Here is a 47,233-nt window from a genome sequence, read left to right as displayed (position 1 = left end):
AAGAGGCCGTGGCAACGGCTGCGCACGCGAATGCGGCGGCAACGACCACGCGGCGCCAGCCGAACCAGCGTCGGTTCCCCGGCAAGGCGACTTTCAAGCATCGAAGCAGGAAGAACACGACCAGCACGAGGGCGGCGAGGAACACTACTGGTATGAGGAGGATCATGACGGCCTTCTCCCTCGTGCCCGACTCCTCACGAGCTTCCGCCCCGCCCTGAGCCGAGCCTGTCGTCAACTGAGGAAGGAGACGGGCGCGAGCAGGGATCGGTTGCGAACCCCACCCATCCGACCATTCTCGCCGGTGTCAGGTTCAGGGCGATCCGGTATGACCTTTCCACTCACACGGGCGGCGCACTCGGCGAAGGGCTGATTGCGCCCCGCCGTTGGCCGCTGCCAACAGCTCATGGTCAGCTCTAGGCTTCGCGGCCTGGCCGCCGCGTCCTCGCCATTCTGTCCGTCACCGCGTCCACGTCCGCCCACGCCGCAGAGGCGCTCCCTCTCGCTGAAGCTCGACATCGACCACATGGTGCCCGTGGCGGAGAGCTGCGACAGCGGCGCGTCCGCGTGGACCGCGCAGCGGCGTGAGGCGTACGCCAACGACCAGGGCGTGGCCACCAGTCTGGTGGCGGTCACGGCCCGCTCGAACCGGTCCACGACCGACCAGGACCAAGCATCGTGGCTGCCGCCGGCCGCCGAGGTGCACTGCCGATACATCGCCGATTGGGCGGGCACCAGGCTGCGTTTGAGCTTGATGGCGGGCGAAGCGGAGGTCGCGGCCCTGCGGGAGGCGCCAAACGGCTGCCCGGAGCGGAGCGTGGCCTACGAGCCCGCCGCCTAGCTAGGCCCCCGGTCCGCCTCGAAGTTGGTGGTGGGGACGTGTTGGGCCGCTGAGCCCGGGGCGGACCGCACGGGCCAGCATGGCCGGTCCGACCGCGTGTCGCGTCCCCGTTCTACTTCTTGCGGACGACGCCCGTTGCGATCCAGCCGAGTGTGGCGCTTGTCCATGAGGCGTGGCGTCGCGGACTTCCTCCACAGGCTGCCGGACTCGCGGCTGGGTAGCCGTTCCCGCGATGTCTTCCATCTGGTTCGTCGGGTTCGTCCGTTGTCTAATGTCGGCATGGGGTGGTTGAGCGGTCGGCGGGAAGAACGCGAGCGCCGGGCACTGGCGCAACTGGAACGGATCGTCGCTGCCCAGCAACGGGCGGATCAACTGGCTCGTGAACGACTGCTCCGAGAGGCTCGGGACGAGGTGTGGCCCGCTCTGTATGCCGCCATCGTGGACGAGGTGGACCGTCGCCAGGCGGCAGGGCACCTCCCACCGCTGAAGGCGGCGATCGTTCTTCACGAGACGCTCAGCAGAGCCACAAAGGGCCCCCGCCGCCTGGACTCCCGCTACTCCGAAGTGCTGCCGGCAGCCGTTCGGGAGATTGTCACCGGAGTGATCTCCGAGCTCCGTTATCGTACCGACCTGCCTCAGCAACTGATCGATCCGACGCGACTGCCTTCCCGTGAGTACGCGGACCAGAGCGAACGACGCAAGGCACTGACGCTGGCGCGTGCACGGGACAGGGCGCTGGCGAAAGACCGGGAGCGCAAGGCGGTACAGGAGCGAGCGAAGAAAGCGGAGCGGGAGGGAGCGCGTAAGGCGGAGGCACGAGCGCGTGAAGCGGAGCAGGAGCGAGAGCGCGAAGAAGTGGAGAGCAGGCTCCGAACCGAGGAACGGAGAGCTGTGTCACGCAGCCAGGCGGAGGCGGAGGAGGCTGCGCCCGGCCTGCTGGCACGTGCCGGCTTGCCGTCCGGCAAGAACGAACTCGCGATCGCCACGCTGCTGCTCCTGCGGGAAGAAGAGGTGACGCCAGAGCGGATACGGCATGGGGTCACAATGTTCGAAAATATCTACGAAGCCCATGTGCGGAGCTTCAAGGCAACCGGCGGGCAGACCTCCTGGCCGAGTGCGGGAGCCCTGATCAGGAAGCTCTTCTCAGGTCCGTGACACCCAGCGATCACGCTCGGCCCGGCCCTCGCCCTATGAAGTTCCTGGTGCAGACCCTCGCGGCCGCGGGCGAACGCCAGCGCGAGCTGACGTACGACGGACTGCGCGCGGCAAGGTCGCCACCTACCTCCGCACCACCGAGCTGGAGCCCGCCGGGCGGGCCGCGCTCGGCCAGGGGGCGACCGTACGGCGCGGCCAGCGCTACACCCTGCGCGTCCCCGCCGTACACCGCCAGCTCCTCGCCCGCTGCCATCCGCTCGACGGCGGCCAGGACCTCCCCGCGGTCCCGGCCCAGCGCAGGGCCCGTCGCGAGTACAACCGGATCGTCGGCCGGCCCGCGTCGCGTCGGGGCAGCAGGCTGCATCCCCCATGCACCTCGGCCCAGTAACGGAGCGCGATCTCGGACCGGATAGCGTCCCGATGTCGCGGGACGCTATGCGGCGACGAACGCCCTGTACACCGGCCGTGCGACCGCCCGCACGGTGAAGCTCCTACAGGACGGCACCGTCTTCCACGACCGAACGGCGCAGAACATCCGCCGCCAGGAGCAGGGCTGTGATTACGCCACCGCTCAGCTCCTGGCGCTTGATGCACCGCGGCCCCGGCCCGGATGCGACCGGGCGCGGTGGGTGTGCGAGGCCTTGGCGGCGATTGGCGCCCGCAACGTCCGCCACCACGGTGTCCACCGCTGGGTCTTCGCTGGGTCTTCCGGCTCGGCCGGACCGGGCGCGAGCGGGAGGACATCAAGATCGGCGTCCCCTCGCTCCGGCCCTACCCCAAACACCCCGACCCCGAGCACACGGCGGCATGAGCGGCGTCCCCACTCCGACGCCCGCCGGTCCGCCTCATCCCTCACCGCCCGGTTCCTGCGCCCCCCGGAGCTCTGTCGTGCCATCACCAAGACCAAGATCAAGGTCTACGGCTGGAGGTCGCGCTGGTACCAAGTGCCTGACTTACCGCCGAGATCGGCCGGGGTGGCAGGGCCAACCGGGACGAACCCGGCCCTAGCCAAAACTTTCTGGGACGCGGCGTTGTCGTGGGAGGTGGCCGCACGCAGTGTGCGCAGGCCGAGCCGCGCTGTCGCTATCCGGCACAGCTCCCGGACGGTCGCGGTCGCCACGCCGCGGTCGGCGACCCGTTCCGCGACCCGGTAGCCGAGTCTGGCGGTGCCGTCCTCCAAGTCGTACAGGTTGAACCTGCCGAGTACCGAGCCGTCCTCGGCGACGAGCACGTAGAAGGCGCAGACGCCGGCCTCCTGCTCGGCCAGCGACGCGTTGTACCGGTCGGTGAACTGGTCGAAGAAGTCGTCGCCGCGGTCGGAGATCGAGGCAGCGAAGTAGGCACGGTTCGCCAGCTCGAACGCCAGAACCGCCGGGGCATGGCCGATATGCAGCGGCTTCAGCATGGGCATTGCCCGACCCTACCCAGATGGTCCGTTGAGGCCACCTGGTTTTACAGACAGCTCCTGGGCAGTGTCATCAAATGATCACTGTTGGTGGATCATGGTGTCGTGATACGTCGTCATGAACTGTCAGATGCCGAGTGGGAGTTCGTCCGGCCGTTGTTGCCTGCGTCGTTGCGGGGACGTAAGCGGCTGGACGACCGCCGGGTCCTGAACGGGTTCGTGTGGAAGTTCCGCAGAGGACTCCCGCGCCGTGGCCCTTCTCGTCCTCGGCGCTGCGGTCGGGGCGCTGCGACAGGGCGCTGATGTCGTAGCCGACACCCCACGTCTCGGGGTCCTTCACGCCGGGCTGCTTGAGCATCGGCCGGTAGAAGTGGTGCGTCAGCGCCTCGCACAGCAGGTCGATCCGCGTGGCCACCGCGACTGGGTCGCCTCGTTCTTGATGAAGAAGCTGTTCCAGTATGTCCCGCTGTCCAGGCCCAGCGGGATCTTCGCTGGGATCGACGGGCCGGTCGCCAGCCGCTTGATCGACCGCTCCGGCAGCTCCCCGACCCGCTCGTCGAACGGCGTGCTGAAGGTGCCTGGTCGCCGCCGACTCGATGCCGTGCCCGGGCAGCGTCGCGCTCTGCCGGACGGGCCTGGGACGCGTCGCGCGCCCGGGGCCCGTCTCGTATCGGTGCAGGTCAGCGAACCTGGACGGATGCGACCAGAGTGTTGAGGTCCGGCCAGAGCTTCTTGTTCGTCTCCGGCAGTACGACCCACAGCACCGAGGGGCGGACCCGCCCGGTGTCGACCACGAGGACCGCGTTCAGGTCCATCGTGGACGGCACCCCGCGTTTGTGGAAGTGGATCTCGCTGACCAGCAGCCAGGCGTCGTGTCCGTCGACCTTCAGCGGCTGCGAGGCGACGTCGACCAGGATCGCCTGGTCGCGGGGGTATTCGTAGCGCCGCCGCTCGTCCATCACCGCGCCCGCCACGCCGCGCAGCTCCCCGGTGCCGCCGGCCGCGGCCATGATGTCATCGTCGACCTGCGTGGACTTCACGAGTGCACGCTGGCGCCCCTCCTGCTTGCGGGTGAAGCCGTCGAAGACCGGATCCAGCGGCTTGCTCCGGTCCCACGTGCCGCCCAGCTCCGCGTATTCCAGGGAGGAGTCAGTGACGGTGCCGATGACCGGCGAGCCCTCGCCCGGGTAGTCCCGCACCTTGACGGTCCCGGTGAGCCGCCGCTCCTCGGGCAGCGGGGAGGCGCCGGGGGTGAGAGTGGGCATGGGGATCCCCCGCTGCGGGGCGTCCGCGGTGCTGCCCGCGCAGGTGGCGGACGAGGAGTCCGGTGTGCTGTGCGCCTGCTGGACCACCTTGCCGTCGACCAGCACGGTGCACGTGAGGGTGCCCCCGTCCTGGTCCTCGCGGCTTCTGACGTCCAGATAGAAGTCGGCGCCCGCCGCCAGCGTGACGGTCTTGCGGTACGGCAGGATGACAACCCCGTAGGGCGCGTGGCTGTTCGCCTCCCCGACCGTGAGGTCCACCGAGGGGTGGTCGCCCGTCGCGATGTAGGTGACCTCGACCTGCCGGGATTTCTTGTCCGGGGACGCCCCGTCGTCGCTCGGGTCACCGACGGCCAGGGCCAGCCCGACCGCGCCGAGCGCGACCACCTCGAAGAGGATCACCAGGGCGCCGACCAGGTAGAACCCGCCCGGGATCCGGTCGAAGGTCTTCCTGCCGCGGCCGGAGTGGAACTCGCGTCTCGGCTGGGATGTCTGCGTCATGTCGTCCTCCCCCTCACGCCCGGCCGCTGTCGCCGGACCGGCTGTCGGCCGGCTCGTCGGCGAACCGCGTGGCCAGCAGCCCCGCCTCCCGCGCCTCGTCCAGCATCCGGTGCAGGTCCTGGAGCCGGGACCGGTCGGCGAGCCCCTCGATCTCGGCGACGGCCAGCTCGTCCCGCACCGTGTTCACCACCAACTCGTGCATGTCCTCGCCGAGTTGCTCCAGCTCCCGTACGGCCTCCCACTCGCGGTACGCCGTGTCCGCCGCGCGGGTGTTCTCGGCGTACCGCTCCAGCGCCTCCACTCGCTCCTCCAGCGCGCTCGACGACAGCCGCAGCGCCTGCCGCTGCGTCCGCAGCACCTCCTCCACCCGCGAGCCGGAGGCGTCCCCGGCAATGGTGCGCACCTTCCGCGCCAGCCGGGTCAGCTCGGCCAGGCGCTGGGCGATCTCGTACTGCTGGGCCGGCAGCGTCACGTCGTTGGCGATGTCGTCCAGCAGCCCGTCCCGGTCGACCTGCGACTGGAGTACCGCCGTCACGGCGGCCTGGGCGCGCTCCATCCGGCGCAGCGGCGAGTGGCCCAGCAGCTCGCGCAGGGAGTCGTCGCCGAAGTCCTCGGCCAGGTAGTACCGGCCGTGGCGCAGCCGGGCCACCCGCTGCCGCTCGTCGGTCCCGCAGCCGAGGACGACGATCAGCAGCCAGGCCAGCAGGTGCACGCCCACGACGGTCAGGATGAACGTCTCGAACCCGAACTGGACCCCGACCCAGATCAGCCCCGCCTGCGCAGCGAGTCCGACGGCCAGGCCGGGCCACACGCCGATCAGCGCCCACAGGATCGTCACCGGCAGTAGCGCGCACACCGCGGAGGCCCCCAGGGCCGTCCAGATGTCCGCCTTGGTACGGCCGCCCAGCCCCGGCTCCTCGGGCAGCGGCAGCGTGGCCGGGAAGAGTCCGTCGGCGGACTTCTCCAGCAGCGCGCGCTCCGCGTCCTCGAGGGCCGGGTCCACCACCGGCCGCAGCGCAATGTCCTGCGCCATTCAGCAACACCCCCCACAGGTTGGGGAAGATCGTGACACACGCCGGAGGGGCTGCCCGCGCCGCCCCTGTTCCCGGCCGCCGAAACTGTGACGGCGCGGACCCGAAGACAAAGTGTCTTCCCCCCTTGGCCTGATGCCGCTGAGGCCGACGGGGTGCGACGCGCAGCCAGAGGCGCGAGAGGCGCCCCTGTCCGCTACCCGACGCCCCCGTCCTGCGCCCGGTGGCCCCTGTCCGGGCGCTGGCAATCGCCACTTCACACGTATCCCAAGTTCCCGACCTCGCGCACACGGCGGCGTGAGCAGCTCCCCGGCACCGATGCCCGCCAGCTCATCCCAGTCGTCTGGAGTTCCCATGCCTTCTCGCCCTGCCATAAACGGCGTCCGCTACCCGGGGATGTCCAAACTCGCCGCGCTGCGGAGCGCCGCGTTCGAGGTGCCGGCCGACCGGCACGTCGAGGTCACCGTGGTCTCCAACGCCTGTCCGCCGATGGTCAGCCGCCGAACCCGCGAACTCGGCCGGCCGGTTCGGATCCTGAAGATCCTGGGCCTGCGCAGCGACGAGGGAGCCGACCGCAACAAGCGCCCGGCCTTCCGCACCGCAAGCCGTCCCGCAGGCCACGGCCGTTCGCCCCGCACCAGTCGGCCTGTGGTCCAGCGCACTGCTGCCGGCCGCCGGCCTCCTCTACGCTGCGCACCGTGATCGCGAAACCTGCCCCCACTCGCTCGTGTTGCGGCACCACCGTGCCTGGCGCGGAAAGAATCGGTGCCCGCTCCGGGCTCGCCCGGGAGACCGGGCTCATGCCGCCGGACGTCTGGTTGCACGGCCGCAGCACCCCGGGAGGCACTCGGTGACGGCCGGCGACCGGCCGTGGAGCACGGAGCCCGAGGGACGGCAGATCCCGCCCGGCGTGCCCGGCACGGCGGCAAGGCTGCGAACGATCGTCGCGGAGCTGTCGGACCGCTTCTACGAACGGGACGACGTGATACGCGCGCTGGTGGTGACGCTGCTTGCCGGGCAGCACTCCCTGGTGCTCGGCCCGCCCGGCACGGCCAAGTCCGAGATGGCCCGGGAGCTCACCGGCCGGATCGAGGGGGCGTCGTACTGGGAGATCCTGCTGTCCAAGTTCACCGCTCCGACGAGGATGTTCGGGCCCATCGACGTGGCCGCGCTCTCCCGGGGCGAGTACCGCCAGGTCTATGAGGGCCGCGCCACCACCGCGCACATCGCGTTCATCGACGAGATCTTCAAGTGCTCCACGGCCGCGCTGAACGAGACGTTGGGCTTCCTCAACGAACGGATCTACCACCCGGAGAACGGCGGCGAACCGATCCACTGCCCCCTGATCGGCGCGATCACCGCCAGCAACGAACTGGCGGAGAGCGACGACTCGGCCGCGATCTACGACCGGTTGCTGGTGCGGATCGAGGTCGGGTATCTGGCGGACCCGTCCAACTTCGCCGCACTGGTCCGCTCCGCCGTCGGCCACCCGGCCGCCCCCGCCCGGACCACCGTCGGACTGGCCGCGCTGCAACGGGCCGTGACCGAATCCGTCCCGGGCATCGGCGTCCCGGACACGATCGTGGACGCCGTGTGCACCCTGCGTGCCGCCCTGCGCCGCAAGGAGATCGTCGCCTCCGACCGCCGCTGGCGGCAGGCGGTGCGGCTGCTCCAAGCCTCCGCCTACCTACAGGGCCGTCCGGCGGTCGCCGAGACCGACCTGTCGATGCTGACCCATGTGCTGTGGCACTCGCCCGCCCAGCGCCCGACCGTCGAACGGGAGGTGCTGCACCTGGTGAATCCCGACGCCAAGGAGGCTCTCGACCTGGGCGACACCATCGACGAGCTGGAGGCCCAGCTCGACGCCATGGCCGGGCAGTCCCGGGAGGCCTTGAGCGAGTGGGTCATCAAGAACGCCCACGGCAAGCTTGCCGTGGCGGGCAAGCGGCTGGAGACGTTGCGCACAGAGGCGGCGAACGCCGGTCGCTCGACCGCGGCCATCGACCGTCTCATCGGTCGTCATCGCGGTGTCCGTGCCCGGGTGCTCACCGAGGCCCTCGGCGTGGACGTCAGCGCGGTGAAGGCGCAGCCGTGAGCGTCGAGGAGACAGGGCCGGAAGCCACGGACGGTGCCGACGGCGGGGCACCTGTCGGGCTGGACGAGCTGGTGCGCCACTCCGGGGCTTGGCTGGGACTGGGCGTCGGGCGGCCCGGGCGGCACACCGCGACGGTGGTGGCGGGCCCCTTCGAACGGATCGCCTGGCGCGACACGCTCGCGCAGTCGGCCGCGCTGCGCGAGCTGGTCGACGAACTGCGCCCACAGCACGCCCACATCGACGATCTCCTCGCCGATGTCTTCCTGGCCGCCTACCAGGAGACGGAACCCCGGCTGCGCGAGCCCGCCGAGATGGACCCTGCCCGGCTGGCCGATCACGGGATCGTCACCGCGCTGGTGAGGTCGCCGGACTTCGCCGCACTACGCCGGGAGACGGCGGGCGACCCCTACGCCGCCGCCATGGCCGTCCTCGTCCAGGCGCCCGCTCTGCGCCGGATGCTGGTGCGGGCCTGGGACGCCCGGGAGTCGGCCGGACGTGCGGGCGCGGCTCTGCGGGACGCTCAGAACGCTGCCGCTCGCGTGGGCGAGGCGCTCCGGAGAGCCGCTGCCGCGGCCGGCCAGGACAGTGCCGTGCCGGTCCCGGTCGCCACCGCCGCACAACGGGCGCTGGGAGCCGCCGAGGCGGCCGAGGCCACCGCCCGGGAGGCCGCGCAGGCCGCCGCCCGGGCCGTCGCCGCGGCCGCCCCGGACATCAAGGTCATGGCGCGCAACGCCACCGCGCGGGCCGCCGAAGCGGTGCGGCACGAGGCCGCGCTGCATCGGGCGTGGGGCGTCGGCCCCGGCGAGCTGGAGCGGATGCCGTTCGAGGAACGCGACCGGCTCGCCGAGCGGCTGCGCGGCGGCCGTCTCGCCCGGTGGGCCGAACTGATCGGCCGGTTCCGGCAGATGGCCGGTGGTGAACGCGCCCGCAGGGTGAAGAACACCACCGGCGAGCTGATCGGCGTCACCCTCGGGGACGACCTCTCCCGCGTACTGCCCTCCGAACTGGCCCACCTCGGCCTGCCCGGTCTCCGCGCGGTCTTCGCCGCCCGGTACGCCGCCGGGGAGCTGATGCTCTACGACAGCCAGGGCGAGCAGAGCACCGGCAAGGGCGCCGTCGTCGCGTGCGTGGACACCTCGCACTCCATGTACGCCGAGGGCCCTGGCGGCATCACCCGGGAGGCGTGGTCCAAGGCCTGCGCCTTGGCGCTGATGGACCAGGCCCGCGCGGCGGGGCGGGACTTCGTCGGCATCCTGTTCTCCTCCGCCGACGAGCTCCGCGTCTTCCGCTTCCCGGCCGGCCGGCCCGCCTCGACCGCCGCGGTCATCGACTTCGCCGAGACCTTCCTCGGTGGCGGAACCGACTTCCAACGGCCGCTGTCCGCGGCGGCGGACCTACTGGCGGAGGAATTCGCCGCCGTCGGCCGGGCGCGCGGGGATGTCGTCCTTATCACCGACGACGCCTGCGAGGTCACCGAGGAATGGACACGCGACTGGCGAGCCGTCAAACGCCGGCTGGACTTCAGGCTCTTCGGTGTGGCCGTCAAGAGTCCGGCAGCCACCGAGCACGGCTCGGTTCTGGAAGCCCTGTGCGACAACCTCCGCAATGTCGAGGACCTCACCGACGTGCACGCCGCCGCCGACCTCTTCCGGCTCGTCTGACCCCGCTCGGCCGTACCGCGTACGGCCCCCGACGCCGTCCGGCGTACTCCGGGGCGGGCGCCGGGGCCCTCGGCCACCGACAACCCAGCAGCGACTGCGGAGGAGTTCCACGCCGTCGCCTTCGAGATCGTCGCAGTCGGCCACGCACCCAGTCATGACCATGCCCATGACCATGACCAGGCCCAAGGTGCGGCCGGACACGAGAAGTCCGGAACCGGTCGCGAACGGGCCAGGTGAACCGGCGGACCTGCAGGCGCAGCACCACACGCCTCCGGCGCTGGGCAGATCAGCGGGAAACCGCAGGTAGGACCCATGAATCCGCTTCGACCACCTTCCGCAGCCCGGACACTCAGCCCCGGAAGATCTGCGTGCGACGCCGATCCAGACCGCCTCGCCGTCATCCTCCGCTGACATCACCGCGACTTCAGGGTCCGACAGGAACAGGAGTTCATCGGACCACGTGTGGAAGGGCGGAGTCCGCAAGTTGACCGGTGGGTTCCGGTGACCGGCTCTCGCTCGGCAGCGTTCAATGGGGGCACACGAGGACGCGGAAGGTGATGATCTTGAGTCGGGACAGAGGGCGGCGTGGGCCGCTGGTGGCGGGCGCGCTGATCGTGGCGATATCGCTCGCCGGTGTCGGGTTGTACTGGTTCCAGCCGTGGAAGCTGTGGCAGGACGAGACCGTACAGGAAGCGCTGCCGAGTGTGGCTCCGACCTCGGCGGCGGCCGAGTCGACGGCATCCGGGGATCCGTCCGCTGACTCAGCTCCGTCGCCCACACCGCAGGATCCGGTGACGATCACGCAGGGGTCCTTCATCAGCCACGAGCACACGACCACGGGCACGGTGAAGCTGATCCGGCTGCCGGACGGCTCGCACACGGTCCGGCTGGAGAGCCTGGACACGAGCAATGGGCCCGACCTGCGGGTCTGGCTGACCGACGCACCCGTGAAGGAGGGAGAGGCGGGCTGGCACGTCTTCGACGACGGCAAGTACGTCAACCTGGGCAAGCTCAAGGGCAACAAGGGCGCCCAGAACTACGCCGTCCCCGCGGGCACGGACCTGAGCGGTCTGACCAGTGTCGCCATCTGGTGCGACCGCTTCGACGTCTCCTTCGGCGCCGCCACGCTCGCGTAGCAGCGAGCCCCGCTCCAGGGCCCTTCGCGCGTCGGCACGAACGGGAACCGAGTTGTGGCTCCGTCCGGCCGGCGAGGAAGGCCCGGTGTGCCCCGGGCGGGGCACACCGGCTGTTCTTGGCGTTGTTCCGGGTGCCGAAACGTCCTCCTGGGCGTTGACGGCACCGCGATGCCGTACGAGGGCCTGGCGCGGCGTTCATGTCCAGCAGGCGTCACGGTGTGACGTGTTCCTGTGACGTGATCGGGGACTTGAGTGACCGGAGCGTGCGGCCGGCGACGAAAGGGGACCCGGCAAGGGAGGAACGGCCGGCCGGGTCGTCGGCCAGCATGATGGTGGGCCTGACGCGTTTGCCCGCCGTCTCGCTGCGGATCTTGAAGCTGTGGCACAGCGCGGTGACGATTCTTCGAGGCCATGTTGTCCGATCCGGCCCGGGTGAGGGGGGAATGCCGTCGGCGATGTCGGGTTGGTGTCTCGCACGCCTATCTGGACGGTGCCGCCCGTGATGGGTGTGCGGCAGCGGGCGGCTGGACAGCGGCTGGCCGTCATTTTCGTTCAGCACCGAGCCCGCACCCGCCTCCCTTGTCCTGATCAACAGGGTTGGTGACGCACGAGTACCTCTGAACGGTCCGCCATGTACAACCAGGCGGGGGAGCCGGCCGTGCGACGTTGACAGGGCGGGGTCGGCTGGCGTGCGCTGAGGGTAGGGCCACTGGGTGAAGGGGACGACGCCGGTGCACGATGCAATCAATGTCGCCGCCGCGGTCACTGAATCCGGCACCTGCCAGGTGGCCGGGGAATCTGGCCCGTGCAGTCCGCGGCCCCCATTCCCGCGCTGGCGTTGGGGCCGCGTCAGCTTCCCCCGAGGCAACGACGGTCCTGGCCTGCTCCGAGCGGCCAGGGCCTTCGTGCTGCCGGGGTGCGCCGTTGCGTGCGACCCCTGCCGGGGTGGTGGACTGGAATGGCCGATCGTGCCCAGCAGCAGTGAAAGCCGCAGCGCCGGATGAACAGCGGTGCCCACTGAGCAACCCTCGCCGACCCGCCGCACACCCGCCCGTCCACCGTCTCGGAAGGCAGAACCACGTGACTTCTCCCGTGTTCTCTTCGGATCACGTCTCAACGGGTGCAGGTGTGCCGGCAGATCAGTACGCCGCGCCCCGGCATGCCACGTGGCTCGGTGCCGCCGCGATCATCACCAACGAGGCGGGCCAGGTCCTGCTGGTGCGCCCCACCTACCGTGAGGACGGCTCGTGGGTGCTGCCCGGCGGTGTCGTCGAACACGGTGAACACCCGCACGTCACCTGTCGGCGCGAGATCACCGAGGAACTGGGCCTGGACCTGCCGCTGTCGGCCGTGCTCGCCGTCCACTCCTTCTCCGCGCACCACCCTGACCTTCAGCCCGGCGCGCACTGCCCCGGAGAGATCCGTTCGTCTTCGACGGGGGAATCCTCACCCCCGACCAGGTGGAGGCGATCCGCCTGCCGCTTCAGGAGCTGTCCGAGTACGCCTTCCTGGAGACCCGGGACGCGATCCGGCGGCTGCGTCCCGTGGACGGGCAGATCATGCTCGCCGCCTACCGTGCCCGGCTCGGCAACACCGCCACCGCGCACCTCGCCGACGGCCGGCACATCCTTGACGTCCCGGCCCTGGACCGGCACGACGTCCACGTCCGCCACCGGCCCTTGTGGGACAGCCCTCTCCACCGCCGCCCTGTCCCCGAGCGGCTGCCCGTGCGGCAAGCTTGGGCGTGGTGCTTCATCCCCGACGGCCGGGTCGTCGTCGTGGCCGACCCCGGCCCGCGGGGCGCGCTGCCGATGCTGCCCGGCGGCACCGTGGAGAGCACCGACACCACGCCCGAGGACACCCTGCGTCGCGAAGCCGCCGAGGAAGCCCGGCTCACCCTGACCGACCCGGTGCGACTGGGCTGGGTACTGGACAAGACCGGCGAGGTCTACGGAGGCGTGGGGCCCAACGCCCGGCTCCGCCTGGCCGCCCGGGTCACCGCCATCGGGCCGGCGGCCGTCGACCCCGCCACCGGGCGCCCCTTCGCCCGCCTGCTCGCCACCCCCGCCCAGACTGCCGCCCTGCTGGGCTGGGGCTCGCCCGGAACCCGGCAGGCCCAGCTCGCCGCGGACACGGCACGTGAGCGGTGGGGTCTGCCCACCGCTCGCGCCACCGCCATCGAGGAGATCCCTGTGGAGGGGGTGCGGCTCAGCTGACCCCGACCCCGCCCACCTCGCCTCCTTCCCGTCCCGCGCCCCTCTGAGGTAGTCCCCATGCCGTTGTCGCACCACCACATCCGCACCACCGTCGATACCTACCTCACCCGTCACCCTCACGAGCGCGAGCAGCTCAGCGTCCTCCTGGACGCCCTCGACCGGCCTGGCGAGGACATCACCAACCGCTCGACTTTCACCGGGCACGTCACCTGCGGCGCGATCGTCGTCGACCAGCTCGGCCGCGTCCTGCACGTGCTGCACCTGGCCAGCGGGAAGGTCCTCGCCCCCGGCGGACACACCGAGCCCACCGACGACACCCTGGCAGCGGCGGCTCTGCGTGAACTGCACGAGGAGACCGGGATCCCGGCTCGGGCCGTCACGCCGTGGCCGGGCTTCGAGACCGTGCCGCTGGACATCGACATCCACAACATCGACGCCCATCCGGGCAAGGGCGAGCCAAGACACCACCACTTCGACCTGCGGTTCCTCTTCCGTCTGCAGACGACCGAGGTGTCGGTCGTGCCGCAAGAAGAGGAAGTCGGCGGCATCCAGTGGCGTCCCGTGGACCGGGTGACCTCCCCGACACTGCGCGAGAAGCTGCTCAAACTGCCGCTCCAGGCCGAACCGGAGACGGCCAACGCCTCGGCCCTGATCTACAACGACCGCGGCGAGTACCTGCTCCACCTCCGCGACTACTTCCCCGGTCAGATCTGGGAGTCGGGCATGTGGTCCCTGCTCGGCGGCGGCCGAGAGCCCCAGGACGCCACCCTGGAACACACCGTGCGGCGCGAACTGGCCGAGGAAGCCGGCCTCGATCTCGCCGGCCTGTCCCCGTTCGGCACCGAGTACGCCTCCCACGACGACGGCACGACCGTACCCATCGCCATCTACGCCGGCCGCTGGAACGGCGACCCGCGCGAACTCCACCTGACCGAAGGAGTAATGCTCGCCTGGTTCGCCCCCGACGACCTCCACCGCCTGCGCATCGCGGACACGACCAGCGACCTCGTACGGCGCCACGCCGCCGGCCTCCCGCCGATGCAGAGCGAACCCGAGCCCGAGGAACAGCGTCCGGCGGCACCGCACGGCACGGTCCCCAACATCATCGGCGTCCACCTCTACCTGGAACGCCCCGACGGGACGGTGCTGCTCGGGCTGCGCCACCCCGACTCCGCGTTCGCGCCGTCCACCTGGCACGTCCTGGCCGGCCACTGCGAGCAGGAGAATGCCATCGACTGCCTGATCAGGGAGGCGATGGAGGAAGCCGGGCTGAGCATCGAGCGCCAGGACGTGGAACTCGTCCATGTCGTCCACCACATCGGTCAGCCCAGGAACCCACCCCGCATGGCCCTGTTCTTCCGCGCCCGTACCTGGAGCGGCGAGCCGGTGCTGCGCGAGCCGGACAAGTGCACCCAGTGGAAGTTCTGGGATCCCGCCGCCCTTCCCGACGACCTCGTCCCCTACACGCGACTGGCTATCGCGAAGATCCAGAACGGCGAGCTGTACAGCGAGACGGGCTGGCCCACATGACCGGCGCGTCGACCAGCACATCCAGTCGCATGCCCGTTGCGACAGCGACCGGGCGCCAGATACCCGCCTCGTGGTGATCCGCGGCAAGTCGGCGTCCGGCAAGTCGAGCGTGGCCCAGAGCCTGCGAGATCACTACGGCCGCGGTATCGCGACCGTAGGCCAGGACGTGATCCGCCGGAACGTGCTCAGGGAACACGACACCGCGCGCGGCACCAACATCGCCCTGGGCACGATCGCCCACGCAGCCCTCGACGCCGGCTTCCACGTCGTCCTCGAAGGGATCCTGTACGCCGACCGCTACGGCCGCACGATCACGTCTCTGGTACGGGATCACCGCGGTGTCTCAGGATGCTGCAAGCTGGACGTGCTGCTCGGCGGTCTGGAGAGCGTGATACCGGCCGACAGCACGCTGCAGGACACCGTCGCCCGGATCGTCCGCGACACCGATCCGACCGCACCGACTGCGAGGCGGCCGCCGTGATGTCGACGCCGGGTGCGGAGACGTCGGGTTTGAGCGCGTGCGAGCCGGTGAGCGGGCCCTGGCTGGAGAAGGACGCCCGCTCGTCGTCGCCGTCGACGGCTGCCACGGTCAGCGCCGAGTCGGCCGCGCCGGGGGCGCCGATGGAACCGGCGGTGTACGCGTTGCCCGCGGCGACCACGTACAGCGGACCGCCGTCCGCGGAAAGGGCGTCGACGGCCTGCGACATGGGGTGGTCGCCGTCGGCGGGATCGGGGGAGCCGAGGCTCATCGAGACGATGTCGGCGCCCTGCTCCTTGGCCCACTCCATGCCCGCGATGGACGCGGAGTCCTGGCCGGTGCCCGCGTCACTCAGCACCTTGCCGACGATCAGCTCCGCGCCGGGGGCAGTCCCGTTCTCCCTGCCGTCGGACGCGGCGCCCGTGCCGGCGACGGTGGAGGCGACGTGGGTGCCGTGTCCGTTGCCGTCGTCGACGTCCTCGCCGTCGACGAAGCTCCCGGACCGCGTCACCTGCCCGGCCAGGTCCGGGTGGTCGAGGTCGGCGCCGGTGTCGAGCACCGCGACCGTCACGCCCGAGCCGTCGAAGCCCTTCTGCCAGGCGTCGTCGGCCCTGATCTGCGTGGTGTCTTCGGCGAGCGCGGCCTCCGTGCGGCCGTCCAGCCACAGCTTGCCGATGCCGCCGTCGAGGGTGCGGGAGGCACCACCGGGGCTTGCCGTGCTGCCGGGGGCAGCGGTGCTCGCGGCGCTTCCTCGGGTGATGTCGTTCCAGAACGCGCGGACCTCGTCCTTGTCCGCGCGCAGCGCGGTGGCATCGATCGAGTGCAGCGTACGCACCGCTTTCGCGCCGACGGGGGTCCGCGGCGGCCGGGCCGAGCGGCTCTTGACGTCGGCGCTCGCGATGACCGGGAGGGTCTCGCTGCGCGCGTCGTCGTAACCCATGGCCACGAGCTTCGTCACGTTGAAGAGCCGCTTGTCGAGGTTGTCGGCGGCCGGCAGCGCCGTCGCCTCCTCGGGCACGACGTAGGTGTCGTCGCCGTGCGTCTCGACCCGGATGGTGCCGCCGGAGCCCGATGCGGGGTCCACGGTCACTACGTCGCGGTTGCCGGGCAGATCGGTGAAATCGCGCCCCGGAACAGCGATGATCGATGGCGACTTACCGTCATGGCGGAAACCGGACTCGCTGTTCCCCACCCCGCACGTCGCACCGGTCACCACGTGAAGTGTGGGCGCGTTGAGGCCGACGGGGTCAGGGTGTGACGATGGGGAAGTCCGGGTCGCCGGGGTCGAGCACGGCGGTGAGACGGCGGAGCGCTGACACATCGCCCTCGACCTGGACACCTGCTCGGTCGAGGCTCTCGGGAGTGAGCCCGGTGACGGCCAGCTCCGACAAGGCATGGACCGTGCTGGTAAGAGTGACATCCGCGGCCGTCTGTTGCGCCGCGCGGCTGTAGCTGAGAACGCCGTTGGACAGCTTGAGTCGGTAGCGCTCGTCGGCGTCGGTGAGCCGGACGTCGACCGTGAGCTTCTCGTCCCACGCTTTGGGGCCGTCGATCTGGATGGCGATGGCGTCGAACAGCATCGTCGGGGTGAGGTGGGCGACGATGTCCGGGGACGCGGTGACGGTGGGGGTGCCGAACTGGCCGTGGCGCAGTTCGGTGGTGCCGGAGAGGTAGAAGTTGCGCCAGGTGCCGTTCTCGGCGCCGTAGCCGAGTTGTTCGAGGGTGTCGGCGAGCAGGTCGCGGGCCGCGGCATGGTCGGGCTGGGCGAAGACGACGTGGCTGAGAACCTCCGCCGCCCAGCGGTAGTCGCCCGCATCGAAGGAGTCGCGTGCCTTGTCGACGACGGCGTCGGCTCCGCCCATGAACCGGACGTAGCGCTTGCCGGCTTCGACCGGGGGATGCTGCCACAGATGGGCCGGGTTGCCGTCGAACCAGCCCATGTAACGCTGATAGACGGCCTTGAGGTTGTGGCTGACCGAGCCGTAGTAGCCGTGGGTGTTCCAGGCGTTCTCCAGGGCCGGTGGCAGTTTCAGGTGCTCGGCGATCTCGATGCCGGTCCAGCCCTTGTTGATCAGTCGCAGGGACTGGTCGTGGAGGTAGCCGTACAGATCACGCTGGACGCTCAGGAAGTCGACCACCCGTTCCTGGCCCCAGGTGGGCCAGTGGTGCGAGGCGAACGCGACGTCCGTCGTCTCGCCGAACAGGTCGATCGTCTCGGTGAGCGCGTGTGACCAGGCGTGCGGGTCACGGACGACGGCGCCGCGCAGGGTCAGCAGATTGTGCAGCGTGTGGGTGGCGTCCTCGGCGGTGCACAGCGCCCTGAAGTCGGGGAAATGGATGAGCACCTCGGCCGGCGCCTCGGTGTTGGGTGCCATCTGGAAGACCATGCGGATCCCGTCGACGACCTCCTCCTGCCCCGTCTCGGTGATGGTCAGGGTCGGCGGGATGAGGGTGACGGTGCCGGTGGAGGTGGTCTGGCCGAGTCCGGCCCCGATGGCGCCCCGCGGACCGCGGGCGAGTGCTGCGCCGTACATGTAGGCCGCGCGCCGTCCCATGGCGGTGCCCGCGTACACGTTCTCCGCGACCGCGTGCTCGGTGAAGCCCTCCGGGGCGATCACGGTGCACCGGCCGGCGTCGACGTCCTCCTGGGTGGTGACGCCCTTGACGCCGCCGAAGTGGTCGACGTGCGAGTGGGTGTACAGGACGCCGGTCACCGGGCGCTCACCGCGGTGCTCGCGGTACAGGGCCAGGGCCGCGGCCGCGGTCTCCGTCGAGATCAGCGGATCGATGACCAGGACACCGGCGGTGCCTTCGACGAACGTGATGTTCGACAGGTCGAGGCCGCGCACTTGGTAGATACCGTCGATGACCTCGAACAGACCCTGTTCGGCGACCAGCTTGGACTGGCGCCACAAGCTCGGGTTCACCGTGTCGGGAGCTTCCCCCTCGAGGAAAGCGTAGGTGTCGTTGTCCCACACGACGGCACCGTCGGCATTGGTGACGGCGTTCGGCGTCCTGCGGGCGATGAAGCCCCGCCTGGCGTCCTCGAAGTCCTGGGAGTCGGAGAACGGGAGGCGGTCCCGCGTCTCGGTCTGCTGACGGGAGATGGAAGGCTGTACGCCCTTTGGTGTCGCATTCATTTCGACAGATTCACACCAGAAGGCCAAAAAACGCCGCCGCGACCCGCCCGGCCTCCTGGAGGTGCGGGTGGAGCGCGCACGTTGATCGCGGGTAAGTACGAACTGCGCGAGCGGCTTGGCCGGGGCGGGACAGGCGAGGTCTGGGCAGGCCGCGACCGTGACCTCCACCGCAACGTGGCGATCAAACTGCTCGTACGCGACGACGATGCCCACCGGGTGCAGGCGGAGTCTGCCCTCGCGGCGTGTCCGTCTCCTGCCGCCGGCCAGTGCCCGCGGCGCACGTTCCGGACCACGGACACCTGACGGGCACCGGCCCCCTCGGGGGAATGCCGACCGTCCGTACTGATCGTCGAGAACAACCGGCAGATCAGGATCCGGCTACTGGTCCCGGTCGTCACCATGCCTCTGTACCTGGCGCTGCTGATCATGTTCGGGATCGGTGGTGCGTGCGGAGCCCTCCTGGTCAGCAACCGTAGCCGCAGCCGTCGGTGACCATGTCTGTCGGCAAGCCTGCAGCGCCTGACCGAGGTGCCCCGAACGACGGTGTGCGCTGGCGGCCACCGCGGCCTTGGCGGAGCGTTGAAGGGCTGTGTCATGAGCGAGCCCCGCCGTCCGGAAGGAAGAACACGCGATGGCCGAGAACAAGGAGCCCCGAACCGCGGAACCCGGCATCGCCGTGCAGAACGCCGAGGTCGTGAGCGCGGTGCCTTCGAGGACATCCGGGATCTCGAGCACGCCCGCCGGGGGTTCGTGGGGACCGTCGAGGACATCGTGCGTGACGGTGAGGGCAACGAGGTCCGGCTCCTGACCGCGTACGACTTCCTGGACCGGGACTGCCCCGACACCGCCAACCCCGGTCTGAGTCGCCAAAGCCGCCTGGTGGCCCGGCACAGCCTGTTCGAGGTGGTCGAGGGCATCTACCAGGTCCGGGGTTTCGACCTGCCGAACATGACGAGCGTCGAGGGCGAACGCGGTGCTTTCCTGATCTCGGGTGATCCCGCGAAGCTCACCGAACTCCTCGGCCACCTCACCGCTCCCGACCCCGACTTCGCCATCGTCACCCCCTGAACGCCCCGTTCCCCCCGTTCCGACAGAGGAGAGCCACAGATGCCCGAAGAGGGCGCGCCCCTCGCCCGGGACGGACCGCCCGAGGACGGCACGCCACCGCACGGCGGACCGCGGCAGCGGGAGCCGGACGACTGAACCACCCTGGCCAATGAGCGCACACTGCTGGCGTGGCTGCGCACCGCACTGGCGCTGCTGGCCGCGTCGTTCGCCGTCGTCAAGCTCACTGACATCACGCCGCAGGCCCTGCGCCTGGCGCTGGGCCTCTATCTCAACGCCCTGGCCACGGCCGTGGTGATCGCGAGCTTTGTCCAGTGGCGCACACGCCAGCGCCGTATCAGCGGACCCGAACCGCCGGGCAGGCGCCCGGGTGCACCACTTCTCACCCTCGCGATGCTCGTCCTCGCCGGCTTCGTCGTCGCGGTGACCGCGTTGGCACCCTGAGCGGCCGGCCGCGACGAGGAGGCGAGCAGCGGCTGACGTGCGCCGGCCCGCGCACCCCCGTCCCGATGCGTAGGGAGGACACGTAAGTGACCCAACGGCCCGGTGGAACGAAGCGGTTCCCGGCGCTGCCGGGCGGCCTGGGGCGTCTGCGCGGCGACCGGGTACACGGTGATGCGCTCGGTGCGCTGACGGTGTGGGCCCTGGCCGCGCCCAAGTGCGTGGCGTACGCGCAGAGCGCGGGTGTACCGCCGCAGAACACGGGTGTACCGGAGCGCCTTCCACGGCGCTCCGGTGGCGGTGGTCGCCCGCACGCTGCCGGGCCGTTCCCCGCCCCTGATCGTCGGGGTCGCGTCGGCAGTGGCGGTGCTGTCCCGCGCCACCGTCGCCGACGTGGGCTTCGGCCCGCGGCACCCTGCGGGTCCTCCGCCACGGCCGCACGTCCCCGGCCGCCGACGCGACAGGAGTGACCACAGACATGCCTCATCCCCGCCACACCGCACTCCATCGGCGCCGCAAGGCAACGTGGCCCAACCGCGGCCTGGCGGTCGCGCTCGCCGGTGGCGGCGCCCTGCTGGGCTGGTGGCTGCCGCGCCTGGAACGCTCCCACTCCCTGGGGGGACTGACCTACGACCCGGCCACGGCCCAGGCCACCTCCGGCGCCATCGCCGCCGGCGCGATCACCCTCACCGGATTCGTACTCACCGCCGTCACCCTCGTCATCCAGTCCGTGCAGAGCATGTCTCCCAGACTCGCGGGAGTCCTGGGCTACTTCGAACGCTCACTGGTGCTCTTCGGCGCACTGACCGGCACGGCCGTCTACACCCTGGTCGTGCTCGCCCAGGTTCGCGACGACCACGCATCCCGGCTGTCCGTCACCCTGGCCATCGTCTTCGTCGTCCTGTCCACCGCGGCGATTCTGCGCAGCTTCGCCGGACTGCGCGACCTGGTCACCGGAGGCGGCCTCGTACGGGCCGTCGGCCAGCTCCTGCACACCGCTCTCGACCAAGAGTGGCACGATCCGCACACCCCGCCCTCTTCCACCGGCCCCACGCCCCTCCCCCACACCGACACCGACACCGCCGAGATCCCCGCACCGTTCGGCGGCATCGTCCAGCACATCGACGCCTCCGCCATCATGGCGGTCGCCACCCGCCTCGACCTCCACGTCACCTGCCTCGTCGCCGTCGGCAGTTTCGTCGAACCCGGCGCGCCACTGCTCCGCGTCTCCCCCGCGCCCGTCTCCGACGCCACCGTGCGCTCTCTGACCCGCGCCGTGCACCTCGGGCCGGCCCGCCGCATCGACCACGACCCCGCCTACGGCCTCCGCCTCCTCGTCGACGTCGCCATCAGGGCGCTCTCCCCCGCGGTCAACGACCCCACCACCGCAGTCCAGGCCCTCGACCAGATCGAATCCGCCCTGCTGCGCCTCCCCCACCGCGCCCTGGGCCCCATCGACTTCCGCGACGAGGACGACACCACCCGCCTCGCCCTTCGCCGCCCCGACTGGCACGCCCTGCTGGACCTCGCCCTCGCCGAGATCATCCTCTACGGCGCCGACTCCCTCCAGGTCCACCGCCGCCTGCGCGCCCTCCTCGCCGCTCTTGCCTACGCGCTCCCCTCCCACCGCGCCACCAGCCTGATCCCGTTCCACGCCACCCTCGACCACACGGTCCGCGCACTGCCCACCCCGGCCCTGGCCGACATCGCCGCGACCAAGGATCCTCAGGGGCTGGGCGGCCCGGCCTGACCCGCGAACGCTCAGCAGCCGGCCCGGACGGAACCCGGCCGGCGGGGCCACCCACGGAAAACACCGCGACACCAACCGGCAGGATCGTGTTGCTGCCCGGCGGAGGCCGCCCCGGTCCCGATACTGAGCACATGCCCGGCCAACTCCGCGACAAGGTTCTGCCAGACCGGCAACGCCGGTCCCTGGACGACCTCCAGCAGGACCTCGATCTCTCGTCCGGGGACAGCCGGTCGAAGCAGTCGGCCTTCTGGACCATGCTCACGCTCTCGGCCGTCATCGCGGCGGGCGGCATCCTGACGGACTCCACCGCCACCGTCATCGGCGCGATGATCATCGCCCCGCTCTCCACCCCCATCATGGGCATCGCCCTCGGTGCCGTACAGCGCCGCCGCACCACCGCCGCCGCGTTCGTGGCCCTCGGGTGCCTGCTGGTGATCCTGGTCGGGGCGGTGGCCTCACTGGTGGTGCCGCAGTCCTACGACCTGCTGACCAACAGCCAGGTCTCGGGCCGGACCTCACCGGGACTGCTCGACCTGATCTCCGCCCTGGCCACGGGCTTCGCCGGCGCCGTGGCACTGGCCCGCAAGGACGTCGCCGCGGTGTTGCCAGGCGTGGCCATCGCGATCTCCCTCGTACCACCCCTCGTCGTCACCGGCGTCTGCGCCGGCCAGGCGGCATGGTGGCCGGCGCTGGGCGCCCTGGTGCTCTTCCTGTCCAACCTCTTCGCCCTCGTCTTCGCCGGCATGAGCGTCTTCACCGCCCTCGGCTACACCCACACCGCCGGACGGCACACCCTCCACCGGCCACGCCGCGCCCACGTCATGCTCGGACTGCTCTTCGCCGCCGTCCTGCTCCCCCTGGGCGCCAACACGGTCGTCACCATCCTGCTCAACTCCTGGACCCTCAGAGCCGAGAGCGCCGCCGAGCGGTGGCTCTCGCACAGCCCCGGCGCGACGGTCACCAGTGTCGACGCACGCTCCCGCACCCTGTACATCCACGTGCGCAGTCCCAGCGACCTGCCCCCGATCGAAGATCTGCTCAACAGCCTGGAGGGGCACCTCCCCGACGGCATCCCCATCGTGGTCGACAGCACACGCGGCCGGCAGATCACGGCCGGCAAGGTCGGTGGATGAGGCCCTTCGGACCGGCATCTGTAATGCCCGAGTAAGTAACGGCCTCCGCCCGGTGACCTGCTGCGTGAGGAGGGCTTGAGCCTGCAGGTCGGCGTCAAGGCCCTTGAGGGCAGAAAGCACCCGGATCGTGACGCCCAGTTCTGCTACATCAACGAGCAGGCCAGAGCGCACCGCGCTACGGACGGGCCGCGGAGTCCTGAGACGGCCTCGAGTGGTTCTCCGCCACGTTCAACGCGCCCTTCCACTACCCAGCTCAACACAGTGACAGGCACGGACTCCACGACGGCATACCCCCTGCGGCGGCTGGGGAAGAAACTGCCCGCCCGCAGCTTCGGGATCGCGAGCTCGAGGTCGCCGGCCTGCGTGGTCACCGTCTTCTCCCGGTGGCCGTTGCGCCAGGTGGTGCGGGTGTCGGTGTGTTCGCCCCATTCGGCGCCGATCTTTGTGGTGGCCTCGGCTTCGGTCAGTTCCTGCAGCAGCCGTTCGGCGGCCTCGCGGACGAGTTCCAGACCATCGGCCGAACGTAGTGACTCAAGCAGGCGAAGTAGGTCATGCCGGGACAAGGCCACCGTGCACCCCCTGGGGTCGAACTGCCCGTTCACTCCGGACAGTTGCACCGTGGCCTGCCAGTTGAGCAGGGAGCAGTCACCGGCAGACGGTGCACCCGAGGGAGGAGCAGAACCCGCGCACTCAGACACGGAGATCCCCTACACCACACAGCGGGACGTCATCGTCAGCGGAATGGCCACCTCGCGCCATACAGCAGCTCATTTGAGACAGCAGAGTCACCCCCTCTCCGGCCGGGGACGTACTGCTCACCTCGGTTCCCCGCCTCCGTTGTCCGACGTGCGCCGAGGAGTCGCAGTGAAGGGGGGGACCTCGCCAATCAGTCTGGATTCGGCACCGCGTACGCTCGTCCGTCAACGGGCCGACGCAGACTGGAGAGGGAGACGGGGCGCATGACGGGGGGCAAAAACGTACACGGGCTCGCGGCAGGAGCCGACCGAGCGGCCCCGCCGGCCGAGAAAGCCCGCCCCCGAGCCCGTATGCGACCCATTCACTGGCTTCTGTTCAACAGCACGTGCGTTGCGGTCTCGGTGAGCCTGATGTGGCTCGCGCCGGTGATCCCGCTGCCGGCCCTGCTACGCGGCGCGGCCTTCCTCACCTCCGCGCTGCTGATACCCCTGGCGCTGCTCCTGGTGCCGGTCCTCTTGCTCCGCCACATCCCTCACAAGAAGCCGCCGAAACTCGCCATAGTCGCGCTCACCGTGGCCATCGCTGCCGCAGTCGTGCTGGCGATCATCACCCATGAAGCCGGCAACGAACAGGCGCTGCAAGAGCGGGGCCGGCGGACCGAGGCCGTTGTGATCGAGGTCGAGAACCGCAAGACCGACAAGTGCACGCTCCGCACCCGCGACGGCCGGGAGATCTCACCTCAACTGTCGGAGGGCGACGGCTGCGAAGCGGAATGGGTTGAGCCAGGCGACAAAGTGCGTGTGCTGTACGACCCCAAGGGTGCAGCCGGTCCGGTTGAGGATGTGGACTTGGACCTGGAACCCGGCTCGTACCGAGGGACAATCGGCGGCCTGGCAGCGCTAATCATCGCGGCAGGCACATGGGGCTGCACACGGCTGAATCGGCGGGACAACGGGTAACAGGTCATCTCATTTGGCCTGATCTGGTGCCAGGGGCGCCGACCCGTCCGCAAGGTGGTGGCAGGCGCCGGCACGGGGACCGAGAAGTGCTGACCGCGATCGTGTTCGTCGCGACGTCTGGTTGTACGTGGCAGCAGTTGCCGTCCGCTTCATTCGGGCCGTCGGGAGCCACAGCCCACCGGCGGTTCACGGAGTGGTCGAAGACCCGGGTGTGGGCCAAGCTCCACCGCTTGGTCCTCGACGAACTCGGTTCCCGCGGCGAGCTGGACTGGTCCCGCTGCGCGATCGAACCGACGTCCACGGACGATACTCACGAGGCGTCGGTGTAGGCGAGGTGGGCTCCGCAGCTGGTGCAGCGGAAGAGCATGGCGGTTGCCCCCTGGCCCAGGCTGGTCAGGAAGTGTTCGAGTCGGCTTTCGTCGTGCCAGCCGTCGAGGCGCATGTCGGTCCGCAACTGGTCCAGTGCTTCGGGATGCGCCGCCAGCTCGGCGTATCCGACTCCCCCAGGAAGGCGGCCGCGTCCTGGCAGTGGGCGAGCCAGTGTGGATCCTGCCAGGCGTGGAAGCGAGGAGTGCGGCGGGTGACCTCATGCAAGACGTCCTCACTGACACCGTCGAGCCCGTAGGAGTCGGTGAAGTCGCCAGCGAAGCGTTCGGCGACACTGCCATTTGCGATGCACCAAGGACAGAACCGTCCGCTGACGTCCTGAGCAGTGTAGAAGGTGGCCGTGTAGATCCATCCCATGTCGGCCTTGCAGCAGGCGCACGTCTCGGTGGACGCGCGGATGGACCCGCTTGCGAGGGGATTTGGGTGATAACGGAAGAAGGGCAGGTCGGCGCGTGCACCGGCCGAGCGGCGTCTTCGCCGACATGCGAGAGCCCCGGCCCACTGCGGGAGCAGGGCCGGGGCTGGCGCCGGCGAGCTGGTGCCACGCGGCCCGTCACCACAAGGAGAGACCGAGCCGAGCGACGCTGACGCGACTCACCCCCTCTCGATCCCGAACGCCGGGACGTCAGTGGCGGACAGGTCCGGGCGCGCCCGGGAGAGGTACGGGGTGACGCCATCGGCCGGCGCCGTCGCGGGCGAGGTCCACATCAACTTCCACCACCAGCTGCGGGTCGACGAGCGTGATCTCCAGGACCTCGCGGTTGCCCCACCCGGCCGTGAACGGCCGCCCCGCCCAAGGATGCTCACCGACGGCCGGCGCCAGCGCAGTTGGGAGAGCAGCTGTCGCGGTGCGGGTAAGCGGGACGGTGCGACCGGTGTAGCGCGGGCCGCCCCTGACATCGGCACTCACCGGTCGACGCCGATGGTGGTCGCGGGGGATGCCGACGTCTCGTCCCCGTCCGTGCCCGCCGTGCCGGGCGGCTCCTGTTCTGGAACGAACGCGACCTCCCCGTTGAGGACCTTGCGGGCGCGGTCGGGGTCGAGTGCGCCTTCCCACTTGGAGACGGCGAACACGGCGACGCAGTTGCCGAGGAGGTTGGTGGCCACCCGCATGGTGTCCATGATCCGGTCGACTCCGAGGAGCAGGGCGACGGCGCCGGCCGGGATGACTCCGAGGGCGGAGGCCGTAGCCGACAGCGCGAGGAATGCCGAGCCGGGTACACCTGCCATGCCCTTGCTGGTCAGCATCAGCACGAGCACGACGGTGACCTGCTGCCCGAGCGTCAGGTCGACGCCCACGGCCTGGGCGATGAACAGCGTCGCGATGGAGAGGTAGATGGAAGCGCCGTCGAGGTTGAAGGAATACCCGGTGGGCAGGACCAGACCCACCGAGTCGTCGCGACAGCCGGCTTGCCGCAGCTTCTGCATCATGCGCGGCATGACCGTCTCACTCGAACCCGTTCCGAGCGCGAGCACGAGTTCCTCGCGCGTGTAGCGCACGAACTTCCACAGGCTCACACCCGTGAACATCTTGAGGGCGGCCCCGAGCAGCAGAAGGAAGAGCAACGCCACCGCGTAGCAGACGCCGATCAGTTTGCCGTACGTGGACAGCGCGCCGAGGCCGTACTCCCCCACCAGATGGGCCGTGGCTCCGAACACGGCCAGTGGAGCGAGTTTCATGATGAAGCCGACGATGGCGAAGATCACCTCTTGCGCCTGGGCCACGGCCGGCAGAATCGCCGGCACCTTGGTGTGACCCAGATGCAGCAGCGCGGCACCCACCAGGCAGGCCAGGACCAGGACCTGGAGCAGGGAGTTCTCGGCGAACGCTCCCACGGCACTGTCGGGCAGCGAATGCAGCAAGAACTCGCTCGTGGAAGGCAGCTCGCCACCACCGGTCTTCTCATCGACGGCCGAAGCGTCGAGTGAGGCGGGATCCACGTTCATCCCGCTGCCCGGACGGACGAGGTTTCCAGCGAGCAGCCCGATCACGAGAGCGACGGTCGTGGCAGCCTCGAACCAGATCAGCGCCTTGAGCCCGATACGCCCGAAGGATTTCAGGTCGCCTGCCTTGGCGATGCCGGTCACCACCACGCAGAAGACCAGAGGCGCGATCATCGCCTTGATCAGCCGGATGAATCCGTCACCCAGCGGTTGTACGGCGGAACCTGCTTCGGGCCACACTCCTCCGATGACGACACCGGCGACCAGTGCACAGAGCACTTGCATGAACATCGACGTCCGAAGACTTCGAGCGATACGACGAGCCAGGGACGGTCCGGCTTTCGACATGAATCGCACTCCTCCCACCGCGCTTCCGCAGTGTGGAATTGACCTTCCATTCAATTGCTCACTATCGGGGGGCAACCGGTTTGACGGAAGAGCCGAGCAGGAGGCGGGCGGAACTTTGGCACATACTCCAACCACCGACCAGGGCGAATAGATGCAAGGAGCATCTTTATGTACTCGGGATGGGCAAAAGCCGCAGCTGTCGAGTGGACGGGACCACGTTCGCCTTCCACACGGCGCTGGCCGGCCAGTGGGCGACGAAGTCGGTAGTACGCACCACCTCAACCTGCGTCAGCCCATCACCGCGCCACACTCCGACAGCCCTTGACGAGTGAACCCCCCGCAGATGCCTCAGTGACAGCGGCAGCACCCCGCAGTCAACCCCAGCCGAACTCGGGCACTTGCATCGGGCGCATCTCCCCCTCGAACCTGGTGGAGACGTACCGGGTGGCGCCGTCGCGGGCGACGTCCACGGCGACCTCCATCACCACCGTGCGGGCGAGGGGACGGTGCGGCCGGTGTAGCGCAGGCGGCCCGTGTCGTCGTAGCGGCCGAGCAGGAGCGTGCGGGGTGTGGCCACAGTTCCGGTGACGGCGTCGACGTTAGCCTCGATGGTGACGCGGACCTACTGGTGAAGAGGCAGTATCTGAAGTCTGCGCAATTCGCGCACGAAGCAGGATGGTCGCGCGAGGAGCCCGGCCGGCCGTGGCCGGCCGCCACGTGCCGATGGAGTGCTCAGCGTGTCCCTTGGTCCACCACCGTCGGTGGTCCGAGGCCAGAGTGTCGGTGACCGGTGATACCTGTAGTGCGTGGCAGATGCGACTTTGGGTGCGGTGGCCCTCCTGCGTGAGGCCTTTCCGGCAGAGGTCCGGCACAGCCCTTTGGGCTGGGAGGCTCTTTGGGCGTGGGAGCGCAGGCACGGCGTGGTGTTGCCTGAGCCGTACCGCACGTTCGTTGCCAAGATCGCGAACGGCACCGACGACGGTCCGCCAGACGAGGGGGGCCTGCTGCCTGTGGGAGAGAAGCCAACCACCTGGGCTGTCTGGGAAGCGGACTCCTGGATGAGCCCGGAGCCGTTCGATGGCACCGCTGCACGCGTGCTCCATCAGCCTTTCCCGCTCAAGGAGGAATGGCAATGGGAGTACGACTATTACGACCACAGCCGCCACTCGTTCCAGTTGCACCAGACCTACCAGCACGGCTCGGTGCTACTGGGCAGCGACAGGTTCGGTGAGTACTGGACGCTGGTGGTGACCGGGCCGCAACGCGGTCGGGTCTGGTGGCTCAGAGACGGATGCGCCGCACCCTATGCCGACTCCCCGTCTGATCAGCCGAGGGGCGATTTCCTGCACTGGGTGAGGGACTGGCATGTCGGACAGGGCTGGTGGCGGACCGAGTAGCGTCACCACCCCAGGCCGGGGCCACGAACGCTCGAACGGCCCCTTCAAACTTGATTGTCTGAGACGGGAAGTCCGCACGCTCGCGTGAAGCCACCCCCCGCCGCGTGTGCCTGCGCCCTCCTGTGATCCTCAGACGCGGGCAGGATGGCGACCGGCCAGGTAGTCGGACCAGTTCTCGCCGGCCAAGGCTGCGAAGCGTGCCGCTGTTCTCGGCTGGATGCCGATCAGGTCGGAGACCAGTACCGGTGGCAGGTCGGCTAGCGCTTGCACCATGGCGGTCTTCCGGGCTGCGCGCGTGGGCAGGCTGTAGCGCTTGAGTTTGTCGGCCAGTCCCGCGGGGTTGCGAGGGCGCCCGGGAGTGCGGCCCGGCAGGACGTATGTGCCGGCTTCGCTGTGCCGGGATCCGTCGTTGAGGTGGTCGACGATGCGGGTCAGGGGGAGGGCGTAGAGGCGGATGAAGGCTGCGGCGATGCGGACGTCCGGCGGGAAGCTCTCGGTCGTTCAGGCAGCGGCATAGCTCCTCGTAGGGGACTTCCGTGGCAGGTGTCTCGGGGGCGGCGTGGATTGGGCTGGCGGTCCGGGGCGAGTGCCTTCTCCTGGTTCGGGCCGGAATCCGAGTCGGGTGAGTTGGCCCGATCACCGGACCGTCGGTTGTCGCGGCGTGATTGGTCAGGCGACGGCCGTGCTTCTCCTGGGCGGTCTCAGCTCTTCAAGGGTTCAGGTCAGGGGGTCTCTGGGCCGGCTCCTCGCAGGAAAAGGTCGACGACGTCCTGGGCCAGGCGGTCGGCGGAGGACGGAGTGCTGTCGTCCTGCAGGGGATGAACGGTGGCGGCGAGTTCCATGAAGGCGGTGGCGAGGAAGGCCGGGTCGGCTTGCCGTAGTTCGCCCGTGGCCACCGCCTGGGCCATGAGGTCGGTGACGGGCTGGATGAGGCCGCGCACGTAGGCGCGGGTGACCTCGGCGCGCTGATCGTCCTCGAGATGGCGGATGGCGTAGTAGATCTGGTTGCTGAGCGCTGAGTTGTAGGTGCCCGTGGCGTAGGAGGCGGCGAGGGCGAGGAGCTTGTCGCGCAGGGTGCCGGGGGTGGCGAGTGCGCTCTGGAGGAGGGCCGAGGCTTCCTTGGTGTAGTGGTCGGCCACCTCCATGAAAAGGGCGGGTTTTCCGCCGGGGAAGTGGTGGTAGAGGCTGGCCTTCTTCACGTCGACGGCTTTGGCGATGTCGTCGAGGGAGACGCCGAGGTAGCCGTAGTCGGTGAGTCGGCGGGCGAATTCGTCGCGGGCACGGGTGCGGGTGTCGCTCTGGCGGGGCATGGTGGTCAGACTCCTGTACGGGTACGACGGGTCAGGGTGAGGTGGGCCGCGGCGGCGCCCGCCGCCAGGAGGACGAAGGCGACGATGGCGCCCGGCAGCAGGTTCTGTTCGTTCCAGGGCGCGGTGAGCAGACTGCGCATGGCTTCCAGCGGCGGGGTGAGCGGGTTGATGTCGGCAGCGTGGGCCATCCAGCCGCCGAGCTGGTCACGCGGGACGAAGGTGGCGGTGAAGAAGGAGAGCGGGAAGAAGACGAGGGTCACGGAGCCGACTGCCGAGCTGTTGCCCGTGTGGAGGCCGACCGCTGCGGCCAGCAGCAGGAACCCCGTCCCCAGCAGGACGGTGGCACCGATGAGCGCGAGGACGGCGGGGGCCCCGGATACGGGGTTCAGGCCGAGCAGCAGGCCGAGTCCGGTGAGCGCGACGGTCTGAGCGGTCAGGACGACGACGCCTGCCAGGACGGGGGCGGTGATGAGGGCCCAGCGGCCGACCGGGGTGAGCCAGAGCCGTGCGTGATAGCCCGAGCCGATGTCGCTCACGAGCAGCTGCCCCGCGGTGGCACCGCCGGTGAAGGCGGTGGTGAGCAGGCACAGCGGCAGAACGACGTCGATGTAGCGACCGCCGGGTGTGGCCGCGGCCGTGACCGAGGACAGCTGTCCCTCGTAGATGATCATGAAGAACGCGCTCGTGAGCAGCGGCGAGAGAAGCAGAGAGGGCGTACGGAGGCAGGACTTGAGCGAGCGGGCGGTCAGTGGCCCCAGGGCCGCCCACGACTTCGCTGCTGCGGGCGGGCCTGCGGGACCGGCGACGGCGGTGGTGATCGTGCTCATGCGGCAGTGGCGCCTTCCGGGGTGAGGGCCAGGCGGAGGAAAACGTCCTCCAGGCTAGGTTCGTTGACAGTCAGGGATTCGGCGTGCAGGCCCGCGGAGGCCAGGGTGAGCAGCGTCTCCCCGTCGGCTCCAGGTCGGGCGAGCCGGATGCTCACCGCGTGCGCGGCGGTTTCGGCCGTGTGGAGCTGCTCCCCCTTGGCGGCGAGCAGCTCCCGGGCCTGGCCGGCGGCGGAGGCGTCGCGGAATCGCAGGGTGAGGACACGGTCGCCGACCTCGTCCTTGAGGACATCCGGGGCGGCGGAGGCGATGAGGCGTCCGGCGCGGAGGATGCCGACGCGGTCGCAGAGCTGGTCGGCCTCTTCCAGGTACTGGGTGGTCAGCAGGACGGTGACGCCGTGGTTGGCGGCCAGTGCGCGGATCTCGTCCCACAGGTCCCGGCGGCTGGCCGGGTCGAGCCCTGTGGTGGGTTCGTCGAGGAAGAGGACGTCCGGGCGCTGGACGAGAGCGACGGCGAGGTCGACACGGCGGCGCTGACCCCCGCTGAGCTTGCCGACCGGCGTGTCCGCGAAGTCATGCGCGTCGAAAGCGGTGAGGAGCTCGGCGCAGCGTGCGCGTGCCTGCCGGGCGGTGAGCGACTGGAGCCGCCCTTGCAGGCGCAGCAGTTCACGGGCGGACATCAGAGGGTCGAGGGCAGTGCCCTGAAGGACGACTCCGGTGCGGCGGCGGACTGTTCCAGGGTCACGGGAGACGTCGGCTCCGGCGACCTGGGCCGCGCCCCGGGAGGGGCGGAGCATGGTGGTGAGCATCCGGACGGTGGTGCTCTTGCCTGAGCCGTTGGGGCCGAGCAGGCCGTAGACCTCTCCGGGGTTCACCTCCAGGTCGAGCCGGTGCACCGCGGTGTGCTCGGCGAAGTCCCGGCCGAGCCCGACGGCACGGATGGATGGGGTGGCGACGTTGTCCATGCCTAAAACCTACCTATCGATAGGTAGGTTTGCAAAACCTCAGCCCCGCTCCCCCGGTGCGGAAGAAGGTCAGGGTCTTCACGGAGGCGGAGGGCGTCGGCTCGCCCTTGCCGTCGGCTCGATCGCCGTGGTGATGAAGTCTCCCGAGTGGGGTCCGGACGTCATGACGTCCGGACTCCACTCGGGGCGGGAGTGTCAGCGCTTCATGAGAGCGAAGACGCCCCAGCTGAGGTACTCACGCCCGTAACGGGCGTAGTGGGCGGGCTCGGTGGTGAGTTCCTCCCGTACTTCGGGAGCGAGTTCGTCGTCCGGGTTCTCGTCGAGCCAGCGGCGCATGCTGAGCCACTGGGCCGCGGCGTAGCGGTCCCAGCTGTTCTGGTCGGCCAGCATCATTTCCACGACGTCGTACCCGAGTTCCTGGAACTGCTCGATCAGAGCGGGGAGGAGCAGGAAGTCGGCGACGGAGGTGGCGTGGCACGCCTTGGCGGTCTCCTCGTCCGGAGGGGTCTGCCGCCAGAACGGTTCGCCGATCAGCATCATTCCTCCCGGGCGGAGGCTGCGCTGGAGCAGCTGGGTCGTTCCGGCGACGCCGTTGCCGATCCAGGTGGCGCCCACGCAGGCGGCGAGATCAACCGGCTGGTCGGCGACGTGGCCGGCGGCGTCACCGTGGACGAACTCGACCCGGTCGGCGACGCCGAGTTCGGCGGCCCGGGCCCGGGCCTGCTCGGTGAAGAGCGTGCTGATGTCGACTCCGGTGCCCGTGAAGCCAAGGTCACGAGCCCAGGTGCACAGCATCTCGCCCGAGCCGCTGGCCAGGTCGAGCACCCGCGTCCCGGCAGGGAGGCGGAGGGATTCGCCCAGGGTGGCGAACTTGTCCGCGGTGAGCGGGTTGTGGATGCGGTGGCCGCTCTCGCGGATGGTGAAAATGCGAGGAAGGTCCATGACCGTATTCCTTTCCGTCATGCCTTGAAGTGAGGGGACTGCTTGAGGGCGCGCACCTGGCGCGAGATCTGCTTCATCGGCCGTTCCAGCTCGGCGCGCAGCCGCGCGTCGGTGCGGGCGGCGGCGTAGGTGTTCTCGCGCTGCAGCCGGTGGTAGCTGTCGAGGCGCCGCTGGGTGAGACGACCGTCCTCGACGGCGGCCAGCACCGCGCAGCCCGGCTCGGTGGTGTGGGCGCAGTCCGCGAAGCGGCAGTCGCGGGCCAGCTCAGTGATCTCTGCGAAGGTGTGCTCCAGGCCGTCGTCGGCGTCGTGCAGGCCGACGCCGCGCAGGCCCGGGCTGTCCAGGAGGACTCCGCCGTGGGGCAGCGGCACCAGTTCGCGCCAGGCGGTGGTGTGCCGGCCCTTGCCGTCGCCGCCGCGTACCGCGCCGGTGGCCAGGAGGTCCTCGCCGAGCAGGCGGTTGCCGAGGGTGGACTTGCCCGCGCCCGAGGGTCCGAGCAGGACGACCGTGCCCGACATGACGGCGGTCAGGACGTCCAGGCCTTCGCCGGTGGTGGCGCTGGTGACCAGCACCTCCACGCCCGGGGCCGCCTCGGCCACCTCTGCCGCCGCGGAGGCGGGGTCGGTGCACCGGTCGGCCTTGGTGAGCACCACCACGGGTGTGGCGCCGCTCTCCCACGCCAGGGCGAGCATCCGCTCGATCCGCCCGAGCTTGAGCGGGTCGGCGAGGGAGACGGCCACCGCCACGGTGTCGACGTTCGCGGCCAATACCTGGGCATGAGAGGTGCGCGAGGAGGTGGAGCGGACCACGGCACTCCGGCGCTCCAGCACCTCCACCACGGTGGCGGAGGTCGCCGGGCCGGCCGGACGGACGGACACCCAGTCGCCGGTGCACGGCGTCAGCCGGTCACCGGTACCTGAGGAGCGGAGGACCATCGCGCGGACGGGGCCGGTCTCGGCGACGACGTCGCACAGACCGCGCTCGGCCCGCACGACACGGCCCGGGACCAGTCCCTCGTCCCTCGACGGACCGAAGGACCGCTCACGCTCCGTGTCCCAGCCGTAGTCGACCAGAGTCAGGACGCGCGAAGGACGGGAGAGAGCAGATGGGTGTGAAGCGTGTGGGTGAAACAAGTGAAGAGACCCTTGAGAGGGGGTCTCGCCGGACGGCAGACGTGCCGGAACCACTCCCCCACAGGGGAGGCTGGCAGAGGAAAGGTCAGGCCGAGACCCGAGAGATGCGAACGAGTCGGGCACCGCACACAGCGGTGGTCACCACGACCGTCATCGCGCATCTCCTCCGATCTCCAAGAGTGGCCTGGTCGCCACTTCCACAGAAACCGTAGCATCTTCTGTGGAGCAGCATGGGAGTCGATTGAACCACCCGCCCCGGTCGCATGCGCCCCCCCTCGACGACTGCGACGATCTCGCGCAGGGACGAGAGCTGGGGCAGACGTCGCCGGCTCGGGTCCGGCGCGACGTCTTCGCTGTTCACCGCGACGGCAGGTCCGATAATCCGTTGACGCCCGCTCATGGGCCATTGCTACTGTCAGGCGTTCCGTCGGAACTACTCGGGCCTGCTGCGCCCCGGAAAGGAGTGAGTTTTGTGCCCCCGGCCCTCGCCGCGCGCGCCTCGCTGCACGGCTCCAGCCGTCCCGTCCTCCTGACCCGTCCCACCCGGACGGCTACCGGACGCGGCTTTCCGGTGCTGTGACCTGCCCACGCACCCCGTAGTCCCCGCGCACTGCGGCATACGGGGGCGTATTCGGCGAGGCCGCTCGGCCTGCTCTTGCTGTCATGACCGACTTCTCAGCAAGGAGCCCTCCGGGTGTCCAGTACCGACAAAACTCGCTCCAACACTCCGAACACCGTTCTGGCCGGCACTTTCACCTGCGCGTGGTGCGGCCTGACGGTATCCGCCGCCGCTGGCGACGGCACCCGTCGAAACCACTGCCCGTCGTGCCTGCACTCACAGCACGTTCTCGACCATGTCGAGGGCGGCCCCAGCGCATGCCAGGGCCGGATGTCGCCGATCTCCGTCGCCGTGCTGCGTACCGGTGACTGGATGGTCATCCATCGTTGCGTGCGCTGCGACGAGCTGACCTCCAGCCCCATCTGCGCCGACGACAACCAGCTCATCCTGATGCGTATGGCCGTGCGTCCGCTGGCACAACCACCGTTCCCGCTCGAAGCATTCGGCGACCTGTAGACAGGAAGGAGAAGACCCCGTGCCGAGACGAGCGAACAACTCCAGCAGACGTACGCAGAGGACCCGACGGCCACAGCGGCACAAGGACGTCCTGCACCGCCAAGGAGGGCACCGGCGACACGATTTCAGGTGCGTGGGCTGCAGACTGGACGTGTCCTTGGACGCGCCCGGCACCACCCACCGCAATCACTGTCCCAACTGCCTGGTCAGCCTGCACGTCGACCGCCGGATCCCGGGTGACCGGGCTGCGGCTTGCCGTGGACGGATGGAGGCACTGAGTATGTCCCTGCGGCCCGACGGTGAGTGGATGATCATTCACCAGTGCCAGTCCTGCGGTGAGCTCAGCGCCAACCGGATCGCCGGCGACGACAACGCACTGGCCCTGGTGCGCCTCGCGCTGAAGCCGCTGCGGGACAGCAGCATCGCCCACCGTATGCTGCTCCAGCTATGAGCTGACGGCGGCTCGCGGCGTCGTGTCGCAAGAACCGGGCAAGCGCCGCCCTTTCATGGGGCGTTCTGGATCTTGCTCTCGTCGGTGACATCGAGGCCGCACGAAGGGGCGGAGCGTACGAGCGCGGAAGTGCTCGTACGCTCCGCCCCTTCTCCAGGTCACGAGCACTGTGAGTGTCGCCTGTTTCGGTCAACGCCCCGTCAGTCGGTGCATCCGCGCGGTCGGGGCAGCTTCGTGAGGCTCCAGAGGTTGGCGAGGCTGCGTTTCACGTGTGCCCATACCTACTCGACGGGGTCTGCCGGAGGGCGACAGCCGTGGATCCCGCGTGGACGATGGTGCCGCGCTGCCACGGGCTGCGCGGCCTGCCCGGCGAGGTCGCCGACTTCCTCCGCACCACCGAGCTGGAGCCCGCCGAGCGGGCTGCGCTCGACCACGGTGACCGTACGGCGCGGCCAGGGCCACACCCTGCGGGTTGGTTGCCGAGCTGGTGGCCCGGGCTCAGGCAATGTGGCCCCCATGCTTCATGGCCGGATGGCGATTTTGATGGCCTGGCGCGTGTTCATGGCCTGGTAGGCGGTCGCTACGGCGTCCAGGGGCAGGTCGGTGGAGAGTACCGGTGAGGGGTCGAGCTGTCCGGTGAGGACTTCGGCGAGCAGGGGTTCCAGGTAGCGGCGGGCGGGAGTCACCCCGGCCCGCAGGGCGATGTTGTGGCGGAACAGCCGGTAGAGGTCGACGCGGTCCACGCCGTTGGGCACTCCGACGGAACCGATCGTGCCGCCGGGCCGGACCAGGTCGATCGCGAGGTCGAGGGCGGACTGGGTGCCCGCGCACTCGGCGACGCCGCCGGCACCGCCTTCGGTCGCGTTCCGTACGTAGTCGACCGTCGCGAGGTCGTCCGCCGCCAGGACGTCGGTCGCACCCATGTGCCGGGCCAGTTCGTCGCGGTCGGGGTGCCGACCGATGAGGATGATCCGCTCGGCTCGGGCGCGGCGGGCGGCGAGCACCGCGCACAACCCGACGGCACCATCCCCGAGGACGACCACCGTGGAGCCCGGCCGGACATCGGCCAGGACGACGGCGTGGGCACCGGTCGCCATGACGTCCGTCAGCGGAAGCAGGCGGCGCAGGAGTTCGGCATCCGCTTCTGCGCGTACCGGGACAAGCGTGTTCTCGGCGAATGGCACGCGTACGGCCTCGGCCTGGCCGCCGTCATGCCGTCCACCCCAGAAGCCGCCGTTGGGACAGGAGGTGAACAACCCGTCACGGCAAGGTCGGCAGGTGCCGTCCGCGAACGCGAACGGTGCGAGGACGAGGTCGCCCGCGCGGAGACGGGTGACGCCCGCGCCGACGTCCTCGACGACTCCGATCCACTCGTGGCCCATGCGGTCGCCCGGAGTGAACGACTCCTGGCCGCGGAACGGCCACAGGTCGGATCCGCACACGGCGGCCAGGGACACCCTCACCAACGCGTCGCTCGGTTGCTCGATCACCGGGTCGGGAACGTCGACGAGACGAACCTGCCCGACCCCTTCCAGCACGGTGGCTCTCATGGACGATCACGGTAGGCTGCCGCCGCCCGTCCGGCCATGCCATTGCGACGGGATGCCCGTGCTGCTGCCGTCGATGAGAAGGTGATTTGGGTTGTCTGTTTCCCAAACGTCGGGGACGGATGCGGTGGATCTCGCGATCATCCGTGAGCTCTCCCGCAACGCCCGTGTCAGCCTTGCCGAGTTGGGCCGCAGGGTCTCTCTCAGCCGGCCGGCGGTCGCCGAGCGGGTGCGGCGGTTGGAGGACTCCGGAGTGATCAAGGGCTACGGCGTCCACCTCGATCTCGGCCGGCTGGGGCTGGGCCTGCGAGCCCACGTTTCGCTGCGCCCCCGGCTCCGTTCCGTCCGGAACGCGCAGGACTTGCGCGACCGGCTGCTCGCCATGGGCCACGTCCTGTCGTGTGTCCACGTCACCGGGGAGAACTGCTACGAGCTGACGGTCGCGGTCCGGGGCGCGCAACACCTCGAGCAGGTCATCGAGGACCTCTCGGAGATGGGTGACACCACCACCGGCGTGGTGCTCTCCGAGCCCGTGCATCCACGTGACGTGGACATAGCTGCGTGGCTCCTACCCGAGGGCTGAGAACGACGCGCCGGGCAGGACGTGGCCGTCATTCGGGGAGCCGGGTACCCGTCACTCCGGACGGCGGGTCGGTTCGTCGTCCCAGGCCATGGAGGACATCTTCCAGCCGTCTCGGGTCCGGAGGAACTGGGTGGTCTTGTGACCGCGTCCCTCGATGGGTGCTCCGTCCCGGATGCCGGACTTACGGTACTCGCTGAACCGGTGCGCGACCGATCCGAAGATCTCGGTGCGCTGGGAGACCTCCCACTCGGAGAACTCCGTCAGCGTGCCGTCGGTGAGCATCTTGCGACGCGGTTCGACGAACGCGTCCACGTCCATGATCACGGGGTCGTTCCCGATGTTGGAGATGATCCGTCCCTCCGGGACGAAGAGTTCGCGGATGATCTCCAGATCGGGGCGCCTTCCGCCGGTGTTGGTGAAGGAGTCCATGAACAGGCCCATCAGCCGGTCTATGTCCGCCTGGTCGCCGGACGCGGACGCGGACACGAACTCGGGCTCGGGCTCGGGTGTGGACCGGATCTCTGCCGGCGGCCACTCCTGCGCCAGGACGGACCACACCTCGCTGTCGTGGCGCACCCCGCGGTACGGGTAACGCTGCCGGAGCACGCCGTCCCGGGTCATGCCCAGACGCCGGGCGGACGCGATGCTGCGGGTGTTGCCCGAGGCGACCCACCACTCGACCCTGCTCATTCCGCGCTCGGTGAAGGCCCAGTCGATCACTGCCCGGCACGCGCGGGTCACCAGTCCTCGGCCCTGCCCGGCCTCCTCCAGCCAGCAGCCGATCTCGCACACACCCGAGGAGGCGTCGAAGCGGGTGAACATGACGCCGCCGACGAGCACGTCGTCCAGCCAGATCCCGTATATCCGGCCGCTGTCGGAGGACGAGAGGTCGGCGTAGCGCTGGAGGGTCGACCTGGCCGAGGCCAGGTCGGTGGTGAGCGACGCCCAGGGGATCCACGGGTCGACCAGCGGGCGGGCCCGGTCGATGTGCGCCAGGAACTCCGGGGCCTGCCAGGGCTCCAGGGGACGCAGTTGTGCGCGGTCGTCGAGCGGGGTGGTGAACATGGGCGTTCCGCCTTCCGGGACGGGTCGGGTCGGCCGATGACGCAGGCGGAGGAGCTGCCCGCGGTCACATGGCAAGGAGCGTACGTAACAAGCGTTTGGTATGTAGGCTAGCCGCATGGCGCCCCCCGCACCCGGAGATCACGAAGCCCGCCGCAAGGACGTGTCCGAGGCGGTGTGGCGCGTCCTTGCCGCCAAGGGATTCCATGGGCTGACGCTGCGCGCCGTCGCCGCCGAGATGGGCGTCTCGACCGGCATGCTGACGCACTACTTCCCGAGCAAGCGGGCCCTTGTCACGCACGCGCTGGACCTGCTGGAACAGGACACGGCCAAACGCCCGCGCCGGACTCCCCCCGCCGACGGCCTGCCCACCGTGCGGGCCATGCTGCTCGACATCCTGCCGCTGACCCCGGCCGACGCCGCCCGCAATCGCGTCTGGGTCGGCTCCTGGGACCTGTCCCTCGCCGACGAGGCGCTGGCGGCCCAACAGGGCGACCGATACGCGAGGTTGCGCGACGGCTTCCGTCCTCATCTGGAGACGGCACGTGACCTCGGGGAGATCTCCGCGACGGCAGACACGGGCCAACTGGCCGCCGCTGCCGTCGCCTTCGTCCACGGACTCGTCGTACAGGCCCTCTTCGACCCCGGACGGTTTCCCGAGGACGTGCAGATCGCCATGGTCGACGACTTCGTCGCCCGGCTCGCCGGGCCGGGGCACACCGCTTAGACCCTGGGCCCAGGTTCGCGGCTCGCACCGCTTCGGGTGTGTCGGTCGGGTCCCTGGCCCCGGCTCGGGGAAGGAGCCGGAGTAGGCGTCGGCGTTGTTGGCGGTCATCGCCTTCGGGAGTCCCGGCGGCTGCGCCATGAGGAACAGGTGGTAGCCGACCGCCGCCGGGGCACCGTGCGGGACGTTCCCCATGCCCAGGGTCGGCACCACGGCGAGGATGCCCAGGTGTGTGCTCGTCGGCGAGCTGCTCGGCGACGTGCCACCACGTCAGGTGGGGCTGCGGAAGCCGTGCAGCAGCACGCCCGGCTGCCGCTGCCGTCGACGGCAGCGGCCGGCTCCATCTCGTCGACGACCTGCCAGCCTGCCACTATCCACGGCCCGATGCTTTCCGAAGACGGACCCTAGTCGTGAAAGGCGGTGGTCGACTCGAGCGGGGCCCGCTCGGTCCTGACCTGGTTCACCGGCGCCGACTCGTCGGCGTACCCGAAGGAGATGCCGACGAGCAGCCTGCCTGCGGTGACGCCGAGTTCGGTGCGGACGGTGTCGGCGTAGAAGCTCAGCAGCCCCTGTGGGCAACTGTCCACGCCGTACGCCGTCATGGCCAGGAGGAGCGTCTGCATGTACGCACCGACATCCGCTGCCAGTCGAGCTTCGCCGTCGCCCTGGACGAAGAGGAAGGCGGCGTGGGGTGCGCCGTAGAACCGCAGACTTTCCGAGTCGTAGGCCGTACGTGCCGTGTGATCGCCGGATCCGATGCCCAGCGCACCGTACAGTTCGGCGCCGAACGCCACTCGGCGTTCCTGGTGAACCGGCGCGTACATCCCCTCGGAATACGGGTAGTCCACGGAAGTGCGCCGCTCGGCGTGAGCTGTCCGCAGAGCATCGGCCAGGCGCTGACGTGCGGCGCCGCTCACCACCTCCACCTGCCACGGTTGGGCGTTGGAGTTGGACGGCGCGGCGCCGGCCAGCGAGAAGATGTCGCGCATCGTGTCCTCGGGTACGGGTTCCGGACGGAACGCGCGGGTCGCGCGGCGACCGCGTATCAGCTCCTCCGCGCAGCCGCTCAGCTCGGTGGTGACAAACCTGGCCATCAAGGCTCCTCACGGCATCCGGACGGCGCGGGCGCGGCGGGCGGGAGCGCGTCCTGGCCGCCGCCGACCGGCTGTTCGCGATCCAGGGCATCGGCGCGACCGGCATGGAGCAGGTCGCCGAGGCGGCGCCGGTGTCCAAGCGAACGCTCTACGCGCACTTCCGCACCAAGAACGACCTCGTCATCGCCCACCTGCAGGATCTCGTCCGGTCGGGGGCCACCCTGGAAGCCGTACTGACCCGTTCGGATGTCGCTCCCCGTGAGCGGATCCGCCGCCTGTTCGACCAGCCGGCGGCCGACGCGACTTTGGTGCGCGGGTGTCCGTTCATCGATGCCGCCGCGGAGTTCCCCGACCCGGAGAGCGCGGTGCATTCCTACGCCCGAGAGCAGAAGCTGCGCATGGTGCAGCTGATCGCCGCGGTGCTGACGGAGCTGGGCTGCCGCGAACCCCTGTCACTCGCCGAGCAACTGGCCACCCTCGCGGACGGAGCGGCCAGCCGCGCCATGGTGTTGAACGAGGCGGACTACGGTCGCCACGCGCGGGCGGCGGCGGAGGTCCTGCTCGACCGGGCTCTTTCGGGAGGGAGGGAGCAGGGCTGACGAGGCGGACGCCGTCGCAGCGCTGCGGACCCACGAGACCTGTCACCGGCAGACGGTGCATCCGAGGGATGCAGAACCCGCGCACTCGACCCGGCGATCCCCGTCACCACACGGTGGGACGCCATCTTCCGCCGTCGGCCGGGCCCGCCCACCGGCGTTCCGGTCACTACGCGTCAGGGTGGACGCGTGAGAGGTGGTAACCGCCCTCGTGGAGGGCGACACGGCCGGCTGTGGGCGGGGCGAAATGGGTGCCCAGGAGGAGGGTGTCCGTGCCGGCGAGGGAGGCGAGCAGGGTGCGGCGCGAGGTCTCGGACTGCTGGGGGTCGATGTCGACGCACGCACCGATGGCGGGGTGGGCGAGTTGGACGGGGTGGTGGATGCTGTCGCCGGTGACCACTGCCTTCCGGCCGTGGCTGGTCAGTTGGACGGCAACATGTCCGGGGGTGTGGCCGGGAGTGGGCAGCAGGCGCAGTCCGGGGACGATGTCGGCACCCTCGGCGGGGACGTCGAGGAGGTCGAGCAGCCCTGCCTCTTCCACCGGGAGCACTGAGTCCCGGAACATCTGTGCGCGTGCCTCGTCCATATCGTATCCGGCCCAGAACTCCCGCTCGGTGCGGGTGGTCAGGTAGCGGGCGCGGGGAAAGGTCGGAACCCACTCACCGTGCGCCAACCGCGTGTTCCAGCCGACGTGGTCGGCATGCAGGTGGGTGAGGATCACCAGGTCGATCGAGTCCGGGGGGTATCCGGCGGCGGCCAGGTTGCGGAGGTAGCCGGTGTCCAGGTCGTGCCAGGCCGGGTTGGCGCGCTGCTTGCCGTTGCCGATGCCGGTGTCGACCAGGATCCGCAGGCCGTCGAGGGTGAGGGCGAAGCTGTGACTGTCGATGCGGAGGGTGCCCTTGTCGTCAGCGAAGTGCGGGTGGAGCCAGTCGTGCGAGGCGACGAGGCCCGGGGTGGCATCGGGCAGCAGCCAGGGGCCGGTGGCGGGGGGCAAGGGGGTCTCGTCGATGCGGTGGACGGTGACGTCACCCACGAGCCAGGAGGGTGTGGCGGTCGGGCGGGTGGCGGGTGCGGTGTTCATGATCATGCTGTCCTTCAGGGTCTCGTCAGGTGAGCGCGGACAAGTGCCAGGCGTCCTGGTGGTGGAGAGAGCGTCGCGGGCGCACTCGATGCCGCGAGGAACGTGACCAGGACCGCGGCGTTCAGGGCGAAGGACCCCGCAGGGCGCGCCACGCAGGCGGCCATGGAGGGGCTGGAGGGCGGGAGCTTCCGGAGTGAGGCGGGGGGAGGGCGCGGGAGTCCTCACCCCCTCACCATTAAAAGCTATTCGTTTGCGTTAATGCACCGTAGCCCCCTACAGTCCTCTAAAGCAAACGGTTAGCTTTTATGGCGGGTGGCGGGTGATGCGGTGCATCGGCCCTGCGCGACCCACAACCCGCTGAGGCGGGTCCGGGAGGCGCCCGGATGCGGGAGGCCCGCAACCCGCAGAGGAAGGAAGTCCATGTCCATGTCTGCCGCGAAACTCTCCCCGCCCGAGGCGGCCCGCTGGGCCGCCCGTGGCGGGCTCCCGCTGTCGGCCGACCGCCATGCCGCGGTCGCGGCCGTCGCCGACCACATCCACTCGGTCGTCGCCGTCCTGCGCGAGCTGGACTTCGGCGACACCCCACCCGCCCCTGTCTACCGAGCGGGAGAGGAGACGCACGATGCAGCCGTATGAACTCACGCTGACCGCAGCCGCCGAGGCGATCCGCACCCGCCGCCTGTCCCCCGTAGAACTGACCGATTCCGTCCTGGAGCGCATCGCACAGAGGGAACCGGATCTTCACGCCTATGTGAGCGTCGCCGCCGACCGCGCCCGCAGCGCGGCGCGTGACGCCGAACGCGACATCGCGGCCGACCGCCGACGCGGTCCACTGCACGGCATCCCCGCAGGCCTCAAAGATCTGATCGACGTTGCGGGTTCGGCGACGACGGCCAGCTCCCGTGTCCGCGCAGGCCACCGCGCGAGCACCGACAGCACGGTCGCCGCCCGACTGGCACGGGCCGGCGCGGTCCTGCTGGGGAAGACACACACGCACGAGTTCGCCTACGGCCTGACCACCCCGCAGACACACAACGCCTGGGACACGGACCGGGTCGCCGGCGGCTCGAGCGGCGGGTCGGCCGTCGCCGTCGCCGCGGGTATGGCCACCTTCGCTCTGGGTACCGACACCGGCGGATCCATCAGGGTGCCTTCCGCGCTCAACGGCGTGGTCGGCCTCAAGCCGACCTACGGCCTTCTGCCCCGCCGCGGCGTCACGTCGCTGTCCTGGTCACTGGACCACGTCGGCCCGATCACCCGCACCGTCGAGGACGCGGCCCTGGTCCTGACCGCGCTGGCCGGTCACGACCGGCGCGATCCCGCCACGCTGTCCGCACCCGCCAAGGACTACCGGCCGCGGGCCGGCACAGATCTGACGGGGCTGCGGGTCGGCGTGCCGCGCACCTACTACTTCGACCACGTGGACCCCGAGACCGAAGAAGCCGTGCGCCGCGCCATCGACCAGCTCCGGGATCTTGGTGCCCGCCTCGTCGAGGTGGAGATCCCCATGACGCGGTACGTCCAGGCCATCCAGTGGGGGCTGATGGTGCCCGAGGCCACCGCTTACCACGAGCACACCCTGCGCACGGTCCCTGACCTCTACCAGGCCGACGTCCGCGTCCTCCTCGAAGCCGGCGAACTGATGACCGCGGGGGACTATCTGCGTGCCCAGCGTGCCCGCACCCTCATGCGGCAGGCATGGGCCCGGATGTTCACGGAGGTCGACCTCGTCGCCGCTCCCGCCGTCCCGGCCACCGCCGTCAGAGCCGGTCAGGAGACCATCACCTGGGCCGACGGGAGTGTCGAAAGCGTCTCCGACGCCTACGTACGCCTCTCGTCCCCCGCCAACATCACCGGAGCCCCCTCCCTGTCCCTGCCCGTGGGGCACGACAGCACGGGGCTGCCGATCGGCATGCAGCTGCTCGGGCGGCCACTCGAAGAGGACGTGCTCCTGCGGGCCGGCCACGCCTACGAACAGACCCGGCCCGCCTCCGCACTCGCACACGCTGCGTGAACCAACGCCCGCAGCCCGCGGCCGGCACGGTCACGGGCTGCGGAGCGCGGAACCCGGAACCCGGAACCGGAGTGCCGGGGAGTGAGAGGCAGCGACGCGTCGGCAGACGTTGACCTGCCCGGCGACCACCCAGGCCAGGTGGACGTGGCCGCCCACAACCCGCCAGACGCAACGCGTTCGCCTTAAGATGGATCCCCATGAGCAGGCAGATGGTACGCCCCGGTGGACGCAGCGCCCGCGTCCAGGCGTCAGTACACGCCGCCGTACGCGAACTCGCCGAGGAAGTGGGCCGCGACGCCCTGACCGTGCCGATGATCGCCCAGCGCGCGGGCGTCACACCGTCGACCGTCTACCGCCGCTGGGGAGACCTGCAGGAACTGCTCTCCGACGTGGCGGTCGAGCACCTGCGTCCCGAAACCGCGCCCGCGGACCACGGCAGCCTGCCGACCGACCTGGCAGCCTGGGCCGAAGAGTTCCTCGACGAAATGTCCTCCCCCGCCGGACGCGCCTACATCCGCGACGCCCTCCTCGGCGATCCCGCCGGCGGCAACGCCGGCCAGTGCTCCGCCTACGCCGCCCAGCAGATCGATCTCGTCCTCACCCGCGCCCGTGAACGCGGAGAGGAAACGCCCGGCGTCGAGACCGTCATCGACCGCGTCGTCGCCCCCCTCATGTACCGCATCCTCTTCCGCCCGCAGGAACTCGGCGCCCCTTACGCACGCCGCCTTGTCGCCGCACTCCTCGACCCCAGCGCCTCCCGCTTCACCGCTGCACGGCAAAGCCCGAGGAGGAGCTGAAGCACGACCACTTCCGGCGCTCGGATTCGCCAGGGCCGAGCCCGGTCGGGCGTTGGTGAGTACCATCACGAAGCACATCACGAAGCAGACAAAGGGGACACGCTTGCGGCTGATACGCGGAACCACAGACCAGCCACAGCCCTACGCCGGCACGCTCACCCCGCCCCGTGTCGCGCGCCTCAAGCCGATGGTGTGACCGCCATGAGTGACGGCATCGCGTGGATAGGCGCACACCACCACACCCCCGACGCCCCGAGCGTGCGGGGCATGCGCGGCGGGATCTCCCTCACCCTGGCCAGAGGAGTAGAGCAGGACGAGTTCCTGATCAACCTGGGCGCCGACCTCGACGAGCTGGACACCCGCCTCCACTATGCCGAACTACGCGCCCCGGCTACAGTGCCCGGCCGGCCGAGCCCTTCGGTGAACGCCGTCATGTACGGCACATCCGGGGAATGGACGTATGTGCTGGAGAACTGGGGCATGGCCACCTGGTCCATGGGCTATCAGGGCAGGGTGGAGTCGATGCTGCCCTGCGAGGGTGAAGAGATCCTCTGCCTGACCCTCAACCGGTTCCGCCCCCCGGCTCTGATCATCCACGCCCCCGGCGACGGAAGCGCCTACCGCGCCGACTTCGGCACCACCACAAGCCGAGGCAGCGCCCTCGACCAGGCCCTCGCCTCCGCCGGTGCCGAGTACCCCTCGATACCCGACGCCAGCGCGGATGAGGTGGTGGCCTACTACGAGGAACACGGCGAGCGTCTTCCCGAGCTGGTGTTCACCGCCGTGGGCGCCTACACAGGCGTGAGTATCGACCAGGGCGCCGTGACCGCCGGTGACCTCCCTGGACTGCTCATCCTCCAGCCGTGATGTCCCGCAACGCATACAGCGACCGGTCCCGCCCCTGACCGCCGCCGACACCGTAACGGAATGCCGGGAGCACTCCTCAGTGATCCGTGTGGTTCCCCGCCCACACTGTGGGGGTCCGGCCCGACCAGGGGCTTGCCTGTTCGAGTTGTCCGGCGAGACGGAAGAGGCGATCTTCGAGCCCGTATCCGGCGGCGAACTGCATGCCGATCGGGAGTCCCGTCTCCGTGTCGGCCGTCACAGGCACGGACATGGCAGGCGTGCCCGCCACATTGAACGCCGCGGTGAACGGCGAAAGATCCAAGAGGTGCCGAAGCCAGCCGAGGCCGTCCAGCGTCTCCGCGCCCTGCGCATGAGTGCCCAGGAGCAGGGGAAGCTCCGGCACGGTCGGGGTGAGCAATATGTCGTGGGTGGCGAAGTACCGCGCCAGGCTTCGGGCGATCCGGTTGCGGATTTCGAGAGCGGTGACGAACTGGGCGCCGGTGACCCGCTGCCCGTAGTGGTAGCTGGCCAGGATGGGCGGCTCCAGGGTCGAGGAGTCGATGGGCCGGTCGAAGGCGGCGGCCAGCTCGTCGACCGAGGCCGTGAGATTCGCCGTCCACTGACGGGCGCTGGCCAGGACGAACTCCTCCCAGTCGACCCCCAGGTCGACCTCGGTCTCCTCCACCTGGTGGCCGAGGGACTCGAGCAGACGCGTGGTGCGGGAGAGCGCGTCGGCCACCGGCGTGGTCGTGCGGCGCCCACCCCATGCCTGGGTGAGGACGCCGATCCGCAGCGAGCCCGGGTGCCGGGTGACCTCCTGCGCGTACGGCCGGGACGGCTCCTGGGCGAAGTACGGGTCACCCGGTTCCGGGCCGCGGATCTGGTCGAGCAGTGTCGCGCTGTCGCGCACGGTGCGGCTGACACTGCCGTGCACCACCAGGCCGTTGAAGAGTTCGTCGAAGTAGGGGCCCATGGAGACCCGGCCACGGGTGGGCTTCAACCCGAACAGGCCGTTGTGGGCGGCGGGGACGCGGATCGAGCCGGCAGCGTCGGTGGCGTGCGCGATCGGGACCACTCCGGCCGCGACAGCCGCGCCGGCGCCCCCGCTGGAGCCGCCCGCGCTGCGCGCCGGGTCCCACGGGTTGCGGGTCGCGCCGTACAACACTGGCTCCGTCGTGTTGCTGTAGGCCATCTCCGGTGTCGCGGTACGCCCGAACGTCACGAGTCCGGCGCGACGGAAGCGCCGCATCAGGGAGGAGTCGGCGCCGGAGACATTGCCGGCCGCGAGACGGCTACCCAGCTCCATCCGCTTCCCGGCCATGGAGACCCCGATGTCCTTGATCAGGAAGGGGACCCCGGCCAGCGGTGCGCTGCCGGGGCTGGGCTCGTCGTCGGTCGGCCATGTCTCCACGATGGCGTTGATCTGAGGATTGACCGCCTGCGCGGCCTCGCGTGCGGCTGCTTCCAGTTCGGCGGGGGTCACCTCACCTTCAGCCACCAGCTCCGCGAGCCCGACCGCGTCGAAGCTCACGTACTCAGTAATTCTCACTGCGACTCCCCTCGAAAAACGGTACCAGCCAGTCCCGCACCATACCCCACGGTAACGTGCGGGACAGGCGGG

Annotated in this window: 41 protein-coding genes and 6 pseudogenes; 28 read left to right on the top strand and 19 right to left on the bottom strand. The window is 70.0% G+C overall.

Translation table 11 applies throughout. The features are described 5' to 3' along the window. Window positions 1-508: 508 nt before the first annotated feature. Both ACFIF2_RS34295 and ACFIF2_RS34290 read left to right on the top strand, forming a co-directional pair. Window positions 509-838 (top strand): annotated as a pseudogene (locus tag ACFIF2_RS34295) (HNH endonuclease); the annotation flags it as partial. Window positions 839-1,117: 279 nt separating this feature from the next. Beyond that, window positions 1,118-1,993, top strand: a complete 876-nt coding sequence (locus ACFIF2_RS34290; protein ID WP_395577193.1) for a hypothetical protein — start codon at window positions 1,118-1,120, stop codon at window positions 1,991-1,993. A 916-nt stretch (window positions 1,994-2,909) separates the two neighbouring features. Here ACFIF2_RS34290 and ACFIF2_RS34285 read toward each other — a convergent pair. Further along, window positions 2,910-3,404 (bottom strand): GNAT family N-acetyltransferase, encoded by a 495-nt coding sequence (locus tag ACFIF2_RS34285; RefSeq protein ID WP_395577192.1) that lies wholly within the window; start codon window positions 3,402-3,404, stop codon window positions 2,910-2,912. Between the two features lie 84 nt (window positions 3,405-3,488). Here ACFIF2_RS34285 and ACFIF2_RS34280 point away from each other — a divergent pair, with 84 nt between their 5' ends. Next, complete coding sequence (locus ACFIF2_RS34280) at window positions 3,489-3,701, top strand: transposase (RefSeq protein ID WP_395577191.1); 213 nt, start codon at window positions 3,489-3,491, stop codon at window positions 3,699-3,701. A gap of 377 nt (window positions 3,702-4,078) precedes the next feature. Here ACFIF2_RS34280 and ACFIF2_RS34275 read toward each other — a convergent pair whose 3' ends face one another. Together ACFIF2_RS34275 and ACFIF2_RS34270 are read right to left on the bottom strand one after the other, a co-directional pair. Beyond that, window positions 4,079-5,161, bottom strand: a complete 1,083-nt coding sequence (locus ACFIF2_RS34275) for a hypothetical protein (protein WP_395577190.1) — start codon at window positions 5,159-5,161, stop codon at window positions 4,079-4,081. 13 nt (window positions 5,162-5,174) lie between these two features. Next, a complete protein-coding gene (locus ACFIF2_RS34270) occupies window positions 5,175-6,194 on the bottom strand; it encodes a hypothetical protein (RefSeq protein WP_395577189.1) in 1,020 nt (339 codons plus the stop codon). Between the two features lie 394 nt (window positions 6,195-6,588). On the opposite strand from ACFIF2_RS34270, the gene ACFIF2_RS34265 reads away from it, so the two are divergent. The 7 genes and pseudogenes from ACFIF2_RS34265 to ACFIF2_RS34235 all read left to right on the top strand — a co-directional run bounded on the left by ACFIF2_RS34265 (window position 6,589) and on the right by ACFIF2_RS34235 (window position 14,830). Next, complete coding sequence (locus tag ACFIF2_RS34265) at window positions 6,589-6,894, top strand: hypothetical protein (protein WP_395577188.1); 306 nt, start codon at window positions 6,589-6,591, stop codon at window positions 6,892-6,894. A 196-nt stretch (window positions 6,895-7,090) separates the two neighbouring features. Next, window positions 7,091-8,287 (top strand): AAA family ATPase, encoded by a 1,197-nt coding sequence (locus tag ACFIF2_RS34260; protein ID WP_395577197.1) that lies wholly within the window; start codon window positions 7,091-7,093, stop codon window positions 8,285-8,287. Then, window positions 8,284-9,948: a VWA domain-containing protein gene (locus tag ACFIF2_RS34255; RefSeq protein WP_395577187.1), complete on the top strand. Its 1,665-nt coding sequence runs from the start codon at window positions 8,284-8,286 to the stop codon at window positions 9,946-9,948. The genes ACFIF2_RS34260 and ACFIF2_RS34255 overlap by 4 nt, the downstream gene beginning before the upstream one ends. Before the next feature lie 563 nt (window positions 9,949-10,511). Beyond that, the gene (locus tag ACFIF2_RS34250; RefSeq protein WP_395577186.1) at window positions 10,512-11,084 is read left to right on the top strand and encodes a DM13 domain-containing protein; all 573 of its coding nucleotides are present in this window, start codon (window positions 10,512-10,514) and stop codon (window positions 11,082-11,084) included. A gap of 738 nt (window positions 11,085-11,822) precedes the next feature. Beyond that, a pseudogene (locus ACFIF2_RS34245) lies at window positions 11,823-12,410 on the top strand (NUDIX domain-containing protein); the annotation flags it as partial. Window positions 12,411-12,544: 134 nt separating this feature from the next. Then, on the top strand, window positions 12,545-13,300 hold the full coding sequence (locus ACFIF2_RS34240; protein ID WP_395577185.1) for an NUDIX domain-containing protein: 756 nt from the start codon (window positions 12,545-12,547) through the stop codon (window positions 13,298-13,300). 57 nt (window positions 13,301-13,357) lie between these two features. Further along, window positions 13,358-14,830, top strand: a complete 1,473-nt coding sequence (locus ACFIF2_RS34235) for an NUDIX domain-containing protein (RefSeq protein ID WP_395577184.1) — start codon at window positions 13,358-13,360, stop codon at window positions 14,828-14,830. A 455-nt stretch (window positions 14,831-15,285) separates the two neighbouring features. Here ACFIF2_RS34235 and ACFIF2_RS34230 read toward each other — a convergent pair. Together ACFIF2_RS34230 and ACFIF2_RS34225 are read right to left on the bottom strand one after the other, a co-directional pair. Beyond that, window positions 15,286-16,428: pseudogene (locus ACFIF2_RS34230) on the bottom strand (S8 family serine peptidase); the annotation flags it as partial. A gap of 127 nt (window positions 16,429-16,555) precedes the next feature. Then, on the bottom strand, window positions 16,556-18,448 hold the full coding sequence (locus tag ACFIF2_RS34225; RefSeq protein ID WP_395577183.1) for an alkyl/aryl-sulfatase: 1,893 nt from the start codon (window positions 18,446-18,448) through the stop codon (window positions 16,556-16,558). 342 nt (window positions 18,449-18,790) lie between these two features. Between ACFIF2_RS34225 and ACFIF2_RS34220 the strand changes: the two genes are divergently transcribed. From ACFIF2_RS34220 to ACFIF2_RS34195, 6 genes and pseudogenes are all read left to right on the top strand, one after another. Beyond that, complete coding sequence (locus ACFIF2_RS34220; protein WP_395577196.1) at window positions 18,791-18,940, top strand: LapA family protein; 150 nt, start codon at window positions 18,791-18,793, stop codon at window positions 18,938-18,940. Between the two features lie 279 nt (window positions 18,941-19,219). After that, window positions 19,220-19,516, top strand: a complete 297-nt coding sequence (locus ACFIF2_RS34215) for an alkyl sulfatase C-terminal domain-containing protein (protein WP_395577182.1) — start codon at window positions 19,220-19,222, stop codon at window positions 19,514-19,516. A gap of 141 nt (window positions 19,517-19,657) precedes the next feature. Continuing rightward, on the top strand, window positions 19,658-19,957 hold the full coding sequence (locus ACFIF2_RS34210) for a DUF202 domain-containing protein (protein ID WP_395577195.1): 300 nt from the start codon (window positions 19,658-19,660) through the stop codon (window positions 19,955-19,957). Between the two features lie 475 nt (window positions 19,958-20,432). Further along, complete coding sequence (locus ACFIF2_RS34205) at window positions 20,433-21,704, top strand: DUF2254 family protein (RefSeq protein WP_395577181.1); 1,272 nt, start codon at window positions 20,433-20,435, stop codon at window positions 21,702-21,704. 131 nt (window positions 21,705-21,835) lie between these two features. Further along, window positions 21,836-22,837 carry a DUF389 domain-containing protein gene (locus tag ACFIF2_RS34200; RefSeq protein ID WP_395577180.1) on the top strand — a complete coding sequence of 334 codons (1,002 nt, stop codon included), beginning with the start codon at window positions 21,836-21,838 and terminating at the stop codon, window positions 22,835-22,837. A 75-nt stretch (window positions 22,838-22,912) separates the two neighbouring features. Then, window positions 22,913-22,966: pseudogene (locus tag ACFIF2_RS34195) on the top strand (hypothetical protein); the annotation flags it as partial. A 14-nt stretch (window positions 22,967-22,980) separates the two neighbouring features. On the opposite strand, the gene ACFIF2_RS34190 reads toward ACFIF2_RS34195, so the two are convergent. Then, the gene (locus ACFIF2_RS34190; RefSeq protein WP_395577179.1) at window positions 22,981-23,439 is read right to left on the bottom strand and encodes a transposase; all 459 of its coding nucleotides are present in this window, start codon (window positions 23,437-23,439) and stop codon (window positions 22,981-22,983) included. A gap of 357 nt (window positions 23,440-23,796) precedes the next feature. Here ACFIF2_RS34190 and ACFIF2_RS34185 point away from each other — a divergent pair, with 357 nt between their 5' ends. Both ACFIF2_RS34185 and ACFIF2_RS34180 read left to right on the top strand, forming a co-directional pair. Then, complete coding sequence (locus ACFIF2_RS34185; protein ID WP_395577178.1) at window positions 23,797-24,492, top strand: hypothetical protein; 696 nt, start codon at window positions 23,797-23,799, stop codon at window positions 24,490-24,492. Next, window positions 24,459-24,791 (top strand): annotated as a pseudogene (locus ACFIF2_RS34180) (transposase); the annotation flags it as partial. The gene ACFIF2_RS34185 and the pseudogene ACFIF2_RS34180, both read left to right, overlap by 34 nt. Before the next feature lie 11 nt (window positions 24,792-24,802). Here the strand turns inward: ACFIF2_RS34180 and ACFIF2_RS34175 are convergent. Together ACFIF2_RS34175 and ACFIF2_RS34170 are read right to left on the bottom strand one after the other, a co-directional pair. Continuing rightward, window positions 24,803-25,278, bottom strand: a pseudogene (locus ACFIF2_RS34175) (CbrC family protein). 507 nt (window positions 25,279-25,785) lie between these two features. Beyond that, a complete protein-coding gene (locus tag ACFIF2_RS34170) occupies window positions 25,786-27,171 on the bottom strand; it encodes a cation:dicarboxylate symporter family transporter (protein WP_395577177.1) in 1,386 nt (461 codons plus the stop codon). A gap of 806 nt (window positions 27,172-27,977) precedes the next feature. Between ACFIF2_RS34170 and ACFIF2_RS34165 the strand changes: the two genes are divergently transcribed. Continuing rightward, complete coding sequence (locus ACFIF2_RS34165; RefSeq protein ID WP_395577176.1) at window positions 27,978-28,568, top strand: SMI1/KNR4 family protein; 591 nt, start codon at window positions 27,978-27,980, stop codon at window positions 28,566-28,568. Between the two features lie 129 nt (window positions 28,569-28,697). Here the strand turns inward: ACFIF2_RS34165 and ACFIF2_RS34160 are convergent, their stop codons facing one another. From ACFIF2_RS34160 to rsgA, 6 genes are all read right to left on the bottom strand, one after another. Beyond that, complete coding sequence (locus ACFIF2_RS34160; RefSeq protein ID WP_395577175.1) at window positions 28,698-28,841, bottom strand: hypothetical protein; 144 nt, start codon at window positions 28,839-28,841, stop codon at window positions 28,698-28,700. A gap of 449 nt (window positions 28,842-29,290) precedes the next feature. After that, window positions 29,291-29,878, bottom strand: coding sequence for a TetR/AcrR family transcriptional regulator (locus ACFIF2_RS34155; protein WP_395577174.1), 588 nt, complete (start codon window positions 29,876-29,878; stop codon window positions 29,291-29,293). Window positions 29,879-29,883: 5 nt separating this feature from the next. Further along, on the bottom strand, window positions 29,884-30,705 hold the full coding sequence (locus ACFIF2_RS34150) for an ABC transporter permease (RefSeq protein ID WP_395577173.1): 822 nt from the start codon (window positions 30,703-30,705) through the stop codon (window positions 29,884-29,886). After that, entirely contained in the window at window positions 30,702-31,667 is a 966-nt protein-coding gene (locus tag ACFIF2_RS34145) for an ATP-binding cassette domain-containing protein (protein ID WP_395577172.1), read from the bottom strand. Before ACFIF2_RS34145 ends, ACFIF2_RS34150 begins: the two co-directional genes overlap by 4 nt. Before the next feature lie 195 nt (window positions 31,668-31,862). Then, window positions 31,863-32,609, bottom strand: coding sequence for an SAM-dependent methyltransferase (locus ACFIF2_RS34140; RefSeq protein ID WP_395577171.1), 747 nt, complete (start codon window positions 32,607-32,609; stop codon window positions 31,863-31,865). A gap of 17 nt (window positions 32,610-32,626) precedes the next feature. After that, window positions 32,627-33,742 carry a ribosome small subunit-dependent GTPase A gene (gene rsgA, locus ACFIF2_RS34135; protein ID WP_395577170.1) on the bottom strand — a complete coding sequence of 372 codons (1,116 nt, stop codon included), beginning with the start codon at window positions 33,740-33,742 and terminating at the stop codon, window positions 32,627-32,629. 694 nt (window positions 33,743-34,436) lie between these two features. Between rsgA and ACFIF2_RS34130 the strand changes: the two genes are divergently transcribed. After that, entirely contained in the window at window positions 34,437-34,817 is a 381-nt protein-coding gene (locus ACFIF2_RS34130) for an RNHCP domain-containing protein (RefSeq protein WP_395577169.1), read from the top strand. A 19-nt stretch (window positions 34,818-34,836) separates the two neighbouring features. Further along, complete coding sequence (locus ACFIF2_RS34125; RefSeq protein WP_395577168.1) at window positions 34,837-35,268, top strand: RNHCP domain-containing protein; 432 nt, start codon at window positions 34,837-34,839, stop codon at window positions 35,266-35,268. Window positions 35,269-35,789: 521 nt separating this feature from the next. On the opposite strand, the gene ACFIF2_RS34120 is transcribed toward ACFIF2_RS34125, so the two are convergent. Continuing rightward, window positions 35,790-36,818 carry an alcohol dehydrogenase catalytic domain-containing protein gene (locus ACFIF2_RS34120; protein WP_395577167.1) on the bottom strand — a complete coding sequence of 343 codons (1,029 nt, stop codon included), beginning with the start codon at window positions 36,816-36,818 and terminating at the stop codon, window positions 35,790-35,792. Between the two features lie 124 nt (window positions 36,819-36,942). Here ACFIF2_RS34120 and ACFIF2_RS34115 point away from each other — a divergent pair, with 124 nt between their 5' ends. Then, a complete protein-coding gene (locus ACFIF2_RS34115; RefSeq protein WP_395577166.1) occupies window positions 36,943-37,398 on the top strand; it encodes an Lrp/AsnC family transcriptional regulator in 456 nt (151 codons plus the stop codon). A gap of 51 nt (window positions 37,399-37,449) precedes the next feature. Here the strand turns inward: ACFIF2_RS34115 and ACFIF2_RS34110 are convergent, their stop codons facing one another. Next, the gene (locus tag ACFIF2_RS34110; RefSeq protein ID WP_395577165.1) at window positions 37,450-38,463 is read right to left on the bottom strand and encodes a GNAT family N-acetyltransferase; all 1,014 of its coding nucleotides are present in this window, start codon (window positions 38,461-38,463) and stop codon (window positions 37,450-37,452) included. A gap of 115 nt (window positions 38,464-38,578) precedes the next feature. On the opposite strand from ACFIF2_RS34110, the gene ACFIF2_RS34105 reads away from it, so the two are divergent. Next, a complete protein-coding gene (locus ACFIF2_RS34105; RefSeq protein WP_395577164.1) occupies window positions 38,579-39,187 on the top strand; it encodes a TetR/AcrR family transcriptional regulator in 609 nt (202 codons plus the stop codon). A gap of 401 nt (window positions 39,188-39,588) precedes the next feature. Here the strand turns inward: ACFIF2_RS34105 and ACFIF2_RS34100 are convergent, their stop codons facing one another. Beyond that, window positions 39,589-40,278: a nitroreductase gene (locus tag ACFIF2_RS34100; protein WP_395577163.1), complete on the bottom strand. Its 690-nt coding sequence runs from the start codon at window positions 40,276-40,278 to the stop codon at window positions 39,589-39,591. Between the two features lie 53 nt (window positions 40,279-40,331). Here ACFIF2_RS34100 and ACFIF2_RS34095 point away from each other — a divergent pair, with 53 nt between their 5' ends. After that, complete coding sequence (locus ACFIF2_RS34095) at window positions 40,332-40,877, top strand: TetR family transcriptional regulator (protein WP_395577194.1); 546 nt, start codon at window positions 40,332-40,334, stop codon at window positions 40,875-40,877. A gap of 166 nt (window positions 40,878-41,043) precedes the next feature. Here ACFIF2_RS34095 and ACFIF2_RS34090 read toward each other — a convergent pair whose 3' ends face one another. Beyond that, a complete protein-coding gene (locus ACFIF2_RS34090; protein ID WP_395577162.1) occupies window positions 41,044-41,955 on the bottom strand; it encodes an MBL fold metallo-hydrolase in 912 nt (303 codons plus the stop codon). A gap of 426 nt (window positions 41,956-42,381) precedes the next feature. Between ACFIF2_RS34090 and ACFIF2_RS34085 the strand changes: the two genes are divergently transcribed. From ACFIF2_RS34085 to ACFIF2_RS34070, 4 genes are all read left to right on the top strand, one after another. Then, window positions 42,382-42,591 (top strand): hypothetical protein, encoded by a 210-nt coding sequence (locus tag ACFIF2_RS34085; RefSeq protein WP_395577161.1) that lies wholly within the window; start codon window positions 42,382-42,384, stop codon window positions 42,589-42,591. Continuing rightward, on the top strand, window positions 42,578-43,969 hold the full coding sequence (locus tag ACFIF2_RS34080) for an amidase (protein WP_395577160.1): 1,392 nt from the start codon (window positions 42,578-42,580) through the stop codon (window positions 43,967-43,969). Before ACFIF2_RS34085 ends, ACFIF2_RS34080 begins: the two co-directional genes overlap by 14 nt. A gap of 197 nt (window positions 43,970-44,166) precedes the next feature. Then, window positions 44,167-44,766 carry a TetR/AcrR family transcriptional regulator gene (locus tag ACFIF2_RS34075; protein ID WP_395577159.1) on the top strand — a complete coding sequence of 200 codons (600 nt, stop codon included), beginning with the start codon at window positions 44,167-44,169 and terminating at the stop codon, window positions 44,764-44,766. A 201-nt stretch (window positions 44,767-44,967) separates the two neighbouring features. Next, on the top strand, window positions 44,968-45,633 hold the full coding sequence (locus ACFIF2_RS34070; RefSeq protein WP_395577158.1) for a hypothetical protein: 666 nt from the start codon (window positions 44,968-44,970) through the stop codon (window positions 45,631-45,633). A 76-nt stretch (window positions 45,634-45,709) separates the two neighbouring features. Here the strand turns inward: ACFIF2_RS34070 and ACFIF2_RS34065 are convergent, their stop codons facing one another. Then, entirely contained in the window at window positions 45,710-47,161 is a 1,452-nt protein-coding gene (locus tag ACFIF2_RS34065) for an amidase (RefSeq protein WP_395577157.1), read from the bottom strand. Window positions 47,162-47,233 lie beyond the last annotated feature (72 nt).

The sequence above is a fragment of the Streptomyces sp. BK79 genome (assembly GCF_044142145.1).
In the GTDB taxonomy this organism is placed as follows: domain Bacteria; phylum Actinomycetota; class Actinomycetes; order Streptomycetales; family Streptomycetaceae; genus Streptomyces.
This window is presented reverse-complemented; position numbering and strand designations above follow the sequence as displayed.

Coding starts and splice junctions, on each gene's coding strand:
- ACFIF2_RS34290 (WP_395577193.1), top strand. CDS start 1,118: ATGGGGTGGTTGAGCGGTCGGCGGGAAGAACGCGAGCGCCGGGCACTG.
- ACFIF2_RS34285 (WP_395577192.1), bottom strand. CDS start 3,404: ATGCCCATGCTGAAGCCGCTGCATATCGGCCATGCCCCGGCGGTTCTG.
- ACFIF2_RS34275 (WP_395577190.1), bottom strand. CDS start 5,161: ATGACGCAGACATCCCAGCCGAGACGCGAGTTCCACTCCGGCCGCGGC.
- ACFIF2_RS34270 (WP_395577189.1), bottom strand. CDS start 6,194: ATGGCGCAGGACATTGCGCTGCGGCCGGTGGTGGACCCGGCCCTCGAG.
- ACFIF2_RS34265 (WP_395577188.1), top strand. CDS start 6,589: ATGTCCAAACTCGCCGCGCTGCGGAGCGCCGCGTTCGAGGTGCCGGCC.
- ACFIF2_RS34235 (WP_395577184.1), top strand. CDS start 13,358: ATGCCGTTGTCGCACCACCACATCCGCACCACCGTCGATACCTACCTC.
- ACFIF2_RS34225 (WP_395577183.1), bottom strand. CDS start 18,448: ATGAATGCGACACCAAAGGGCGTACAGCCTTCCATCTCCCGTCAGCAG.
- ACFIF2_RS34205 (WP_395577181.1), top strand. CDS start 20,433: ATGCCTCATCCCCGCCACACCGCACTCCATCGGCGCCGCAAGGCAACG.
- ACFIF2_RS34200 (WP_395577180.1), top strand. CDS start 21,836: ATGCCCGGCCAACTCCGCGACAAGGTTCTGCCAGACCGGCAACGCCGG.
- ACFIF2_RS34185 (WP_395577178.1), top strand. CDS start 23,797: ATGACGGGGGGCAAAAACGTACACGGGCTCGCGGCAGGAGCCGACCGA.
- ACFIF2_RS34170 (WP_395577177.1), bottom strand. CDS start 27,171: ATGTCGAAAGCCGGACCGTCCCTGGCTCGTCGTATCGCTCGAAGTCTT.
- ACFIF2_RS34160 (WP_395577175.1), bottom strand. CDS start 28,841: ATGGTGCAAGCGCTAGCCGACCTGCCACCGGTACTGGTCTCCGACCTG.
- ACFIF2_RS34155 (WP_395577174.1), bottom strand. CDS start 29,878: ATGCCCCGCCAGAGCGACACCCGCACCCGTGCCCGCGACGAATTCGCC.
- ACFIF2_RS34150 (WP_395577173.1), bottom strand. CDS start 30,705: ATGAGCACGATCACCACCGCCGTCGCCGGTCCCGCAGGCCCGCCCGCA.
- ACFIF2_RS34145 (WP_395577172.1), bottom strand. CDS start 31,667: ATGGACAACGTCGCCACCCCATCCATCCGTGCCGTCGGGCTCGGCCGG.
- ACFIF2_RS34140 (WP_395577171.1), bottom strand. CDS start 32,609: ATGGACCTTCCTCGCATTTTCACCATCCGCGAGAGCGGCCACCGCATC.
- ACFIF2_RS34120 (WP_395577167.1), bottom strand. CDS start 36,818: ATGAGAGCCACCGTGCTGGAAGGGGTCGGGCAGGTTCGTCTCGTCGAC.
- ACFIF2_RS34110 (WP_395577165.1), bottom strand. CDS start 38,463: ATGTTCACCACCCCGCTCGACGACCGCGCACAACTGCGTCCCCTGGAG.
- ACFIF2_RS34105 (WP_395577164.1), top strand. CDS start 38,579: ATGGCGCCCCCCGCACCCGGAGATCACGAAGCCCGCCGCAAGGACGTG.
- ACFIF2_RS34100 (WP_395577163.1), bottom strand. CDS start 40,278: ATGGCCAGGTTTGTCACCACCGAGCTGAGCGGCTGCGCGGAGGAGCTG.
- ACFIF2_RS34090 (WP_395577162.1), bottom strand. CDS start 41,955: ATGAACACCGCACCCGCCACCCGCCCGACCGCCACACCCTCCTGGCTC.
- ACFIF2_RS34085 (WP_395577161.1), top strand. CDS start 42,382: ATGTCTGCCGCGAAACTCTCCCCGCCCGAGGCGGCCCGCTGGGCCGCC.
- ACFIF2_RS34080 (WP_395577160.1), top strand. CDS start 42,578: ATGCAGCCGTATGAACTCACGCTGACCGCAGCCGCCGAGGCGATCCGC.
- ACFIF2_RS34075 (WP_395577159.1), top strand. CDS start 44,167: ATGAGCAGGCAGATGGTACGCCCCGGTGGACGCAGCGCCCGCGTCCAG.
- ACFIF2_RS34070 (WP_395577158.1), top strand. CDS start 44,968: ATGAGTGACGGCATCGCGTGGATAGGCGCACACCACCACACCCCCGAC.